The sequence below is a fragment of the Chimaeribacter arupi genome (genome assembly GCF_002858805.1).
GTDB lineage: Bacteria > Pseudomonadota > Gammaproteobacteria > Enterobacterales > Enterobacteriaceae > Chimaeribacter > Chimaeribacter arupi.
Window position 1 is genome coordinate 1 of sequence record NZ_PJZI01000019.1, and the last position, 56,689, is coordinate 56,689.

56 protein-coding genes and 1 pseudogene (1 of these 57 cut by a window edge) are annotated in these 56,689 nt (G+C 57.3%); 21 read left to right on the forward strand and 36 right to left on the reverse strand.

Features of this window, described 5'->3' with window-relative positions; all coding sequences use genetic code 11:
- Window positions 1-377: 377 nt before the first annotated feature.
- Window positions 378-944, reverse strand: coding sequence for a D-glycero-beta-D-manno-heptose 1,7-bisphosphate 7-phosphatase (gene gmhB, locus CYR52_RS12245; protein ID WP_072932392.1), 567 nt, complete (start codon window positions 942-944; stop codon window positions 378-380).
- A gap of 188 nt (window positions 945-1,132) precedes the next feature.
- Here gmhB and metN point away from each other — a divergent pair, with 188 nt between their 5' ends.
- The 6 genes from metN to proS all read left to right on the forward strand — a co-directional run bounded on the left by metN (window position 1,133) and on the right by proS (window position 6,753).
- Complete coding sequence (metN, locus tag CYR52_RS12250; RefSeq protein WP_101828675.1) at window positions 1,133-2,164, forward strand: methionine ABC transporter ATP-binding protein MetN; 1,032 nt, start codon at window positions 1,133-1,135, stop codon at window positions 2,162-2,164.
- The gene (locus tag CYR52_RS12255; RefSeq protein WP_072932396.1) at window positions 2,157-2,810 is read left to right on the forward strand and encodes a methionine ABC transporter permease MetI; all 654 of its coding nucleotides are present in this window, start codon (window positions 2,157-2,159) and stop codon (window positions 2,808-2,810) included. Before metN ends, CYR52_RS12255 begins: the two co-directional genes overlap by 8 nt.
- A 62-nt stretch (window positions 2,811-2,872) precedes the next feature.
- Window positions 2,873-3,688, forward strand: a complete 816-nt coding sequence (locus CYR52_RS12260; protein WP_072932407.1) for a MetQ/NlpA family lipoprotein — start codon at window positions 2,873-2,875, stop codon at window positions 3,686-3,688.
- Window positions 3,689-3,801: 113 nt separating this feature from the next.
- Window positions 3,802-4,209, forward strand: coding sequence for an Rcs stress response system protein RcsF (rcsF, locus tag CYR52_RS12265; protein ID WP_072932409.1), 408 nt, complete (start codon window positions 3,802-3,804; stop codon window positions 4,207-4,209).
- The gene (gene tsaA / locus CYR52_RS12270) at window positions 4,206-4,913 is read left to right on the forward strand and encodes a tRNA (N6-threonylcarbamoyladenosine(37)-N6)-methyltransferase TrmO (protein WP_072932411.1); all 708 of its coding nucleotides are present in this window, start codon (window positions 4,206-4,208) and stop codon (window positions 4,911-4,913) included. Before rcsF ends, tsaA begins: the two co-directional genes overlap by 4 nt.
- Window positions 4,914-5,034: 121 nt before the next feature.
- Window positions 5,035-6,753 carry a proline--tRNA ligase gene (proS, locus tag CYR52_RS12275; protein WP_072932413.1) on the forward strand — a complete coding sequence of 573 codons (1,719 nt, stop codon included), beginning with the start codon at window positions 5,035-5,037 and terminating at the stop codon, window positions 6,751-6,753.
- Between the two features lie 67 nt (window positions 6,754-6,820).
- On the opposite strand, the gene nlpE is transcribed toward proS, so the two are convergent.
- Genes nlpE through CYR52_RS12290 form a run of 3 tightly spaced genes read right to left on the reverse strand, consistent with a single transcriptional unit; the run spans window position 6,821 to window position 8,529 of the window.
- Window positions 6,821-7,513: an envelope stress response activation lipoprotein NlpE gene (gene nlpE, locus CYR52_RS12280; RefSeq protein ID WP_072932415.1), complete on the reverse strand. Its 693-nt coding sequence runs from the start codon at window positions 7,511-7,513 to the stop codon at window positions 6,821-6,823.
- 50 nt (window positions 7,514-7,563) lie between these two features.
- Window positions 7,564-7,983, reverse strand: coding sequence for an alternative ribosome rescue aminoacyl-tRNA hydrolase ArfB (arfB, locus tag CYR52_RS12285; protein WP_072932417.1), 420 nt, complete (start codon window positions 7,981-7,983; stop codon window positions 7,564-7,566).
- Window positions 7,984-8,529, reverse strand: a complete 546-nt coding sequence (locus CYR52_RS12290) for a YaeQ family protein (protein WP_072932419.1) — start codon at window positions 8,527-8,529, stop codon at window positions 7,984-7,986.
- Window positions 8,530-8,754: 225 nt separating this feature from the next.
- On the opposite strand from CYR52_RS12290, the gene CYR52_RS12295 reads away from it, so the two are divergent.
- On the forward strand, window positions 8,755-8,955 hold the full coding sequence (locus CYR52_RS12295; protein ID WP_072932421.1) for a YaeP family protein: 201 nt from the start codon (window positions 8,755-8,757) through the stop codon (window positions 8,953-8,955).
- On the forward strand, window positions 8,942-9,202 hold the full coding sequence (gene rof, locus CYR52_RS12300) for a Rho-binding antiterminator (protein ID WP_072932423.1): 261 nt from the start codon (window positions 8,942-8,944) through the stop codon (window positions 9,200-9,202). Before CYR52_RS12295 ends, rof begins: the two co-directional genes overlap by 14 nt.
- 60 nt (window positions 9,203-9,262) lie before the next feature.
- On the opposite strand, the gene CYR52_RS12305 is transcribed toward rof, so the two are convergent.
- Genes CYR52_RS12305 through CYR52_RS12315 form a run of 3 tightly spaced genes read right to left on the reverse strand, consistent with a single transcriptional unit; the run spans window position 9,263 to window position 11,418 of the window.
- Window positions 9,263-9,574 carry a c-type cytochrome gene (locus tag CYR52_RS12305; RefSeq protein WP_101828676.1) on the reverse strand — a complete coding sequence of 104 codons (312 nt, stop codon included), beginning with the start codon at window positions 9,572-9,574 and terminating at the stop codon, window positions 9,263-9,265.
- Window positions 9,574-10,923, reverse strand: a complete 1,350-nt coding sequence (tilS, locus tag CYR52_RS12310; RefSeq protein WP_101828677.1) for a tRNA lysidine(34) synthetase TilS — start codon at window positions 10,921-10,923, stop codon at window positions 9,574-9,576. Before tilS ends, CYR52_RS12305 begins: the two co-directional genes overlap by 1 nt.
- Window positions 10,924-10,974: 51 nt before the next feature.
- A complete protein-coding gene (locus CYR52_RS12315) occupies window positions 10,975-11,418 on the reverse strand; it encodes a VOC family protein (protein ID WP_072932430.1) in 444 nt (147 codons plus the stop codon).
- A gap of 302 nt (window positions 11,419-11,720) precedes the next feature.
- Here CYR52_RS12315 and CYR52_RS12320 point away from each other — a divergent pair, with 302 nt between their 5' ends.
- The 3 genes and pseudogenes from CYR52_RS12320 (at window position 11,721) to CYR52_RS12330 (ending at window position 14,575) form a co-directional block, all read left to right on the forward strand.
- Window positions 11,721-12,440, forward strand: coding sequence for a (Fe-S)-binding protein (locus tag CYR52_RS12320; protein ID WP_072932610.1), 720 nt, complete (start codon window positions 11,721-11,723; stop codon window positions 12,438-12,440).
- 9 nt (window positions 12,441-12,449) lie between these two features.
- Window positions 12,450-13,875 (forward strand): annotated as a pseudogene (locus CYR52_RS12325) (LutB/LldF family L-lactate oxidation iron-sulfur protein); the annotation flags it as partial.
- Window positions 13,871-14,575, forward strand: a complete 705-nt coding sequence (locus CYR52_RS12330) for a LutC/YkgG family protein (RefSeq protein ID WP_101828678.1) — start codon at window positions 13,871-13,873, stop codon at window positions 14,573-14,575. The pseudogene CYR52_RS12325 and the gene CYR52_RS12330, both read left to right, overlap by 5 nt.
- Window position 14,576: 1 nt before the next feature.
- Here CYR52_RS12330 and CYR52_RS12335 read toward each other — a convergent pair whose 3' ends face one another.
- Together CYR52_RS12335 and CYR52_RS12340 are read right to left on the reverse strand one after the other, a co-directional pair.
- On the reverse strand, window positions 14,577-16,745 hold the full coding sequence (locus CYR52_RS12335) for a lysine decarboxylase LdcC (protein WP_072932437.1): 2,169 nt from the start codon (window positions 16,743-16,745) through the stop codon (window positions 14,577-14,579).
- A 142-nt stretch (window positions 16,746-16,887) separates the two neighbouring features.
- On the reverse strand, window positions 16,888-18,711 hold the full coding sequence (locus CYR52_RS12340) for a chitinase (protein WP_101828698.1): 1,824 nt from the start codon (window positions 18,709-18,711) through the stop codon (window positions 16,888-16,890).
- 120 nt (window positions 18,712-18,831) lie between these two features.
- Between CYR52_RS12340 and CYR52_RS22420 the strand changes: the two genes are divergently transcribed.
- The gene (locus tag CYR52_RS22420; protein WP_146001247.1) at window positions 18,832-19,017 is read left to right on the forward strand and encodes a hypothetical protein; all 186 of its coding nucleotides are present in this window, start codon (window positions 18,832-18,834) and stop codon (window positions 19,015-19,017) included.
- A 4-nt stretch (window positions 19,018-19,021) separates the two neighbouring features.
- Here the strand turns inward: CYR52_RS22420 and accA are convergent, their stop codons facing one another.
- The 17 genes from accA to rpsB form a co-directional block, all read right to left on the reverse strand.
- On the reverse strand, window positions 19,022-19,981 hold the full coding sequence (accA, locus tag CYR52_RS12345; RefSeq protein WP_072932451.1) for an acetyl-CoA carboxylase carboxyl transferase subunit alpha: 960 nt from the start codon (window positions 19,979-19,981) through the stop codon (window positions 19,022-19,024).
- A gap of 12 nt (window positions 19,982-19,993) precedes the next feature.
- On the reverse strand, window positions 19,994-23,476 hold the full coding sequence (dnaE, locus tag CYR52_RS12350; protein WP_101828679.1) for a DNA polymerase III subunit alpha: 3,483 nt from the start codon (window positions 23,474-23,476) through the stop codon (window positions 19,994-19,996).
- Window positions 23,477-23,536: 60 nt separating this feature from the next.
- Window positions 23,537-24,139: a ribonuclease HII gene (gene rnhB, locus CYR52_RS12355; RefSeq protein WP_072932455.1), complete on the reverse strand. Its 603-nt coding sequence runs from the start codon at window positions 24,137-24,139 to the stop codon at window positions 23,537-23,539.
- Entirely contained in the window at window positions 24,136-25,284 is a 1,149-nt protein-coding gene (gene lpxB, locus CYR52_RS12360) for a lipid-A-disaccharide synthase (RefSeq protein WP_072932458.1), read from the reverse strand. The genes rnhB and lpxB overlap by 4 nt, the downstream gene beginning before the upstream one ends.
- 3 nt (window positions 25,285-25,287) lie before the next feature.
- The gene (gene lpxA / locus CYR52_RS12365) at window positions 25,288-26,076 is read right to left on the reverse strand and encodes an acyl-ACP--UDP-N-acetylglucosamine O-acyltransferase (protein WP_101828680.1); all 789 of its coding nucleotides are present in this window, start codon (window positions 26,074-26,076) and stop codon (window positions 25,288-25,290) included.
- A gap of 3 nt (window positions 26,077-26,079) precedes the next feature.
- A complete protein-coding gene (gene fabZ, locus CYR52_RS12370) occupies window positions 26,080-26,535 on the reverse strand; it encodes a 3-hydroxyacyl-ACP dehydratase FabZ (protein ID WP_072932463.1) in 456 nt (151 codons plus the stop codon).
- A gap of 156 nt (window positions 26,536-26,691) precedes the next feature.
- Window positions 26,692-27,714 carry a UDP-3-O-(3-hydroxymyristoyl)glucosamine N-acyltransferase gene (gene lpxD, locus CYR52_RS12375; protein WP_072932465.1) on the reverse strand — a complete coding sequence of 341 codons (1,023 nt, stop codon included), beginning with the start codon at window positions 27,712-27,714 and terminating at the stop codon, window positions 26,692-26,694.
- A 3-nt stretch (window positions 27,715-27,717) separates the two neighbouring features.
- Complete coding sequence (skp, locus tag CYR52_RS12380; protein WP_072932467.1) at window positions 27,718-28,215, reverse strand: molecular chaperone Skp; 498 nt, start codon at window positions 28,213-28,215, stop codon at window positions 27,718-27,720.
- Between the two features lie 156 nt (window positions 28,216-28,371).
- The gene (bamA, locus tag CYR52_RS12385) at window positions 28,372-30,795 is read right to left on the reverse strand and encodes an outer membrane protein assembly factor BamA (RefSeq protein ID WP_101828681.1); all 2,424 of its coding nucleotides are present in this window, start codon (window positions 30,793-30,795) and stop codon (window positions 28,372-28,374) included.
- Between the two features lie 35 nt (window positions 30,796-30,830).
- Entirely contained in the window at window positions 30,831-32,186 is a 1,356-nt protein-coding gene (rseP, locus tag CYR52_RS12390) for a sigma E protease regulator RseP (protein ID WP_072932472.1), read from the reverse strand.
- Window positions 32,187-32,214: 28 nt separating this feature from the next.
- Complete coding sequence (cdsA, locus tag CYR52_RS12395) at window positions 32,215-33,063, reverse strand: phosphatidate cytidylyltransferase (RefSeq protein WP_072932474.1); 849 nt, start codon at window positions 33,061-33,063, stop codon at window positions 32,215-32,217.
- Between the two features lie 9 nt (window positions 33,064-33,072).
- Window positions 33,073-33,831: a (2E,6E)-farnesyl-diphosphate-specific ditrans,polycis-undecaprenyl-diphosphate synthase gene (gene ispU / locus CYR52_RS12400; RefSeq protein ID WP_072932477.1), complete on the reverse strand. Its 759-nt coding sequence runs from the start codon at window positions 33,829-33,831 to the stop codon at window positions 33,073-33,075.
- A 235-nt stretch (window positions 33,832-34,066) separates the two neighbouring features.
- Window positions 34,067-35,263, reverse strand: a complete 1,197-nt coding sequence (gene ispC, locus CYR52_RS12405) for a 1-deoxy-D-xylulose-5-phosphate reductoisomerase (RefSeq protein WP_072932480.1) — start codon at window positions 35,261-35,263, stop codon at window positions 34,067-34,069.
- Window positions 35,264-35,417: 154 nt separating this feature from the next.
- Window positions 35,418-35,975 carry a ribosome recycling factor gene (gene frr / locus CYR52_RS12410; RefSeq protein WP_072932483.1) on the reverse strand — a complete coding sequence of 186 codons (558 nt, stop codon included), beginning with the start codon at window positions 35,973-35,975 and terminating at the stop codon, window positions 35,418-35,420.
- Between the two features lie 158 nt (window positions 35,976-36,133).
- Window positions 36,134-36,859: a UMP kinase gene (gene pyrH / locus CYR52_RS12415; protein WP_072932486.1), complete on the reverse strand. Its 726-nt coding sequence runs from the start codon at window positions 36,857-36,859 to the stop codon at window positions 36,134-36,136.
- Window positions 36,860-37,006: 147 nt separating this feature from the next.
- A complete protein-coding gene (gene tsf / locus CYR52_RS12420; RefSeq protein ID WP_072932488.1) occupies window positions 37,007-37,864 on the reverse strand; it encodes a translation elongation factor Ts in 858 nt (285 codons plus the stop codon).
- Window positions 37,865-38,014: 150 nt separating this feature from the next.
- Entirely contained in the window at window positions 38,015-38,740 is a 726-nt protein-coding gene (rpsB, locus tag CYR52_RS12425; RefSeq protein WP_072932490.1) for a 30S ribosomal protein S2, read from the reverse strand.
- A 344-nt stretch (window positions 38,741-39,084) separates the two neighbouring features.
- Here rpsB and map point away from each other — a divergent pair, with 344 nt between their 5' ends.
- The 4 genes from map to CYR52_RS12445 all read left to right on the forward strand — a co-directional run bounded on the left by map (window position 39,085) and on the right by CYR52_RS12445 (window position 43,990).
- The gene (gene map / locus CYR52_RS12430; protein ID WP_101828682.1) at window positions 39,085-39,879 is read left to right on the forward strand and encodes a type I methionyl aminopeptidase; all 795 of its coding nucleotides are present in this window, start codon (window positions 39,085-39,087) and stop codon (window positions 39,877-39,879) included.
- Window positions 39,880-39,922: 43 nt separating this feature from the next.
- A complete protein-coding gene (gene glnD / locus CYR52_RS12435; protein WP_072932507.1) occupies window positions 39,923-42,601 on the forward strand; it encodes a bifunctional uridylyltransferase/uridylyl-removing protein GlnD in 2,679 nt (892 codons plus the stop codon).
- Window positions 42,602-42,640: 39 nt separating this feature from the next.
- The gene (gene dapD / locus CYR52_RS12440) at window positions 42,641-43,465 is read left to right on the forward strand and encodes a 2,3,4,5-tetrahydropyridine-2,6-dicarboxylate N-succinyltransferase (protein ID WP_101828683.1); all 825 of its coding nucleotides are present in this window, start codon (window positions 42,641-42,643) and stop codon (window positions 43,463-43,465) included.
- A gap of 132 nt (window positions 43,466-43,597) precedes the next feature.
- Window positions 43,598-43,990: a DUF3461 family protein gene (locus CYR52_RS12445; protein ID WP_072932614.1), complete on the forward strand. Its 393-nt coding sequence runs from the start codon at window positions 43,598-43,600 to the stop codon at window positions 43,988-43,990.
- A 58-nt stretch (window positions 43,991-44,048) separates the two neighbouring features.
- Here the strand turns inward: CYR52_RS12445 and CYR52_RS12450 are convergent, their stop codons facing one another.
- The 4 genes from CYR52_RS12450 to syd form a co-directional block, all read right to left on the reverse strand.
- Complete coding sequence (locus CYR52_RS12450) at window positions 44,049-44,498, reverse strand: flavodoxin (protein WP_072932512.1); 450 nt, start codon at window positions 44,496-44,498, stop codon at window positions 44,049-44,051.
- Between the two features lie 27 nt (window positions 44,499-44,525).
- Window positions 44,526-45,299 carry a tRNA pseudouridine(65) synthase TruC gene (gene truC / locus CYR52_RS12455; protein ID WP_072932514.1) on the reverse strand — a complete coding sequence of 258 codons (774 nt, stop codon included), beginning with the start codon at window positions 45,297-45,299 and terminating at the stop codon, window positions 44,526-44,528.
- Between the two features lies 1 nt (window position 45,300).
- Window positions 45,301-45,627 carry a YqcC family protein gene (locus CYR52_RS12460; RefSeq protein WP_072932516.1) on the reverse strand — a complete coding sequence of 109 codons (327 nt, stop codon included), beginning with the start codon at window positions 45,625-45,627 and terminating at the stop codon, window positions 45,301-45,303.
- A gap of 694 nt (window positions 45,628-46,321) precedes the next feature.
- Entirely contained in the window at window positions 46,322-46,867 is a 546-nt protein-coding gene (gene syd, locus CYR52_RS12470) for a SecY-interacting protein (RefSeq protein ID WP_072932531.1), read from the reverse strand.
- A 73-nt stretch (window positions 46,868-46,940) separates the two neighbouring features.
- Between syd and queF the strand changes: the two genes are divergently transcribed.
- From queF to xni, 3 genes are all read left to right on the forward strand, one after another.
- On the forward strand, window positions 46,941-47,786 hold the full coding sequence (gene queF, locus CYR52_RS12475; RefSeq protein WP_072932533.1) for an NADPH-dependent 7-cyano-7-deazaguanine reductase QueF: 846 nt from the start codon (window positions 46,941-46,943) through the stop codon (window positions 47,784-47,786).
- Window positions 47,787-47,902: 116 nt separating this feature from the next.
- A complete protein-coding gene (gene ppnN, locus CYR52_RS12480; protein WP_072932536.1) occupies window positions 47,903-49,267 on the forward strand; it encodes a nucleotide 5'-monophosphate nucleosidase PpnN in 1,365 nt (454 codons plus the stop codon).
- Window positions 49,268-49,353: 86 nt separating this feature from the next.
- Window positions 49,354-50,106 (forward strand): flap endonuclease Xni, encoded by a 753-nt coding sequence (gene xni / locus CYR52_RS12485; RefSeq protein WP_072932539.1) that lies wholly within the window; start codon window positions 49,354-49,356, stop codon window positions 50,104-50,106.
- Window positions 50,107-50,141: 35 nt separating this feature from the next.
- On the opposite strand, the gene rlmM is transcribed toward xni, so the two are convergent.
- From rlmM to CYR52_RS12505, 4 genes are all read right to left on the reverse strand, one after another.
- Window positions 50,142-51,242, reverse strand: coding sequence for a 23S rRNA (cytidine(2498)-2'-O)-methyltransferase RlmM (gene rlmM, locus CYR52_RS12490; protein ID WP_072932540.1), 1,101 nt, complete (start codon window positions 51,240-51,242; stop codon window positions 50,142-50,144).
- Complete coding sequence (locus CYR52_RS12495) at window positions 51,235-51,630, reverse strand: DUF423 domain-containing protein (protein ID WP_101828684.1); 396 nt, start codon at window positions 51,628-51,630, stop codon at window positions 51,235-51,237. Before CYR52_RS12495 ends, rlmM begins: the two co-directional genes overlap by 8 nt.
- Before the next feature lie 75 nt (window positions 51,631-51,705).
- Window positions 51,706-52,626 (reverse strand): transcriptional regulator GcvA, encoded by a 921-nt coding sequence (locus CYR52_RS12500; protein WP_072932544.1) that lies wholly within the window; start codon window positions 52,624-52,626, stop codon window positions 51,706-51,708.
- A gap of 364 nt (window positions 52,627-52,990) precedes the next feature.
- The gene (locus CYR52_RS12505; RefSeq protein WP_072932547.1) at window positions 52,991-53,212 is read right to left on the reverse strand and encodes a YgdI/YgdR family lipoprotein; all 222 of its coding nucleotides are present in this window, start codon (window positions 53,210-53,212) and stop codon (window positions 52,991-52,993) included.
- Between the two features lie 193 nt (window positions 53,213-53,405).
- Between CYR52_RS12505 and csdA the strand changes: the two genes are divergently transcribed.
- Window positions 53,406-54,611 (forward strand): cysteine desulfurase CsdA, encoded by a 1,206-nt coding sequence (csdA, locus tag CYR52_RS12510; protein ID WP_101828685.1) that lies wholly within the window; start codon window positions 53,406-53,408, stop codon window positions 54,609-54,611.
- Between the two features lie 22 nt (window positions 54,612-54,633).
- The gene (csdE, locus tag CYR52_RS12515) at window positions 54,634-55,071 is read left to right on the forward strand and encodes a cysteine desulfurase sulfur acceptor subunit CsdE (protein WP_101828699.1); all 438 of its coding nucleotides are present in this window, start codon (window positions 54,634-54,636) and stop codon (window positions 55,069-55,071) included.
- Between the two features lie 5 nt (window positions 55,072-55,076).
- Here csdE and tcdA read toward each other — a convergent pair whose 3' ends face one another.
- The gene (gene tcdA / locus CYR52_RS12520) at window positions 55,077-55,901 is read right to left on the reverse strand and encodes a tRNA cyclic N6-threonylcarbamoyladenosine(37) synthase TcdA (RefSeq protein WP_072932551.1); all 825 of its coding nucleotides are present in this window, start codon (window positions 55,899-55,901) and stop codon (window positions 55,077-55,079) included.
- Between the two features lie 83 nt (window positions 55,902-55,984).
- On the reverse strand, window positions 55,985-56,689 hold the 3' portion of the coding sequence (gene mltA, locus CYR52_RS12525; RefSeq protein ID WP_072932553.1) for a murein transglycosylase A. The gene runs 468 nt beyond the window's last position; only the last 705 of its 1,173 coding nucleotides appear in the window; its start codon lies off the right edge, out of view; its stop codon occupies window positions 55,985-55,987.

Genomic DNA, 56,689 nt, shown 5'->3' on the forward strand with positions numbered 1-56,689 from the left:
TCATTCGGGAAAGTGCTGGTGGAACAGCCGTTGATGCGGCAGGTACTGGCGCGGCTGGCCTTAAGCCTTAATATTTTGTGCATCCGAAGATGCTTGATATTGTCTTGTGAGTGCCCACACAGATTGTCTGATAAATTGTTAAAGAGCAGTGAGTTACGCGCTTTCGCTTGCTAACTCGAGGTGGCGTATATTACGCTTTCCTCTTTCAGAGTCAACCTCTTTTTCAGAAGTTTTTTCTCTTGTTTCTCTCTTCCCGGCCGCTTGTGAAGTGAATCACTTGCGCCGTGTCGATGGAGGCGCATTATAGGGAGCTGGCTCAGGATGGCAAGCAAATATCTTCACTTTTATTCTACATGCTCTCTTTTCAAGCAACATGTTTAGCTTTTACGCTTTTTAATCGCTTCCGGCAGATCAGCCAGGCTATTTAACACCCAGTCTGCCTGTTTTTCACCCTCAGCCGTCACCGGCTTGCCGCTTCTGACCAGAACTTTGGTCCCTACCCCTGCCGCCAGCCCGGCCAACATATCTTCCGGTTTGTCCCCTACCATATAAGAAGCGGCCATATCGATATTAAGCTCTTGCTGTGCAGATAACAGCATACCTGGCTGTGGCTTACGGCAATCACACGCCTGGCGGTACGCCTCGACACTGCCTTCAGGGTGGTGCGGGCAGAAATAGATGCCGTCCAGATCCACCTCGCGGTCTGCCAGTGACCAATCCATCCATTCGGTCAGCTGCATGAACTGATCTTCTGTGAATATCCCACGGGCAATACCTGACTGGTTGGTCACGACCACCAGTGCAAACCCCATCTTTTTGAGGGCCTGACAGGCTTCAATCACGCCCTCTATAAATTGAAAGTTATCGATCTCGTGAACGTATCCATGATCAACATTTAATGTACCGTCACGGTCGAGGAAAATAGCTGGAACTTGTTGTGCCACGTTTTTGCTCCTGATGGCTGGAAAACCCGGCCAGTATCGCATGTTTTTATCGGGTGAGAGAGTACCGGGACGCTGCAATCTGCGTTGACTTAGACGTCTAGACACCTTAACATCCGCCCACGCTCTGACATCCTATGCCGGAGCCACTTTTATCAAGCCACAGGCAACCGCGATAAAATAAGAAGAACATGATTAAACTTTCCAACATTACTAAAGTGTTTCAGCAGGGGTCGCGTACCATTAATGCGCTCGATGATGTGACACTTCACGTCCCTGCCGGACAGATCTATGGTGTCATCGGTGCCTCAGGTGCCGGTAAAAGCACCCTTATCCGCTGCGTTAACCTGCTGGAGCGCCCAACCCGTGGGCAGGTTCTGGTAGACGGTACGGATCTCACCACGCTTTCCGAAAGTCAGCTGGTGCGCGCCCGCCGCCAGATTGGCATGATCTTCCAGCACTTTAACCTGCTCTCATCCCGCACTGTCGCCGGTAACGTCGCCCTGCCGCTGGAGCTGGACAACCAACCCGCGACGGAAATTAAACGCCGCGTCGCTGAATTGCTGGATCTGGTCGGGCTGGCTGACAAGCATGACGCTTACCCGGCAAACCTTTCCGGCGGCCAGAAACAGCGCGTGGCGATCGCCAGGGCGCTGGCCAGTAACCCTAAAGTCCTGCTGTGTGACGAAGCCACCAGCGCACTGGACCCGGCCACCACCCGCGCCATTCTGGAATTATTGAAAGACATCAACCGCCGTCTCGGCCTGACGATTTTGCTGATTACCCATGAAATGGACGTCGTGAAACGCATCTGTGATCAGGTCGCCGTGATCAGCGGCGGCAAGCTGATTGAGCAGGATAAAGTCAGCGAAATGTTCTCTCATCCAAAAACGCCGCTGGCCCAGGCCTTTATTCAGTCTACCCTGCACCTGGATATCCCGGATGATTATGCCGAGCGCATGATCCCGGAGCCGGCTGCCGGCCGCGTGCCGTTATTGCGGCTGGAGTTCACCGGTCAGTCGGTGGATGCGCCATTGCTGTCGGAAGCGGTACGCCGTTTCAACATCAATAACAATATTATCAGTGCCCAGATGGATTATGCCGGTGGCGTCAAGTTCGGCATTATGCTGACTGAACTGCATGGCGATGAATCTTCCACCCTGGCGGCGATTCAGTTCCTGAAGGAACATCATGTGAAAGTTGAGGTTCTTGGTTATGTCTGAGGCAATGATGTGGTTATTAGGCCGCGGCGTCTGGGAAACCCTGATGATGACCTTCGTCTCCGGTTTCTTTGGTTTTGTGCTGGGTCTGCCGGTGGGCGTGCTGCTCTATATTACCCGCCCCGGCCAAATCAGCGACAACCCGAGCCTTTATCGGGTGCTGTCAGCCCTGGTCAATATTTTCCGATCGATTCCTTTTATCATCCTGCTGGTCTGGATGATTCCCTTCACGCGCATTATTGTCGGCACCTCGATCGGCTTGCAGGCGGCAATTGTGCCGCTGACCGTGGGGGCCGCACCCTTTATTGCACGGATGGTGGAAAACGCCCTGTTGGAAATCCCGACCGGCCTGATTGAAGCGGCACGCGCGATGGGCGCCACCCCAATGCAAATCATCAAGAAGATTTTGTTGCCGGAGGCCCTGCCGGGCCTGGTGAATGCCGCCACCATTACGCTCATCACGCTGGTAGGCTACTCTGCAATGGGCGGCGCAGTCGGTGCCGGGGGCCTGGGGCAGATTGGTTATCAGTATGGTTATATCGGCTATGATGCTACGGTGATGAACACGGTATTAATCTTACTGGTGCTGCTGGTTTACCTGATTCAGCTTTGCGGTGACCGCATTGTTAAAGCCGTCACACATAAATAACGGTCGTCATAATAGCGCCCTGCGGGGCGTATAATTAATATCCGTCTATAGAGGAAAAGGATATGGCTTTTAAATTTAAATCTCTCGCGGTCGTGGGTGCACTTTTAGGGTCGCTGGCGCTGGCTGGGTGTGGTCAGGAAGAGAAAGATCCGAACCATATTAAAGTCGGGGTAATTGTCGGTGCTGAACAGCAGGTGGCAGAAGCGGCACAAAAAGTAGCGAAAGAGAAATATGGCCTGGATGTCGAGCTGGTCACGTTCAATGATTATGTGCTGCCGAACGAAGCCCTGAGCAAAGGCGACATCGATGTGAACGCCTTCCAGCACAAACCGTATCTGGATCAACAAATCAAAGATCGCGGCTACAAACTGGTGCCGGTCGGCAATACCTTTGTGTACCCGATTGCCGGTTACTCCAAAAAAATCAAATCCCTGGCTGAGCTGCAAAACGGCTCCCAGATCGCCCTGCCGAACGACCCGACCAACCTGGGCCGCTCCCTGCTGCTGCTGCAGAAACAGGGTCTGATCAAACTGAAAGAGGGTGTGGGCCTGCTGCCGACCGTACTGGACGTGGTAGAGAACCCGAAACAGCTGAAACTGGTTGAACTGGAAGCCCCGCAGCTGCCGCGTTCCCTGGATGACCAGCAGATTGCGCTGGCGATCATCAATACCACGTACGCCAGCCAGATCGGCCTGACGCCGGCGAAAGACGGTATCTTTGTCGAAGACAAAGACTCGCCTTACGTCAACATGCTCGTTTCCCGCGAAGACAATAAAGACGCAGAAAACGTGAAGAAATTCGTTCAGGCGTACCAGTCGGCTGAAGTCGACGAAGCGGCGAATAAAATCTTCAACGGCGGTGCAGTAAAAGGCTGGTAACTCCCCTGTTGCCGATTTTTACAGGATATCTCTGAGACGGGCTGCGGCCCGTCTTGTTATTTGCGCGATAGATTGTTTCAATAACGCCACTTTTTTATAGCAGAGGAACTCCCATGCGCGCTTTACCTCTCTGTTTGCTGGCGCTGCTGCTTGCAGGATGCACCACTACGCCGACGCCCCCGCCGGCTTCCGCTAACAAACCGATTTTCTCTTCACCTAAACCGGCCCGCCCCAAACCCGCTGTTCCGCATGCTGCACCGGTAAAACTGTATAACAGTGCCGAAGATCTGGTCGCCCAACCGTTCCGCGATCTGGGTGCCGTCTCCGGCGAATCCTGCCAGGCGACGGCGCAATCCGCCCCGCCCAACATCGCCACCGCCCGTAAAAAAATGCAGATCCGCGCCTCTACAATGAAGGCTAACGCGGTGCTGGTGCATAAGTGTGAGATCGTCAGCGGCACCGCAGGCTGTTATCAGCAGGCTGTTTGCCAGGGCACCGCGCTGGACGTCACCTTTAAATGACCCATTTCAGCTTTCAGCAGATCGGGGTGATCCGCTCGCCGTATAAAGAGAAATTTGCCGTTCCCCGTCAGCCGGGGCTGGTTGAGGATGGCGGCGGTGAGTTGCACCTGTTGCCCCCTTATAATCAGCCGGAAGCGGTGCGTGGGCTGGAGGCGTTCAGCCATCTCTGGGTGATGTTTATCTTTCACCAGACAATGGAAGGCGGCTGGCGGCCGACGGTGCGTCCGCCGCGTCTGGGCGGCAATGCCCGTATGGGTGTCTTTGCCACCCGTTCCACCTTCCGCCCCAACCCGCTGGGCATGTCGCTGATTGAGCTGAAAGGCATCCGGCAGCAGGGTAATGCGCTCATCTTGCAACTCGGCAGCCTGGATTTGGTTGACGGCACACCGGTCGTGGACATCAAACCCTATCTGCCGTTCGCTGAAAGCCACCCTGAGGCACGCGCCGGTTTTGCCCAATCCGCACCGGCGGCGGATATGCCGGTGCGCTTCTGTGCTTATGCCGAGCAGCAGTTGCAGGCCGAATACCGCGCGTATCCCCAGTTACGTCGTTTTATTACGCAGGTACTGGCCCAGGACCCACGCCCGGCCTACCGTAAAGGGGATGACGAAGATCGTGATTATGCGGTACACCTGCTGGCGTTTAATGTCCGCTGGCGGGTGCAGCAAAATGAGACGGAAGTCCTCAGCCTCGACAGGGTGTAATTTTCTTACCGCTCTCTTTTGCGCAAGCCCGCGGCACTGGTAAACTAAGTGACTTTTCATATTTTGGCCGCCCTCCCGGCAGCCTGATGCAATTTGCTGTTCTAATTGGAACCACTACATCATGCGTACTAGTCAATACCTGCTCTCCACCCTGAAGGAGACCCCAGCCGACGCAGAGGTCATCAGCCACCAGCTGATGCTGCGCGCCGGGATGATTCGCAAGCTGGCCTCCGGGTTATACACCTGGCTGCCGACGGGCCTGCGCGTTCTGAAAAAAGTCGAAAACATCGTGCGCGAAGAGATGAACAACGCCAACGCAATCGAAGTGTCGATGCCGGTGGTACAGCCTGCGGACTTGTGGCAGGAGAGCGGCCGCTGGGAGCAGTACGGCCCGGAATTGCTGCGCCTGGTTGACCGTGGCGATCGCCCGTTCGTGCTCGGCCCGACGCATGAAGAAGTGATTACCGATCTGATCCGTAACGAAATCAGCTCTTATAAACAACTGCCGCTGAATTTCTTCCAGATCCAGACCAAATTCCGTGATGAAGTCCGCCCGCGTTTTGGCGTGATGCGCTCACGTGAATTCCTGATGAAAGATGCGTACTCCTTCCACACCACGCAGGAATCCTTGCAGGAAACCTACGAGGCGATGTACGCCGCGTACAGCAAAATCTTTACCCGCATGGGCCTCGACTTCCGTGCCGTTCAGGCAGACACCGGCTCCATCGGCGGCAGCGCCTCGCATGAGTTCCAGGTGCTGGCCTCCAGCGGTGAAGACGATATCGTCTTCGCGACCGGCTCCGACTATGCCGCCAACATTGAGCTGGCAGAAGCCGTGGCCCCTAAAGCGGAGCGCGACGCGCCTGCTGAAGAGATGCGTGAAATTGACACGCCGGATGCCAAAACCATCGCGGAACTGGTAGAGCAATTTAACCAGCCGATTGAGAAAACCGTGAAAACCCTGCTGGTGCATGCCCGTGAAGAGAGCGGCCATAAACTGGTGGCATTGCTGGTACGCGGTGACCATGAGCTGAACGAAATTAAAGCAGAGAAAGTGCCGTTAGTGGCCGTTCCGCTGACTTTCGCCACCGAAGCGGAAATCCGCGAGCTGGTGGGCGCAGGCCCAGGTTCACTGGGGCCGGTTAACCTGCCGGTGCCGGTGGTGGCTGACCGCGCCGTCGCCGTGATGAGCGACTTCAGCGCCGGTGCCAACCGTGACGGCAAGCACCTGTTCGGCATTAACTGGGAGCGTGACGTCGCGCTGCCGCAGGTCGCTGACATCCGTAACGTCAAAGAGGGTGATATTAGCCCGGACGGCCAGGGTACGCTGCTGATCAAACGCGGTATCGAAGTGGGTCACATCTTCCAGCTCGGCACCAAGTACTCTGAAGCCATGAACGCCACCGTACAGGGCGAAGATGGCCGTAACCAGACCATGACCATGGGCTGCTACGGTATCGGGGTCACACGCGTGGTGGCAGCTGCCATTGAGCAGAACCATGACGAGCGCGGCATCATCTGGCCGGACGCTATCGCGCCGTTCCAGGTTGCCATCTTGCCGATGAACATGCACAAATCTTTCCGGGTGAAAGAAGTGGCAGAAGCGCTGTATACCACCCTGCGTTCACAGGGCGTGGATGTCATCCTGGACGATCGCAAAGAGCGTCCGGGCGTGATGTTCGCGGATATGGAGCTGATTGGTGTGCCGCATACTATCGTCATCGGCGATCGTAACCTGGATGCCGAAGAGGTGGAGTATAAAAACCGCCGCTCCGGTGAGAAGCAGATGCTCAAAACCGCCGAGATGGCTGATTTCCTGCTGAGCCAGATCCCGCGCTGAGCCAGGCTGATGCCCTGATAAAAAACGCCCTTACCGGGCGTTTTTTTATGCGTTTTTTCAGCGGCTGTCAGTCACAGCGCTTACCGGGGCGGAACTGCGGTGAGCTGTCCGGCACCAGCGCGCGTTGCGGCTCGCCGCCTGATACAGCGGGTTGCAGGACGTAATGCCCCTCCAGCGTCAGGAATACCGGCTCTGCCTCCTGATCGTCGCCGCGTAACTTACGGAATGCACGTTCCAGATCCGTCTGGTGTTCTACCGGATAGCTTTTGTCCGTCGTGCAGTCATGGAATATCGCTTTGCCCGCCTGCTGCCGGAACATACCGCTCATGGTCATCGGCGTGGCAGGCAGCGGTGCCGTGACCGGCTGTAAGGTGTAATTGAACGCTGATGAGATCGGCGTGCCGTTACGGTCGAGCATTTCCAAACTCTTCTCATGCGCGCGGAAATAGCGCTTTTCGCCGTCGCGCGAGGTCAGTACCAGTTTGTCAGCGGTACGCGCCCAGCGGCCATACGCCGCGAAAACCCGTTTCTCTGTGTCACGGCTCTCCTCACCGGTGTAGCGCTCCTGCAACACATAGGTACCGTCTTCCGCCAGAAACAGGGAGGTGTCAATCCCACTGCAATCTGCACACGGCAACAGGCCGCGATAGCTCTGCGCCATCGGCTGCAACGCCTGCTCCTGCGCGTGGAACGCACGGTGGCAGCCAAACAGGGAAAGCGCCCCCAATGAAAACAGCAGCGCCAGGGTTATTTTTTTCACAATGCTCTCCTGCTGTGTGCATCTTCCTGGTTGAGGTTAACGTGCCCGCTTCAGGCCTGGCGGACCTTTCCGCGCAGGGCTTTGGTGGACGCTTTACGGCTTTTGCCTTCCAGCCGCCGCACTTTGGAGGCTTTGGTCGGCCGGGTGGGACGGCGTACCTTTTCGACGACGACTGCCTGCTGGATCAGGGCCGCCAGCCGGCTTAACGCGGCCTCACGGTTCATCTCCTGGCTGCGGTACTCCTGCGCTTTGATAATCACCACCCCTTCCGCCGTAATCAGATGGTGGGTCATCGCCAGCAGCCGTTCCTGGTAAAACGGCGGCAGGCTGGAGGCGCGGATATCAAAACGCAGGTGAATCGCGGTGGAGGTTTTGTTCACATTCTGCCCGCCCGCCCCCTGCGCACGGATCGCCGTCAGTTCTATCTCGTGGTCGGGCAGGGTCACGCTGTTTGAAATGAATAACGCCACTTAGCTCGCCTGTTGCCATTCGGTGAAATGAATCTCCAGGTTGGTCTGCGCATCAGACAACCATAGGGTGCCTTCCTGAAGCGTAGCCTGTAAATCCATGTTCCGGTTAGCTAATCCTGCGAGCCTGGCCATCTGTGCATCATCCAGGAAACGGACGCTAAGATTGCGTAACGCCTGCGCTTTCGGTGCCATTTGGGCCCACCAGACGTTGGCGGCACGTTCGCCATAGGCGTAAAGCACCACGCGTGGGGACTGGTTGCAGGCTTTTTTCAGCCGTTTTTCATCCGGCAGGCCCAGCTCCACCCACAGTTCCAGGCCGTTATGGTCATTGCGTTGCCAGAGTTCCGGCTCCCCTTCTGCACTCAGGCCGCGGGTAAAGTGCAGCCGTTCGTCCGCGTGGCAAATCCAGGCCAGCAGGCGCAGCATCATGCGCTGTTCCGTTTCGGAAGGATGCTGGGCAACGGTCAGGTTGGCGTCATAGAAAAAATTGCGGTCCATGTCGGCAATGTTTATCGCCGCTTTATAAATTGTGGCTTTGAGCGCCATGTTCACCTCTCACGTTAAGGGCCACAGTGTACTTGAAAGCGAGGGGCATCGGCCAGTGATGCCCGGCCGCGCTAAATGCCTGATACCCGATGAAAGCCGGGCCGGAGCGCTGAACTCTCTGCGGTGCCTGTGCTATAGTCGTTAGATAATGAACGTTTATCTTCATAGGACAATCGGCACGCCAGGCGTGTATCCTATCGGGATAAGCGCTCTGGGGAGGATATTGTGCGACAATATTGCGAGTTAGTACGCCGGTTTTATGCTGAGATCGGCAGCGGTGATCTTGGCTATGTGCCCGATGCGCTGGGCTGTGTGTTGCAAACATTGGACGAAGTCGCCGCGAACCCGGCACTTCCGTCCTCCGTTAGGGACCAGGCGGCTTTTGCCGCCGCTAACTTATTGGTGAGCGATTATGTCGATGAATGATGAGTATCAACCCATCAATTGTGATGACTACGATAATCTTGAGCTCGCCTGTCAGAAGCATTATGTATTGACGCTGAAGATGCGAAGCGGAGAGATTGTGGAAGGCAAGGCAAGCGATCTGATTTCACGCAAGCGCGTGGAGTATCTGGTGATCGAAGAGGCCGGCAGCACGCGGGACGTGCGGCTGGATTACATTGCCAGCTTCAGCCACCCGGAACTGGGCACCGTTGAGGTCAGCATCGACTGACAACATCCGGGGTAACAAGGGCAGCCTGTGGCTGCCCTTTTTTATGCCCGCGATCCGGCTTCAGGGTTTTTGCGCTGCATAATAAGCCGCCAGATCGCTGATATCTTGATCTGACAGATCGGCCGCGTAACCGCTCATGATCGCCGCCTGCCCGGCACTGCGATCGCCGCTTTTATAGGCGTGCAACGCGGCTTCAAGATAGTCCTGCTGCTGCCCGGCCAGATTCGGGTAAATCGGCGCGGAGGCCTTGCCGTCCTGCCCGTGGCACGCCATACAGGCCACCGCCTTTTCTTTCCCTGCCGCACTGTTGCCTGCCGCCAGCACCGGCCCGCTCAGCCCGCACGCCAGCATGATTGTCACTGCCCACTTCATCATTGTTCCTTACTCATGCCATTGCCCGGCTTCTGCCAGGTCACACGCCAGCCGGGTTGACCGGCGCCCGCTGCGCCTTCGCGCGTCACAAAGACGCCGGGCGCGGCAATCAGCTGCTCGCCATAGAAGATTAACGGCGTCCGGTTGCGCTCCCAGGGGGGAATGGCCAGCTCCTGCCAGAGTTTTTTAATCTGCCGGGAGTGCGGGCGGCCGACAATATAAAATGCGCCCTCCGCATAAAAGCGTACGGTGACGGTTTCATCCGGCCGCGCCCGGCGGATCCACTGCGCTTTCCCGGCGGTAAACTGCTCTGTGACATGCAGGCTGCCCACGCCATCCGGCAACGTCAGCGCACACGGGGGTTCCCAGGCCAGCACCTCATGGTCGATCTCCTGCATCACCGGCAGCAGGTAGAGCCGCTGACGGAAACGCCGCACCGACCCACCGCCCAGTTGCAGTTGTGGCTCTGCATCGGCACGGCTCTCCGCGACTTCACGCCACAACCGCTGAAGCTGCTCACGGGCCGGCATCGGCATACCGTGGCGCGCCATCCAGCGGCGCAACAGCGCGGCGCGTTTCGCCTCTGACATCGTCCGCAGCGCCTCAATCGCCAGGGATCCCTGTGCGTCAAGCAGCGACGTCAGCGTCTCCTCCAGCAATTCATCCAGCAGGGCTTCCTGCTCGCCGCACAGGGCGGCACTGCGGCTGGTGGCCGCGGCGAAATGCGGCCAGCGCTGGTGCAACACCGGCAGCACCTGCCGCCGCAGGAAATTGCGGTCAAAGCGGTCATCCTGGTTGCTGTCGTCATCAATCCAGCTCAGACCCTGCTCATCGGCATACCCTTCCAGCTCCTGGCGGGACACATCCAGCAGCGGGCGCACCAGCTGGTGGCCGTGGAACGCCGTGGCACTTTTCATGGCAGACAGCCCGGCCGGGCCGCTGCCGCGCTTCAGCGCCAGCAGAAAGGTTTCACATTGGTCATCAAGATGCTGGGCGGTCAGCAGCGTTTCACCCGCCTGCAACGTGGAAGCCAGCGCCTGATAGCGGGCGTCACGCGCCGCGGCTTCCACCCCGCCCTGCCGGGGATCGGGCGTAACACGAAGGAGGGTCAGCGGGATCTGCCATTGTGCGCACAGCGCCTCACAGTGGGCAGCCCAGTCGTCAGCAAAGCGGCTCAGGCCGTGATGGATATGTACCGCCCGCAGTGACAGGTCGCGCCCGCCAAGGCGCAGCGTCACCAGCAGGTGCAGCAGGACGGTGGAGTCCAGCCCGCCGCTGAAGGCGACACAGCAGGCGCGGCTGTCGCCAAGTTGGGTATTCAGGTGGGATAACAGTGTTTCATCATTCATAGCAGTGGGTTTTCCTGCGCCTCACTCGTTCATGAGGCGCACGTTACCCACTCAGGCGCCGGCAGGCAAGCGCTCAATGGTCGCTTCGTCTTCATTGGCGGCCGGGCGCACCTCATACAGTTCCAGCGGCAAGCCGTCCGGGTCACTGAAGAAGGTGAATCGCTGGCCGGTCAGGGGATCGATGCGCACCGGCTCACAGGTCACGCCGGACTGCGCCAGCGAATCCACTGCCTCGGCGATGTTTTCCACACTGAACGCCAGGTGGCGCAAGCCGCATGACTCCGGGCGGCTGGGGCGCGCCGGTGGCTGAGGGAAGGAGAACAGCTCAATGGTATAGACACCGTTCAGCGCCAGATCGCCTTTCCAGGAGTCGCGCTCTTCACGGTAAAACTCCCCCAGCAGGTGGAAACCCAGCACATCACAATAGAACTGTTTACTCACCTGATAATTGCTGCTGATGATGGCGATATGGTGCACCTGGCGTAATTTAAGCATTCCTCACTCCTTATGATTCTCGTTCTATTTCGCATGACCCCGCACGTTAGCGGCCGCGCCGGGGAGCGTCAATGCGGTTACTCTGAGAAAGCCCGAAATTCCCGCCGACGGACAGAAACAGACAATGCAAATGTTAAATATTTGTTTAATTTCACGCTACCCACAGTAAAAAGGTTGAGCGCACCGCCACTTCTGCCTGCCCGGACATAAAGTGTTCACGCCTTGCTGTATATGCCTTTTACTATGGAAACAGGACAAAAGGCGCAGATCTTTTCTGCCTACTGCAATGCGGGAGCATGTCGATGAAAGTTAACTTTTATGTAACCTGTATTGGCGACGCGATCAAAGCCAACATGGCCAAAAAAAGTGTGTTGCTGCTGGAAAAGCTGGGATGCGAGGTGCTTTTCCCGGAACGCCAGGCGTGCTGCGGCCAGCCGGCCATCAACGGCGGCTATGTCAAAGACGCCAAACCGGCGATGAAATCCCTGATTACCGCCTTTGAGGAGAACGACTACCCGATCATCTCCCCGGCCGGTTCCTGTACCTATGCGATCAAAAGTTATGCCGGTTACCTGGCCGATGAGCCGGACTGGGCGCGGCGTGCGCAGGCGGTCGGCGACCGGATGCAGGATCTGACCTCCTTTATTGTGAATACCCTGGGGCTGAGCGATGTCGGTGCGCGGCTGCCCGGCCGGGCGGTTTACCACCCATCGTGCAGCCTGTTCCGCAAACTGGGGGTGAAAGAGGAGCCGCTGACGCTGCTGCGCCACGTCGCGGGGCTGGAACTGCTGCCGATCCGCAACCAGGAAACCTGTTGCGGTTTTGGCGGCACCTTCTCGGTGAAAATGGCGGAAATCTCCGGCGAAATGGTGAAAGAGAAAGTGGTGCATATGATGGACGTCCGGCCCGATTACCTGATTGGCGCGGACGCCAGTTGCCTGATCAACATCGGCGGCCGCCTGCACCGTGAACGGCAGCCGGTGAAAGTGCTGCATATTGCTGAAGTCCTGATGAGCCGCTGAGGAGCCGCTATGTCGATGAAAACCAGTGCGGTGGCCTTTAAACCGCGCATCAAAATTCAGATGCAGGACAGCGTAATGCGCAATGCCGTGGCGATGGCGCAAGAGCGTATCGGCACCAACCGGCAGATCATGGTCGAGGAGCTGGGAAACTGGGAAGCGTGGCGCGACCGCGCAGAACAGATCCGCAACCATGTGCTGGAAAACCTGGATGCCTATCTCTACCAGCTGTCAGAAAAAGTCACGGAAAACGGCGGTCATGTCTATTTTGCCCGCACCAAAGAGGAGGCTACCGCTTATATCAGTGAGGTGGCGGCCCGTAAGCAGGCCAAAAAAGTGGTGAAGTCGAAGTCGATGGTCACGGAAGAGATCGGGATGAATGCCGTGTTGCAGCAACAGGGCATTGAGGTGATTGAAACGGACCTCGGTGAATATATTTTACAGCTTGATGAGGATCCGCCGTCGCACATCGTGGTGCCGGCGATCCACAAAGATCGCTTCCAGATCCGCGATGTGCTCCACAACAAGCTGGGCTATGAAGGCCCGGAAACGCCTGAGGCGATGACGCTGTTTATCCGCGAAAAAATCCGTGAGCATTTCCTGACGGCGGACATCGGCATCACCGGCTGTAACTTTGCGGTGGCGGAAACCGGCTCAATTTGCCTGGTCACCAATGAAGGCAATGCACGCCTCAGCACCACGCTGCCGAAGACGCATATCGCCGTGATGGGCATGGAGCGCATTGCGCCGACCTTTGAAGAGGTCGATGTGCTGATCACCCTGCTCTGCCGCAGCGCCGTGGGGTCACGCCTCACCAGTTACAATACCTGGCTGACCGGCCCGCGCGAAGCGGGGCACCTCGACGGGCCGGAGGAGTTCCATCTGGTGATTGTGGACAACGGCCGCTCGCAGGTGCTGGGCTCCGAGTTCCGCGATATTCTGCGCTGCATCCGTTGCGGTGCCTGTATGAACACCTGCCCGGCTTACCGCCACATCGGCGGCCACAGTTACGGCTCGATCTATCCCGGCCCCATCGGTTCGGTGCTGTCGCCGCTGCTGGGGGGATATGAGGATTTCAAGGATCTGCCCTACGCCTGTTCACTCTGCTCGGCCTGTAATCAGGTCTGCCCGGTAAAAATCCCGCTGGCACAATTGCACCTGAAACACCGGCAGCACATGGCCGAACAGGGCATGACGCCGAAAGCCGAACAGCGTATTACCCGGCTGTTCAACTATGCCAACGCCCGCCCCGGCGTGTGGAAAGTCGGCATGAAGATCGGTGCCAAAGCGGCCGGCTGGCTGATTAAAGACGGCAAAGCCCCATTCAGCCCGGCGGCGATCGGCGAATGGACCCAGGCGCGTGACCTGCCGGATGCCGACGGCGAGAGTTTCCGCAGCTGGTTTAAACGCCATCAGGCCACAGGAGAAGAGTAATGCTGACCCCACAGAACCGTCACGACTTCCTGGAGGAGATCGCCCGCCAGCTCGGGCGCCCGCTGCGCCGCGAGCCGCCTGCCCCGCCGCCGCCGGTCAGCAATTTTGCCGCGTCGCGCCTGACGGAGCTGACGCAAGAAGAGCTGTGCGTCGCGTTTTCCGTTTATGCGCGGGACGTGCTGAAAGTCAATTGTTGCCGCGTCAGCGAGGATCAGCTGATCCCTGCGGTGCTGGCACTGTGTGAGGAGTATGGCCGGTCGCCGGTGATCGTCAGCGGTGACCTTCGTTTACAGGCATTGGGCGTGACGCAGGCGCTGCAACAGCAACTCGGCGCAACCGTCTGGCAACCGGATGCCGGGGCTGAAAATCTGACGCGCGCCGAACAGGCCCAGGTCGGGGTGGTGTATGCCGAAGCGGGGCTGACCGAGTCCGGCAGCGTGGTCTTGTTCTCCGCACCGGATCGCGGCCGCGCCGTGAGTCTGTTGCCCACCGCCTCCATTTTTGTGCTGCGCAAAAGCACCATTCTGCCGCGGGTGGCCCAACTGGCGCAGCAACTGCACCAGCGGGCGCAACGCGGCGAACGGATGCCGAGCTGCATTAACCTGATTGCCGGGCCGAGCTCCACTGCCGATATTGAGCTGATCAAAGTGGTGGGCGTGCACGGGCCGGTGCACGCCGCCTATGTGATCATTGAGGATTGCTGAGTCACGCGGTACGCAGCTTGTTCTCTTCGCTGTCGCCGGTTTTCAGCACGTTGACCAGGTAACGGCCATCCTCGGTAAGTTTCGCACCGTGGATGTCCGTTTCAAAGCCCGGATAGTGCTGCCCGATGGAACAGAGCATCAGCAGGAAATCCAGCACGGCGCGGCTCTCCCCGGTGATCATCTCACCGGGCATGACCACCGGCACGCCCGGCGGGTATGGCAGGATCATGCTGGCTGAGACTTTGCCCACCATCTCGCTCAGTTCGCACACTTCCACATTGCCCTTCACCTGCTGCTGGAACATCTCATACGGCGTCATTTTCATCTCCGGCAGCACATCAAACGCTTTCAGCATCAGCTGTGGCAGATCATGTTTGACGATCAGGTTATGGATGCCTTTGGCCAGATCCTGAATGCGCATGTTGTGGTAGAAATCCGGGTCTTCCGCATAGAGATCCGGCAGCATATTGCGCACCCGCAGGTTAAGGTCAAAGGCGCGCTTGAACTCTGTCAGCCCGCGTAGCAGGCTGAGCGCCTTGGTTTTATCGATGCCGATACTGAACAGGAACAGCAGGTTATAGGGGCCGGTTTTCTCTACCACCACGCCGCGCTCGTCCAGGAACTTGGCCACCAGCGCCGCCGGAATGCCGGAGGCTTCCAGGTTGCCCTGCTCGTCCATGCCCGGCGTCAGGATGGTGACTTTGATCGGGTCAAGGTACATATGCTCCGGGTCGGTGGCCCCGAAACCGTGCCAGTTATCGTCCGGGTTCAGCGGCCAGCATTCAGCCTCGCTGATGTTCTCCGGCTGCCAGACGTCAAAGAACCAGCTGTCGGACTCCTGACGCAACCGCTGGATCTCATGGCGGAAATGGAGTGCGCGCTCAACCGAGCGGTTAATCAGCCGCCGCCCCGGGTTACCGCGCAACATCGCCGCGGCCGTTTCCATCGAGGCCACAATGCTGTAGTTCGGCGACGTGGTGGTGTGCATCATGTAGGCTTCGTTGAACGTCTCCTCCCGGTATTCGCCTTTGATATGAATCATCGACGCCTGCGAAAAGGCGGCCAGCAGCTTATGCGTTGACTGGGTTTCATAGATGACCTTGCCGGGGATGCGCTCGCCGCTCATGCCGCTTTTGCCGGCATAGATCGGGTGGAAATTGGTGTAAGGCACCCAGGCCGAGTCAAAGTGGATCGACGGCACATCCAGCTCCTGCTTGATGTAGTCGGTGTTATAGAGCAGGCCGTCATAGGTTGAGTTGGTGATCACCGCATGTACCGGCCAGCCGGCATTGGGGGTGTTCGCCACTTTCTGCGCAATACTTTCACGGCTGAACTCCCGGCGCGGAATGCCGCCCAGAATGCCATAGGCGTTACGTACCGGGCGCAGGTAAATCGGGATGATGTTGGTCATCATCATCAGGTGCGCCAGCGATTTATGGCAGTTGCGGTCAATCAATACCGTGCTGCCGGCGGGCGCGGCGTACATCCCGACAATCTTATTCGCCGTTGAGGTGCCGTTGGTCACCATATAGCTCTGTTCCGCATTGAACGTGCGGGCAATGTACTCTTCCGCCTCCAGATGCGGCCCGGTATGGTCAAGCAGCGAGCCCAGCTCCGTCACGGAGATGGAGACATCCGCTTTCAGGGTATTGGCCCCAAAAAAGTCGTAGAACAGCGTGCCCACCGGGCTTTTCTGGAACGCGGTGCCGCCCATATGGCCGGGGGTGCAGAAGGTGTATTTCCCCTCTTTGACATAGTTAAACAGCGCCTTCGTCAGCGGCGGCGTGATCGCATCGCGGTATTCGTCGGTATATTGCTGGATGCGCTGGGCGATATCTTCAGCCGCATCCAGGGCATACTCGAAGAAGTAGAGCACCATGCGCATCTCATTGAGGGTGACGTCCAGCGAAGAGTGGGTGTTGATAAAGGCGTAGAGCGGCAGGTATTCGTTGAGCTCGTTGATCTCAGTACACAGCTCCATGCTGTATTGATCCCAATCGAAAATGACGCCGCAGATCCGCGCGTTGTGCTCAATCAGTTTCAGCAGGTCAGCCGCATTCTGCGGGTAAACCAGCTTGAATCCGCGCCGGGTCAGGGCTTCATCCAGCTCACGCATCGGCTCATCTTTATAGTAAGCCGCGGCCGGCGAGAGAATGGCGATGATATTCATGCAATGATCCTTATTGGTTTTCGGCGTGCCCTTTATTGAAACATAGCAAAACAGCTGGCGTTACGCCTGCCGTCCGAAAACCCTTCCCTATAAAAATGGGCGGGTTACCCCGCCCATTGCATCCTGGTGTCAAGCACACCGCTTATTTACAGCTTTTAATCAATTTCCATTGTGACCAATCACCGGTGAAGTCCGGATTCCCTGGTTCATTATTTTGAGTCCAATAGTTGGCGCGGTACTCATTACCTTTCCAGACCACGCTCTCGCCACCGTAATAGACTTTGTCTTGCTCCCAGGAGTTGGTGCAACCGGTGGTGGTGTCAGGAATTGGCGCTTTTTTCGGTGACACTTTCAGCTCATAACGCGCCACGCTGCTGGTTTTGCCGTCTGACACGGTCAGGGTGAACTTATACGTCGAGTCCAGAGTGACCACCGGGGCGACAAAGCTCAGGCTGTTTCTGTCAGTCAGGCTTCTGCCGTTCGGCAGCAACCAGTGATAGCTCAGGGTATCGCCGTCAGCGTCATGGGATTCCCCCGCATTCAGCGTGACATTTGCCTGGCTTTCCACTGTCCCGATGGGGCCGGAGATGACGGCCACCGGGGCACTGTTTTCCGGCACCACCGGTGTCGGCTGCGGAGCAGGCGTCGGCTGTGGCGCAGGTGTTGGCTGTGGAGCCGGTTGCGGAGCGGGTGTCGGCTGTGGCGCGGGTGTCGGTTGCGGCACGGTGCCGCCCTCGCCCGGTGCACCCTCAATTTTCACATTGAAGTTATGTTCGACGCAGCGGACATAGTCCCCCTCTTTGAATGCCGTAAACGGTGTCTGGTATCCCACCAGTTTACAGGCGTAGGTTTTGCCGTCCGGTGTATCGGCGCTCCACCCCCAGTCCTGTTCCCAGTAAATCGGCAAGGCACCTGCGCCGCCTTCATCAAACTGTTTCATGTTGGCGCAGCCCAGCACCTCATCTGCCGGCACCGGCACTTTCAGGTATTCCGCTTCACTTTTGTAGTAAGAGATACGGTTCAGCCCCTGGGCGATATCCTGTGGCCCGCCGCACTCCACCCCGCCGTTGATGATTTGAATGGAAGTCCCAAAGCCGGGGACCAGGCCGTTGGCTTTATCATGATCGTTCGGTACCCAGGTGCCGTCGATCACGTGCAACATGCTCGGTTTCGGCGGTTGCGGGTATACAAAGAAGAACACCGCACTGGCCAGGTTCAGCCAGGTGTCCGCCACCAGGTCCGGGCGGTCAAGCAGGGTGCGGACGGTGCCGTACATCGCATCGGAGAACGGCCCATAGTTATAGTTATAGGAGAGCTGTTTGGCACCGCGGCCAAAGTAACTGAGGAAGTTCCCCTCGGCATCTTTACCGCATGGCCAGGTCTGGCCTTGCCACACATCCGGGTTACATTCGCCGTTATAGCCACCCAGCTGGCCTTCGGCCCAGCCCATTTCACGCAGCCAGACTAACCCCTGCCGCCACTCAGCTTCCGGTCGCCAGCTTTCATGGCCGCCGGTTTCCTGGGCAAAGTGCGCGAACATGGTCGCCAGGACTTTACGGCAAATGGCTTCGGAATCGCGGCCGTCAGTATACGTACCGCATACCGCCGGGAATTTTCCCAGGGCTTTTAAGAAATTGCTGTAGCTATATTCCGGCGCCCGCAATGGGAAAATATATTCCCAATCCTTATTGGTTAATATTTTCTCAACCCGTTTTACGTTTTCTGGATTAGACGGTTTTCCCGGTTCAATGGCTTCAACGACACTATTATCCAGCGTGCGGATCGATTCTTTTACTTTCAGCATCAGTGGATCGGTCGTCATTTCTTTTTCTTTTTTAACTAAGTCACTGTATTGCACTACATAAGGCTCAGAGGACTTGGTTTCTGCCGCCTGTAGCGGCAAGAAAGCACACAGCCCCAGTGAAAGCGCAATAGAATTCAGCGCTATATTTTGTGTGGATGTCATCGTCATAGTTAACCCCTTGAAGGATAAATAGCGGCCACTACGCTAATGTTTACCATCGCATTAACCGCCGTAAATATTCCGCGAACGCGAAACACCTTCAGCATAAATAGGGTTAATCAAGTGACAAACTCAATTCATCTCAATGGTAAACATGATGAATTAAAAAACAGGGAAATAAAGAACAGTGAAAGGGAAAATAATAAAAAGAGAGTAATTGCCGGAATGAGTGATAAAAAATCATGCTCACTTTCTGACGCCGGTAATAAAAAAGCCCGCCCTTTTACAAGGGCGGGCTGTCTGCGTTGACGTATCAGCAGTAACCGTAGGTCATCAGCCGCTGGTAGCGGCGATTGCGCAGTTCTTCTTCATTCAGCACGTCGAGGTCGCTGAGGTCGGCCAGCAGCTGAGCTTTCAGGGAAGCCGCCACCGCCGGGATGTCACGGTGCGCGCCGCCCAGCGGCTCCGGGATCACGGAGTCAATCAGCTTCAGCTCTTTCAGGCGCGGGGCGATGATGCCCATCGCGTCGGCGGCCAGCGGGGCTTTATCGGCGCTTTTCCACAGGATAGAGGCGCAACCTTCCGGCGAGATAACCGAGTAGGTGCTGTACTCCAGCATGTTCACCTTGTCACCTACGCCAATCGCCAGTGCGCCGCCGGAGCCACCTTCGCCGATCACGGTACAGATAACCGGGACGTTCAGGCGCGACATTTCACGCAGGTTGCGGGCAATCGCTTCTGACTGGCCACGCTCTTCTGCCCCCACGCCTGGGTAGGCACCTGGGGTGTCGATGAAGGTAATGATCGGCAGCTTGAAGCGTTCGGCCATTTCCATCAGGCGCAGCGCCTTACGGTAACCTTCCGGGGCCGGCATACCAAAGTTACGGCGGATCTTCTCTTTGGTTTCACGGCCTTTCTGATGACCAATAATCATCACCGGGCGGCCATCCAGGCGGGCAATACCGCCTACAATGGCTTTGTCATCAGCGTAAGCGCGGTCGCCGGCTAACTCGTCAAACTCTGTGAAAATATGTTCGATATAATCCAGCGTGTAGGGACGGCGCGGATGGCGCGCCAGCTGGGCAATCTGCCAGGCCCCCAGATCGGAGAAGATTTTGCGGGTCAATTCCACGCTTTTCTCACGCAGGCGCTGAACCTCTTCGTCCAGATTAATATCTAATTTTTCGTCTTGACGACTGACTGCAGTCAGCGAGTCAATTTTCGCTTCAAGCTCCGCAATCGGCTGTTCAAAATCAAGAAAATTCAGACTCATAGTATTCCTATATTAGTCAAATTCCAGTTCCACCTGCTCATTACCGACCAAGGTACGCAAATCCAGCAGTAAACGATCGGTCGGCGTGACGCGCCAGGTTGCACCAAAGCGCAGCCGTGCGCGTGCATCTTCGCGCTGATAATACAGATGCACTGGAATCGTCCCCGATCGATGGGGTTCCAACGACTGACGGAGACGGTTCAAAAGCTGGTCATCAATTTGCCTGTCAGTCAGCGAGATAGCAAGCCCGCGAGCATATTTTTCCCGGGCTTCACTGATGTCCATGAGTTCACGGGCCGTCATTTTAAGGCCGCCGCTGAAGTCATCAAAGCTGACCTGTCCGGTGGCAATCAGGATACGGTCTTTTTCCAGCAAATGCTGGTATTTTTCCAGCGCATCGGTGAACAACATCACCTCCAGACGCCCTGAGCGGTCATCCAGCGTGCAAACCCCGATGCGGTTACCCCGTTTGGTCACCATAACGCGTGATGCCACCACTAATCCTACCGCAGTGGTCATTTTGCCCCGTTCCGTCGGGTGCATATCTTTCAAACGTTGCCCGCCGGCATAACGTTCGATCTCCTTCAGGTATTGCGTGATGGGGTGGCCGGTGAGGTATAACCCCAGCGTCTCACGCTCCCCATCCAGCACTTTCTGTTCCGGCCACGGCGCTACGCTGGCGTAGGACTGCTCCACCTGCTCCGGGGCCTCCGCCAGCACGCCGAACATGTCGACCTGACCAATCGCCTCTGCTTTGGCATGCTGGTCGGCGGCTTTCAGCGCGTCGCCCAGTGAGTGCATCAGCGCGGCGCGGTGCGGCCCGAGGCGGTCAAACGCCCCTGACATAATCAGCTTCTCCAGAATGCGCCGGTTCAGCTTTTTAATGTCGGAACGCGCGCAGAGGTCAAACAGCTCTTTGAAGTAGCCGTCTTTGTTACGCGCCTCAATGATGGCTTCGATCGGCCCTTCCCCGACGCCTTTGATCGCGCCGATGCCATAAACGATCTCACCTTCATCATTAACGTGGAAATGATAGAGGCCGCTGTTGATGTCCGGCGGCAGGATTTTCAGCCCCATGCGCCAGCATTCGTCCACCAGCCCGACCACTTTCTCGGTGTTGTCCATGTCGGCGGTCATCACCGCCGCCATGAACTCCGCCGGATAGTGCGCCTTCAGCCACAATGTCTGGTAAGAGACCAGCGCATAGGCGGCGGAGTGCGATTTGTTAAAGCCATAACCGGCAAATTTCTCTACCAGGTCGAAGATTTTCACCGACAATTCGCCGTCGATGCCGCGTGATTTCGCGCCGTCTTCAAAACCGCCGCGCTGTTTGGCCATTTCGACCGGGTTCTTTTTCCCCATCGCACGGCGCAGCATGTCCGCGCCGCCCAGCGTATAACCGGCCAGCACCTGGGCTATCTGCATCACCTGTTCCTGATACAGGATGATGCCGTAGGTCGGCTCCAGTACCGGCTTCAGGGACTCATGCTGCCACTGGATGTCCGGGTAAGAGATCGCTTCGCGGCCATGCTTACGGTCGATGAAGTTATCTACCATGCCGGATTGCAGCGGGCCGGGGCGGAACAGCGCCACCAGCGCGATCATGTCTTCGAAGCAGTCAGGCTTCAGGCGCTTGATCAGGTCTTTCATGCCGCGCGATTCAAGCTGGAAGACTGCCGTGGTCTCCGAGCGTTGCAGCATGTCGAAACTTTTCTTGTCATCAAGCGGGATAGAGGCGATGTCGATCGGCTCCAGCCCCTGTTTGGCGCGCCGGGCGTTGATCATCTCCAGCGCCCAGTTAATGATGGTCAGTGTGCGCAGGCCAAGGAAGTCAAACTTCACCAGCCCGGCATATTCCACGTCGTTCTTGTCGAACTGGGTAACCGGCTGGTTGCCTTCCGCGTCACAGTAGAGCGGCGCGAAATCGGTGATTTTGGTCGGCGCAATCACCACGCCCCCGGCGTGTTTACCGGCGTTACGCGTTACCCCTTCCAGCTTGCGCGCCATGTCGATCAGCGCACGCACTTCTTCATCGGCGTCGTAGATCTCCGGCAGTTGCGGCTCCGCCGCAAAGGCTTTCTCCAGCGTCATGCCCGGATCGGGCGGCACCAGCTTGGAAATACGATCCACAAAGCCATACGGATGCCCCAGCACCCGGCCCACGTCACGGATAACCGCTTTGGCCGCCATCGTCCCGAAGGTAATAATCTGGGACACCGCGTCACGGCCATACAGCTCCGCCACGTGCTCAATCACCAGATCGCGTTTCTCCATGCAGAAGTCGACGTCGAAGTCGGGCATTGAGACACGTTCCGGGTTGAGGAAGCGCTCGAACAGCAGGTCAAACTCCAGCGGATCGAGATCGGTGATTTTCAGCGCGTAAGCCACCAGTGAACCGGCACCCGACCCACGGCCCGGCCCTACCGGCACCCCGTTGTCTTTCGACCACTGGATAAACTCCATCACGATCAGGAAGTAGCCGGGGAAGCCCATCTGGTTGATCACGTTGAGTTCAACGTCCAGCCGTTCATCATACTCCGGCCGTTTCTGCGCCCGCACCTCAGGGTCAGGGAACAGGAACTCAAGCCGCTCCTCCAGCCCCTCGCGTGATTTCATGACCAGGAAATCTTCGGTGGTCATCTCCCCGGTCGGGAACTGCGGCAGGAAGTATTCGCCCAGGCGGATCGTGACGTTACAGCGCTTGGCAATCTCAACGCTGTTTTCCAGCGCTTCCGGGATGTCGGCAAACAGCTCGCACATCTCCTCTTCGCTGCGCATATATTGCTGGGCGCTGTAGTTACGCGGCCGCTTGGGATCGTCGAGGGTGAAACCGTCATGAATGGCGACGCGGATTTCGTGGGCGTCAAAATCATCGGCCACCAGGAAGCGCACATCGTTGGTAGCCACCACCGGCACGCCGCGCTCGGTCGCCAGCGCAACGGCGGCGTGGAGATAGGCTTCTTCATCCGCCCGCCCGGTGCGGATCAGCTCCAGGTAATAGCGGTTGGGAAAGTGTTCGGCATAAAACGCCAGCGCCTGATCAACCTGCACCTGATTGCCGCGCAGCAGGAATTTACCGACGTCGCCCAGGCGGCCGCCGGAGAGCAGCAACAGCCCCTCTTTCTGCTCTGCCAGCCACTCACGGTCGATAATCGGGCCGGCCGCGCCGTAGCCGCGCTGATAGGCCCGCGAGATAAGCAGAGTGAGGTTTTGGTAACCCTCATTATTCATCGCCAGCACGGTGAGCTGGGCCAGCTCATCGCCCAGTTCGGGACTCTGCACATGGAAATCGGCCCCGATGATCGGTTTGATCCCGGCACCGTGCGCGCTGCCATAAAACTTCACCAGCCCGCAAAGGTTGGTGAAATCCGTGATTGCCAGGGCCGGCATAGCGAGGGCAGCGGCTCGCTTAACCAACGGGCCCACTTTGGCTAGCCCATCGATCATGGAGTAGTCACTGTGTACGCGCAGGTGAACAAAACGAGGTTCGGCCATATCGAAATACCAGAATAGAGTGAATGGAAACCACGCACCGGAAGGTGCGCGGGTAATCAATTAACGTGGCGGCAGCGCCAGCGCTCGCCTGACCGGGCCAAAACTACGCCGGTGGTGGATTGTCGCCCCGAACTGCGCCAGCCTCTCCAGATGAAAGGCAGTAGGATACCCTTTGTGCTGGGCAAAACCATAGTCCGGGAACTGCTGGTCCAGCGCGGCCATCTCGCGATCGCGGGTCACTTTAGCCAGAATCGACGCGGCGCTGATCTCTGCCACCCGGCTGTCGCCTTTGACCACGGCCTGTGCCGCCATCGGCAGCGCCGGGCAGCGGTTGCCGTCAATCAGCACCATGTCCGGCGTGACGGCCAGCCCGGCGACCGCCCTCTGCATCGCCAGCATTGTGGCATGCAGGATATTCAGCTGATCAATCTCTTCCGGCTCAGCACGCCCCAGGCTCCAGGCCAGCGCCTTTTCGGTGATTTCGTCAAACAGCGCCAGACGGCGTTTTTCGCTGAGTTTTTTGGAGTCGGCAAGCCCGGCAATCGGGCGGGCCGGGTCGAGGATGACGGCGGCGGTGACCACCGCGCCGACTAACGGGCCACGGCCCACTTCATCCACACCGGCAATACAGTGCGCGGCGGGATAGACAAAAATTTCACTCATGGATGAGCCAGTTCCAGTACAGCCTGCGCCGCCTGTTCATCGGCGTTGCAGCGGATATGCTGATGTAGTTCAAGGAAAGTCTGTTTCAGCGCCGCACTCTGCTCCCCGCCCGCCAGCAGCGGTAACAGGGCAGTGGCCAGCTTCTCCGGCACACAGTCATGTTGCAACAGCTCCGTGACGATTTCGCGCCCGGCCAGCAGGTTTGGCAAGGAGACATACGGCGTTTTAATCAGCCGTTCGGCCAGCCAGAACGTAAAGGGTTTCATCCGGTAACCCACCACCATCGGGCACTTCGCCAGCATACACTCCAGCGCGGCCGTGCCGGATGCCAGCAGCGCGGCGTCACTGGCGATCATCGCATCCCGCGACTGGCCGTCCAGCAGGTGCATCGGCAGTGCCGGTGCCACCTCCGCTTTAATACGCTCAAACTGTTCGCGACGCCGGGCATTAACCAGCGGCACCACAATCTCCAGATCGGGATACGTTTCGCGCAGCCGCAGCGCCGTACGCAGGAAGTCTGCACTGAGCATCTCGACTTCCGCATTGCGGCTGCCCGGCAGCAGCGCCAGACAGCGTGCGCCGGCCGCAATACCCAGACGCTGGCGGGCCTGCTGTTTATCAGGCTGCAGCGGCATGGCATCTGCCAGGGTATGGCCGATAAAGCGGCACGGCACATTGAATTTGTCGTAAAACGCTTTTTCGAAAGGCAGGAAAGCCAGCACCAGGTCGGTCGCTTTGCCGATTTTGAAAACGCGCTTTTGCCGCCAGGCCCAGACTGAAGGGCTGACGTAATGAATGGTACGCAGGCCGCGCTGTTTCAGCCGCCCTTCCAGCGTGATATTAAAATCCGGGGCATCAATGCCGACAAACACATCGGGTTGTAATTCGCTGAAGCGGCGCGTCAGGTCACGGCGGATTTTCAACAGGCGCGGCAGACGCTCAACGACTTCCACCACGCCCATCACCGCCAGCTCTTCCATCTCGTACCAGGCTTCACACCCTTCCGCCTGCATCAGCGGCCCGGCGACACCCACAAAGCGGGTGTCCGGGTAATGCGTCTTCAATGCACGAATCAAACCGGCGCCAAGAATGTCGCCGGATGTTTCACCGGCAACCAGGCCGATCGTCAATGGACGTTTTTGCATAGGTCAGCGAATAATGCCGCGCTTGGAACGGGCAAAGAACTCACTGAACGGTTTGACTGCCAGGTGCTGCTCAGCGATAGCGGCAATTTCCGGCAATGCCTCTTCCAGCGTTTTACCGCTGCGGTAGAGCACCTTGTAGGCATTGCGGATCGCATGCAGCGACTCTTTCTCAAAACCGCGGCGTTTCAGCCCTTCGATATTGATGCCGAACGGCGTGGCATGGTTGCCCTGCGCGATGACAAACGGCGGCACATCCTGCGCCACACCGGAACACCCGCCTACCATCACATGCGCACCAATCACACAGAACTGGTGAATCGCCGTCATGCCGCCGATGATAGCGAAATCATCGATATGCACGTGGCCGCCAAGCGTCGCGTTATTGGCCAGAATGCAGCGGTTACCGATCACACAGTCATGCGCCACATGAGCATTGACCATCAGCAGATTGTCATCGCCAATCTTCGTCAGGTTGCCGCCCTGGGTGGTGCCGCGGTGGATGGTGACGCTTTCACGGATGCTGTTACGATCGCCAATCTCAGTACGCGTCGGTTCCCCGGCGTATTTCAGATCCTGGTTAACTTCACCAATGGTGGCGAACTGATAAATCGTGTTGTCACGGCCAATTTTGGTGACGCCGTTGACCACAACATGCGATTTCAGCACCGTCCCTTCACCAATCTCTACCTGCGAGCCGATATAGCAAAAAGGACCAATATGTGCGCCGGCACCGATAACGGCACCCTCTTCAACAATAGCGCTGGGATGGATATAGGCGGTTTTGTCAGTCACGAATTAACTCTCCCGACGACGGGCGCACATCATTGTAGCTTCACAGGCCACTTCACCGTCAACTTTGGCGACACCTTTGAAACGCGCTACGCCACGACGCTCTTTAATGAATTCAACTTCCAGAATCATCTGGTCACCTGGTAATACTGGACGTTTAAAGCGGGCATCGTCAATGGCAGCGAAGTAGTACAGTTCGCCCGGCTCAAGTTTGCCGACGCTTTTAAAGGCCAGAATACCGGTTGCCTGAGCCATAGCCTCAAGGATCAGTACACCTGGGAAAATCGGCTTACCAGGGAAATGGCCCTGGAAAAACGGTTCGTTGACTGAAACGTTTTTCACTGCACGAAGGAATTTACCTTCCTCGAAATCCAGAACGCGATCGACCAGCAAAAAAGGATAGCGGTGCGGAAGCAAATCCATGATCTCTTCAATATGCAGAGTATGAGTGTCAGTAGTCAAAATACTCTTCCTGTCTAAAAAACTGATGGCATTAATAACACGGCCTGCTTAACCCCCAAAAGGAGGGCATAAGGCAGGCCGCAAATAGGGGTATGTATGTGCAACGTGCTGCAGCACGCTGCGGCCTTACCCGCCGTTCGCGGGCAAGGATGGTGATTAGTCTTTTCCGACTTTACGCTCAACAGCTTTTAAGCGCTTGTTTATTTCGTCAATATTCATCACCAGCGCGGCAGTTTTTCGCCACGCTTTATTGGTCTGCAGCGGAATGCCCGAAGAGTATACCCCAGGTTCAGTGATTGGTCGCATAACCATTCCCATTCCGGTAACAACGGCTTGATCGCAGATCTCCATGTGACCGTTGATCACACTGGCTCCGCCAATCTGGCAATAACGGCCGATTTTAAGGCTGCCGGCCATAATGACGCCGCCCGCAACCGCCGTATTGTCGCCAATCACGACGTTATGCGCAATCTGACATTGGTTATCAATGATGACACCGTTGCCGATAATGGTGTTGTCCAGCGCACCGCGGTCGATGGTGGTACAGGCGCCAATCTCTACCCGGTCACCAATTTGTACGGTACCGAGCTGAGGAATTTTGATCCAGTTACCACGATCGTTGGCATAACCGAAACCGTCTGCGCCGATGACCGTGCCGGATTGTATCAGGCATTGCTGGCCGATTTCGATATTGTGGTAAACCGTAACGTTGGCCCACAGGCGGGTGCCTGCGCCAATCCGGGTATTTTTACCGATGAAACATCCCGCACCGACCACCACGTTGTCGCCCAGTACAACGCCGGATTCAATCACCGCGTTGGCACCAATCGCCACATTGGCCCCCAGGCTTGCCTGCGGGGACACCACGGCACTCGGCGCAATCTCTTCAGCCGGTGACGGGGTCGTATCTAACAGCTGCGCCATGCGCGCATAGGTCAGATAAGGGTTTTTCACTACCAGCGCGGCACCCTGCCAGAACGGCAGGTCAGCTTCCGTTAAGACCACTGCGCCCGCCTGGCAGGCAGCGAGTTGTTCACGGTAGCGGCTGTTGGAGAGGAAAGTGATGTGCTCAGAACCTGCGGAATGCATAGAAGCAATGCCGGTGATGGCAATATTGCCATCACCGTGCACGTGTGCATCCAACTGCTGTGCAAGATCAGCCAGTCGAATTGAAGACATGGATTATTTAACCTGTTTCAGCACATCAGCAGTAATGTCTTTGTCAGCATTGGCATAAGCCACGGCGTTAGCGTCGATAACCACGTCATAGCCTTCTTTGCTGGCAACGGATTTCACTGCATCCTGAATACGGCTCAGGATTTTGTTACGCTCTTCCATCTGACGGCGACGGTTGTCCTGCTCGAAAGCCTGCGCTTTGCTGGAGAAGGTTTCACGCTGTGCCATCACGCTTTTTTCCAGTTTGCTGCGCTCGCTGGCTTTCATGGTAGAGCCGTCACGCTGCAACTTTTGCATCTGGGTTTGCAGATCGCGTTCCATACCCTGCAACTCAGTCGCCCGGCTTTTGAATTCGCTCTCCAGTTGCTTGGCAACTGCATCACGCGCAGGAAGCTGCTGGAAAATGCTGGAAACGTTAACCACTGCAATTTTGTCAGCAGCCTGAACGCCTGCAGAAGCAGCCATTGCTAAACCGAGGCCTGCGGCACACAACCACTTTTTCACTATAAACTCCTTAACATCACCCGTTTGTGTCATAGACACTTGAATTACACAACCCACCAAGCATAACACACTGCCTTTTCCCAGGACTCGCCTGGGAAAGAGAGCGGCCGCGTGATGTCGCCGTGATTTTGCCGGACAGACACCCCAGGGGGTGTCTTACCATGTTTTGCCGATATTAAACTGGAACTGCTCTGCCTTGTCGCCATCATATTTTTTGATTGGCTGCGCATAGGAGAAGACCAGCGGCCCCAGTGGCGACATCCACTGCAGCGCGATACCGGAAGACACGCGGAAGTTATCCGGTGAACTGTAATCCGGGACGCCTGCCGCGTCAGTCGCGGAGGTGTTTTCCCAGTTGGTATCCCACACTGTACCACCGTCCACAAACAGCGAGGTACGTACGGAGTTAGCATATTTTTCGCTGATAAACGGCGTCGGAACAATCAGCTCAGCACTCAGTACCGCCATCGCGTTACCGCCGACGGCATCATCTGAGTTCTCTACCGGGCAGCCGGCATAGCTGGTGTTACCGCTGTTACAACGGTAATAAGCGGCTTTCGGGCCAATGGTATTGGACTGGAAGCCACGCACCGTGCTTGAACCACCGGCATAGAAGTTGTCGTAGAACGGCACTTCTTTGCCGCCCAGGCCATCAGCATAACCGGCACGGGCACGGCCCATCAGCACCCATTCGCGGTTTTCGCTCAGCGGCAGATAGGACGTCGAGTCAAAGGTGACTTTGTAGTATTCGTTATCCGAACCCGGTACCGTCACCTTGCCGTTCAGGCTGGCGCGCGTCCCGGACGTCGGGAAGTAACCGCGGTCAAGGTTGTTGTACGTCCAGCCGAGGTTCAGCATGAAGTCATTGGCGCTGTAGTCGGTGGTGTTGGTATCTTCACCCACGGTCACAGCCGGGTTAACGCCCACGGAATTCAGGTAACGCCACATGTTGACCTGAGGCTCCATATCGGACAGGTCGTTATGGACGTAGTCCAGCCCCAGACGCAGCGAGTTATTCTCGTTGATCGGGAAGCCAAGCGTCGTGCCGAGGCCGTAGCTGCGGTTGGTATAGTCAGACAGGTCAGCGTCGTCCGCTTTGAAGTCGTTATAGAACAGACGGCCGCCCAGGCTTACCCCGTCCACCGTAAAGTACGGGTCGGTCAGGGAGATTTCCGCATAGGTCTGGTAATCGTTCTTGGTACCGTTAATGCCCACGGTGTTCCCGGTGCCCAGCCAGTTATCCTGCTGTACGCCGACCTGGAAACTCACGCCGCTTTCTGTACCGTAACCAATACCGAAGTTGAAGGTACCGGTATTACGCTCTTTAACTTTATAGGTGACATCCACCTGGTCAGTCGTGCCCGGCACGCGCTGGGTATCGACGTCCACCGTTTCAAAGTAGCCCAGGCGGTTCAGGCGCTCTTTGCCCTGGTCAACCTGGTCATTGCCCAGCCAGGCCCCTTCCATCTGGCGCATTTCGCGGCGCAGTACGGAGTCCTTACTGGTGTCATTGCCTTCAAAACGGATATGGCGCACATAGAAGCGGTTCCCGGCATCAACCGCAATATGCAGTTTGACCGTCTTGTCCGCATCATTGATTTCAGGCTGGGTAATCACGCGCGGGTAGGCGTAACCATAACGGCCCAACATCTGTTTGATGTCGTTTTCCATTTTGGTCACTTTGGTGCCGTTATACAGCTCGCCCGGCTCGATTTTCGTCAGGCTGGTGACTTCCGCAGAGTGCCCGGCCATATTGCCGTTAATCTCAACACCGGACAGCTTATACTGCTCGCCTTCGGTGATATTCAGGGTGATATAAATCCCCTTCTTATCCGGCGTCAGGCTGACCTGGGTGGAGTCGATGTTGAAACGGGCGTAGCCGCGATCGAGATAGAAACTGCGTAAGGTTTCCAGATCCCCCGCCAGCTTCTGCTTCTGATATTTCCGGTCGCCGACCAGGTTCCACCACGGCACTTCATCACGCAGCTGGAAGCGCGAGATAAGTTCATCCGTCGGGAACGCGTGGTTACCCACGATGTTGATCTGCTGGATTTTGGCTGACACACCTTCCGTAAAGACCAGTTTCAGGTCAACACGGTTACGCGGCAACGGCGTCACCACCGCTTTCACGGAGGCGCTGTATTTACCGACGCTGTAGTAGAAATCCTCCAGGCCTTTCTCAATGCTGGAGAGAGTCGTGCGATCGAGCGCTTCACCAACGCGGACGCCAGAGGCTTCCAGGTTCTGTTTGAGCATGTCATCTTTCACCGACTTATTACCGGAGAAAGTGATGCTGGCGATTGTCGGGCGCTCTTTCACTTGTACGATTAAGGTATCACCATCACGCAGGACGCGGACATCCTCGAAGTTCCCTGTTGCAAACAGGGCGCGGATGGTGCTGCTGATATCTTCATCATTCACCGTATCGCCTACGCGAACCGGCATATTGAGTAACGCCGCACCGACGGCAACTCGTTGCAGGCCTTCGAAATGAATGTCCTTCACTACGAACCCGTCTGCACCGTATACGGTGGCGCTGCCAAACAGCAGCGACGCTATGAGCAACTTTTTCATCGCCATCGTTGTTATGCGTTCTTCCTAACCTATCCCCCGCCTCAGAGACGGGAGAAATCATTGAAAAGTGCAAGCCCCATTAACAGCACCAGCAATACCGAGCCGATGCGATAGCTGAAGTCTTGTACTCGCTCAGAAACCGGCCCACCCTTCAGCTTTTCAATCGCCAGGAAGAGCAGGTGTCCACCATCCAATACCGGCAGTGGGAACAGGTTGATAATCCCGAGGTTCACGCTGATAAGCGCCAGGAACATCAGGTAGTAAACCAACCCGTACTCTGCTGACATCCCTGCGCCCTGCGCAATGGAAATAGGGCCACTCAGGTTGTTCAGCTTCACATCACCGGTAATCAACTTGCCCAACATACTGACCGTCAGCTTCATCAGCTGCCAGGTTTTGTCCCCGGCTTCATAGAAGGCTGTAAACGGCCCATACTGGCGGATCGTCTTATACTCATCAGGCAGCGGGATAATCTTCGGGACCACGCCGGCAAACCCTTCCACCTCACCTTTTCCTGCCGGCTTTGTATCCGGAATCAGGGTCAAAGACAAGGGGGAACCTGCCCGCGCAATCTCTACAACCAGTGGTTTGGCCGGGTTATCACGCACCAGCGTGACAAAACGCTGCCACTGCCCTAAAAGCTGACCATTGACTTTAACGATCCTGTCACCGGGTTGCAAACCCGCTTTTGCCGCAGCTGAACCCGCCTGCACTTCTGCCAGTACCGGTTCAATCTGCGGACCACGCGGCATAATGCCCAATGCCACGACGGGATCCTGCTTGTCCGGCTCAAACTGCCACTGACGTAAATCCAGTGTCTTCTCAACAACCTGTGAGGAGCCAAACGGCGCCACACCGACCGTGGTTTGCGCATCGCCAATTTTGCCGATAAGCTCCAGACGCACTGAATCCCAATCAGGCGTTTCGATACCGCCAAGTGACTTAAGTTCCATACCCGGCGAAATTTCCGCGTGTGCGGCGACCGAGTCAGGGGCTATCTCCCCCACCACCGGGCGCAGGCTGGGAACCCCGATGATGAACACCAGCCAATAGGCAAAAACAGCGAAAATAAAGTTGGCAACAGGCCCGGCGCTGATGATCGCTGCGCGCTGCCAGACCGTTTTGTTGTTGAAGGATTGGTGACGTAATTCAGGTGGGACGGCCTCAACCCGCTCGTCGAGCATTTTGACATAGCCGCCGAGCGGGATCAGGGCGATAACATATTCGGTGCCCTGGCGGTCAGTCCGCCGCCAGAGCGCGCGGCCAAATCCGATAGAGAAACGTTCAACACGGACACCACAGCGACGGGCGACCCAGAAATGGCCGAACTCATGCACGGTGATCAACACCCCCAGCGCAACGATAAACGCCGCCAGGCTCCAGAGTATGTTCATCATATTCCCTAAACTCCCCGTCTCAGACGGCTTAGAACACCAACAGCATCAGGCAGGCAAAAACCGGTACCGCGGCCGTCAGGCTGTCAATCCGGTCGAGTACCCCACCGTGACCGGGGATAAGGCTGCCGCTGTCTTTAATACCGGCTTCACGTTTGAACATGCTTTCCGTCAGGTCGCCCAGTACCGAGGCCAGGGCCGCGACAATAGAGCATACCAACAGCATCATAGGCTGAATGCTCAGCGGCGCATAACGGCCGAAAGCCCAGGCGATAACCGCAGACGTCACCAGCCCGCCAATCAGCCCCTGCCAGGTTTTCCCCGGTGAGACTCTGGGTGCGAGCTTATGTTTTCCGAACAGTTTGCCGAAGATATACGCCCCTGAATCTGCGCCCCAGACCAGCAGCATCACATACAGCAGCCACCAGGCACCGGCTGTGGGATTCTCTTCATAACCATATTGCCGCAGCGACACCATGCCCCAGAAAAACGGCACGATGGTCAGCAGGCCAAACAGCAGCCTCAGGGGTTTTGAATGGCGCCATATGCCGGCTGAGCGGGGATAGAACAGCACCAGCAGCAGGGCTGCCGCCCACCACAGCAACGAGGCCCACAGTGACAGGCTTACCTGCAACACAGGCAGCGACTGAGGATAGGCCGGCACGGTCAGCATCATTAGCGCCAGCAGGAACCCGCACAGGATAGCCAGCCAGACGCGCTGGTTGCGTGAGGTGAAGCCGGCCAGCTGGCCCCACTCCCAGGCAGCCAGCATACAGACGATCAGGGTAACGACAGCAAACCCCACCGGCGGAAGCAGAAACAGCGCGGCGATGACGATCGGGATTAAAATAAACGCAGTGATGAGGCGATACTTCAGCAAAAGTTCTCCCTAGGACGCATCAGCGCCGATAGGTGTTGTTCCCCCGAAGCGGCGCTCGCGATGTGCAAATGCATTCAGCGCACCTTCAAAGACATGTTCATCAAAATCAGGCCAAAGGACATCTGTAAAGTAAAGCTCAGCATAGGCAATCTGCCACAGCAAAAAATTACTGATACGGTGCTCTCCACCCGTCCGGATCACCAGATCCACCGGGGCCTGCTCGTGCAGGCAAACCAGCTCGCTTAAGCCTTCCTCAGTAATCTGGTCTGGCTGAAGCTCGCCCGCCTGAACCTGCTGCGCCAGCGTTCTCATTCCCTGAATGATATCCCAGCGGCCGCCATAATTCGCCGCGATGTTAAGCGTCAGGCCATCATTACCGGCGGTTAACGCTTCAGACCGGCGGATTCGCTCCTGCAGACGGGCACTGAAACGGCTGGTATCCCCAATCACCCGTAAGCGGACGTTATGTTTATGCAGGCTTTTGACTTCGCTGTCCAGCGCTCTGACGAACAGCTCCATCAATGCGGTTACTTCCTGTGCGGGACGATTCCAGTTTTCACTGCTGAAGGCATAAAGCGTGAGTGCATCAAGATGATGGTTGGCAGCGAAACTCACTGCGCGACGCACCGATTTCACCCCTGCTTTATGACCAAAGATCCGTAACTTTCCCTGACGTTTAGCCCAACGGCCGTTGCCGTCCATGATAATGGCGACGTGGCGTGGTCCCGGGATGGGCAGGTCAGCCCCTTGTTGATTTGCGGACGACATAACGCGTACTTATTTCCTCAATCAGAAATACAACAGTGCTACCGGAACATAAGGCCCTGTGTGCGCAAAAAAGCCGTGAACAGGCACGGCTTACCCTAAAAAAAGCCCCCGCACTGCCGGCGACAGCGCGCCGCTGAAAATCCTTTTTACTGACATTCATGACAGGTGCCGGGAGGCGCTGACTATACCATTTTCACCTAACGCCGACAAATTGCCGTAAATGCAAGCAGATAGGTCAGCGACGGGCCGCGTTCACGCGGTGAGATGCCGCATCACGTGCCCGGCGGTCGATCTCCAGCACATCCTCGACACTGTGTGGCTCTGTCAGGGCCAGTGTATCAAGCACGGCGCGGTTTACGGCAGCAATGTCAGTGAAGCGGATCGCATTATCCAAAAATGCCGCGACGGCAATTTCGTTAGCGGCGTTCAAGGCCGTGGTGGCAGCCTGCCCGGTATGGCAGGCATCAATCGCCAGCTTCAGACAGGGATAGCGCTGATAATCAGGCTCCATGAAGGTCAGCGCCCCAATGCGGCAGAAATCCAGGGGAGCGACACCGGCCCCGACCCGTTGCGGGTAGGCCATCGCATGGGCGATCGGGGTACGCATATCAGGGGAGCCGAGCTGCGCCAGCACGCTGCCGTCACGGTAACGCACCATAGAGTGAATCACGGATTGCGGATGGAGAATCACTTCCATCTGTTCAGCAGAGGCGTTGAACAGCCAGCGGGCCTCAATATATTCCAGTCCTTTATTCATCATGGTGGCGGAATCGACGGAAATTTTACGGCCCATCGACCAGTTGGGATGCGCACAGGCCTGCGCCGGGGTCACACCGGCGAAATCCGCCAGCGGTGTGTCACGGAACGGGCCACCGGAGCCGGTTAAAATAATCCGCGCGACACCATGATCTTCAAGGGAAGCATACCCTAAGCAGCGTTGAATGCTCTCCGGTAAACTCTGAAAAATCGCGTTATGTTCGCTGTCGATAGGCAGGAGTTGGGCGCCGCTCTGTGCCACAGCGTCCATAAAGATGCGCCCGCAGGTCACCAGGGACTCTTTATTGGCCAGCAGCACCTGTTTGCCGGCCCGGATGGCGGCAAGCGTGGGCAGCAGGCCGGCAGCGCCGACAATGGCCGCCATCACCTGGTCAACCTCAGGCAGGGCCGCTAACGTGCAGGCCGCGTCCTGGCCGGCCATCACTTCAACCCGGAGGCCCAGCTCAGCCAAACGCAGACGTAACTGCTGTGCCGCCTGTTCATCCGCCATCGCGGCGTACTCAGGCCTGAATTCGGCACACTGTTGTGCCATGACGTCGACATTATGCCCGGCAACCAGGGCTTTAACCGTAAATTGCTGAGGGTTGGCACGAATAACAGCCAGGGTGCTGATGCCAATAGACCCGGTGGAACCCAGAATGGTCAGTTGCTTCATGAGGATGCTCTGAATAACTGTTTATTATGATTGGAAGGCGTCCAGTCTGAAACCTGCAACCTCTGTTGTCTATGGGATTTCAGCGACAAACAGAAATATCACCTTATAAAATAATAAAGCGCCGCCGGGGCGACGCTTTATTTCACAGCGGGAATTAAAACTCCATCAATTCCGCTTCTTTCTCTGTCAGCGTGACATCGATTTTCTTAATGAAAACATCGGTCATTTTCTGGATATCATCCTGAGAACGACGCTCTTCGTCTTCACTGATTTCTTTGTCTTTCAGCAGAGCTTTCACTTTTTCATTAGCATCACGGCGCACGTTACGTACGGAAACGCGACCCTGCTCTGCTTCGTTGCGCACGACTTTGATCAGATCTTTACGACGCTCTTCTGTCAATGCCGGCAGCGGTACACGAATCACTGCACCCGCAGAGGACGGGTTCAGGCCGAGGTCAGAGGACATAATGGCTTTTTCAACGGCCGGGCCGAGGGTGCGGTCGAAGACGGTAATAGCCAGGGTGCGGGAATCTTCAGCTACGACGTTAGCCAGCTGACGCAGCGGCGTCGCGGAGCCGTAATATTCCACCTGAATCCCATCCAGGATGCTTGGAGAAGCACGGCCGGTACGGATTTTACTGATGTGGGTTTTGAAAACTTCCACGCATTTTTCCATACGCGTTTCAGCATCTTTTCTGATTTCGTTAATCACGTTGCGAACCCTTGAAAACTGGTTACTTGGCAGACTCTACACTAAGTATAGTCGGAAAATATTCACACCAGCAGCGAGACTGGCTAAAGATAACAGGGGAGCACCGGCGGTATACCGCTCCCGCGTGCGCCCATGATATCAAAATTAATGGTACGCCGTTATTTACAGATCAGCGTGCCTTCTTTTTCACCCATCACGACGCGGCGCAGGGCGCCCGGTTTGTTCATGTTGAATACGCGGATCGGCAGGTTATGGTCACGCGCCAGGGTAAAGGCCGCGAGATCCATCACTTTCAGTTCGCGCTCCAGCACATCAGCATAAGAGAGCTGTTCGTACAGCGTTGCATCCGGGGTTTTTACCGGGTCAGCGGAGTAAACGCCATCCACTTTCGTCGCTTTCAATACCACGTCAGCTTCGATTTCGATACCGCGCAGACAGGCCGCAGAGTCAGTGGTAAAGAACGGGTTACCGGTACCGGCAGAGAAGATAACCACGCGGTTATTACGCAGCAGGCTGATCGCTTCAGCCCAGCTGTAGTTATCACACACGCCGTTCAACGGAATCGCGGACATCAGGCGGGCATTCACATAGGCACGGTGCAGCGCATCACGCATCGCCAGGCCGTTCATCACGGTGGCCAGCATTCCCATGTGATCGCCCACTACGCGGTTCATGCCGGCCTGAGCCAGGCCCGCCCCGCGGAACAAGTTACCCCCGCCAATGACCACACCGACCTGGATGCCCAGCTCGACCAATTCCTTTACTTCCTGTGCCATACGATCCAAAACGCTAGCGTCGATACCAAAACCTTCTGCGCCTTGCAGGGCTTCGCCACTCAGCTTAAGCAGGATACGCTGATATACGGGTTTTGCATTGGTTGCCATGGTGTTCTGTCCTAAGAAGCAGTGAGAGTAGTGGGGTTTTTTGTGTATCACATCACAACTTTGTTGCAAGCGCTACAAGGCAGGATGTCATTGGGATTAATCTGGCTGGATAAAACGGAACCGCCTGATGGCGGCTCCGTAAAGTCATTAAGACTGCTTGCTCATGGCTGCAACTTCAGCAGCGAAGTCAGTTTCGACTTTCTCAATGCCTTCGCCCACTTCAAAGCGGATGAAGTTGATCACGTCAGCGTTGTGCTCTTTCAGCAGCTGGCCAACGGTTTTGTTCGGGTCCATAACGAAGTTCTGGCCGGTCAGAGAGATCTCACCGGTGAATTTACGCATACGGCCTTCAACCATTTTCTCAGCGATTTCGCGCGGTTTACCAGACTGCATCGCGATGTCCAGCTGGATCTGGTGCTCACGGGCAACCACGTCAGCCGGGACGTCGTCAGGTTTCACGTATTCCGGCTTGCTTGCAGCAATGTGCATTGCTACGTGCTTCACCAGCTCTTCGTCAGCGCCGGTTGCAGCAACCATGACGCCGATACGTGCACCGTGCAGGTAGGTACCCAGCACGTCGCCTTCCAGGACAGCCAGGCGGCGGATATTGATGTTTTCACCAATTTTTGCCACCAGCGCAGTACGCTGCTCTTCGAACTTCGCTTTCAGCACTTCAACGTCGTTGATTTTTTCGTCCATCGCTGCTGCGATAACGTCATCACCGAAGGCTTTGAAGCCTGCGTCTTTAGCCACGAAGTCAGTTTCGCAGTTCAGTTCAACGATTACGCCGTATTTACCGTCTGCAGACACTTTGGTCAGAATCACGCCTTCAGCAGCCACACGGCCTGCTTTCTTAGCAGCTTTCGCCTGACCGGATTTACGCATGTTGTCGATAGCCAGCTCGATGTCGCCGTTAGCTTCAACCAGTGCTTTCTTACATTCCATCATGCCTGCGCCGGTACGTTCACGCAGTTCTTTTACCAGGGAAGCGGTAATATCAGCCATTCTATTTTCCTCGGTTATCTCGTGGGGGAGCGAGAGGCTCTCACAGAGACGGTTCTCGCATTTAAGATAAGCAAAGGGGGCCTATAAAAGGCCCCCTAACCAACCATATTCAATACCTGGTTAATAAGGGCTCAGTGTGAGCTTGCCTTATTATTCAGCTTCTACGAAGCTGTCTTCTGCCTGAACAGCCAGATCTTGCGAACGGCCTTCACGAACAGCGGCAGCAACAGCGCTCAGGTACAGGTTTACTGCACGGATTGCGTCGTCGTTACCTGGGATGATGAAGTCAACGCCATCCGGATCGGAGTTGGTATCAACGATGGAGAATACCGGGATACCCAGGTTGTTCGCTTCTTTGATCGCGATGTGTTCGTGGTCAGCATCGATAACAAACAGTGCGTCCGGCAGGCCGCCCATGTCTTTGATACCGCCCAGGCTGTTTTCCAGCTTGTCCAGCTCACGGGTACGCATCAGCGCTTCTTTCTTGGTCAGCTTGTCGAAAGTACCGTCTTGAGACTGGATTTCCAGATCTTTCAGGCGCTTGATGGACTGACGAACCGTTTTCCAGTTGGTCAGCATGCCGCCCAACCAGCGATGGTTCACGAAGAACTGGTCGCAGCTGTTTGCTGCTTCTTTTACCGCTTCGCTTGCAGCGCGCTTGGTACCAACGAACAGGATCTTACCTTTACGGGAAGAGATCTTGGTCAACTCAGCCAGGGCTTCGTTGAACATCGGTACAGTCTGCTCCAGGTTGATGATGTGAACTTTGTTACGTGCGCCGAAGATGAATGGCTTCATTTTCGGGTTCCAGTAACGGGTCTGGTGACCGAAGTGTACACCGGCCTTGAGCATGTCGCGCATGGAAACAGTTGCCATGATAAAACCTCTATAGTAGATGTTGGGGTTATGCCTCCACGTATCCCATAACGCCGACCAATCAGAGCAAGCTCCTCAGGGCACCCCGGCGTATGTGCCGATACGTGTGTGTTATACACATATGAGTTTAGTTGGCCGATACCGTCTGGTCATTATTCACGACGCAGATGCGGTTCGCCGGCGCGCTTTATACCATAAACCCGCCCCTGACTCCACTACTTGTTACATCCCATGCTGCCGGGAAATCAGCGTTTGGCAGCGAATTGCCGGGCTGATACCATATTGTGATGCACTCTTTTTTGCTGGCCGGCTGGCCGGCCCACTGAACATCTGCGGAACATTTCATGGCAATTTCGATTAAAACTCCTGAAGACATTGAAAAAATGCGCGTCGCCGGCCGCCTGGCGGCGGAAGTGCTGGAAATCATTGAGCCTTACGTCAAACCCGGCGTGACCACCGGCGAACTTGACCGCATCTGCCACGACCACATCACGAATAAACAACATGCCATTTCCGCCTGCCTGAACTACCACGGCTTCCCGAAATCGGTGTGTATTTCAATCAATGAAGTGGTGTGCCACGGTATCCCAAGCGATGACAAAGTCCTGAAAGACGGCGACATCGTTAACATTGACGTCACGGTGATTAAAGACGGCTTCCACGGCGACACCTCAAAAATGTTTATCGCCGGCAAACCCACCATTCTGGGCGAGCGCCTGTGCCGCGTCACCCAGGAGAGCCTCTACCTGGCGATTAATATGGTGCGCCCCGGCATCCGCCTGCGCAGCCTCGGCAAAGCGATCCAGGCCTTTGTGGAAGCGGAAAAATTCTCAGTGGTGCGTGAGTATTGCGGCCACGGCATCGGCGAAGGGTTCCACGAAGAGCCGCAAGTGCTGCATTATGATGCGGATGACGGCGGCGTTGTGCTGCAGCCGGGCATGGCCTTTACCATTGAGCCGATGGTCAACGCCGGTGATTTCCGCATCCGCACCATGAAAGATGGCTGGACGGTAAAAACCAAAGATCGCAGCTTGTCCGCGCAGTATGAGCATACTATTGTGGTGACAGAGAACGGCTGCGAAATAATGACCCTGCGCAAGGATGACACCCTGCCGGCGGTGATTACGCACGAACAGTAAAAGAACAAGCCGGCGGTTGCCGGCTTTTTAATGGGCTGCGCTTATGTCTGAGAATTTTCCCGATCACGAAATCCCTGTTATCCCGCCGCGCTCCGTGCCAGAGCAGCCCCCCTCCCCTACCCACCTGACTGATGCACAGATCACCTGCCCGTCGCTGAAGCAGCACCTTGAAACTTTCCAGCTCTGGCTGGCAGCGGCCTTCAATGCCGGTGAAAGTGCAGAAACATTAGTGGAGGCCCGCAGCCTCTATATTGATCGGCTGTTACGCCGGCTCTGGACTTACTACGGCTTTGACGACGTCCCGGAGACGGCGCTGGTGGCGGTAGGCGGCTATGGCCGTGGCGAGCTGCACCCGCTTTCTGATATCGATGTGCTGGTGCTGAGCCAAAAGCGCCTCAGTGATGAACAGGCCCAGCGCGGCGGGGAGCTTATCACCCTGTTGTGGGACCTGAAGCTCGAGGTCGGGCACAGTATGCGCACCCTGGAAGAGTGCCTGCTGGAAGGGCTGGCGGATCTTACCGTGGCGACCAACCTGATTGAGTCCCGGATGATTTGCGGGGACGTCGCACTGTTCCTGTCGATGCAAAAGCATATTTTCAGCGAGGGCTTCTGGCCGTCGCCGGACTTTTTCCGCGCCAAAATCGAGGAGCAGCACGAACGCCACCTGCGCTATCACGGCACCAGCTACAATCTGGAGCCGGACATCAAAAGCAGCCCCGGCGGCCTGCGTGACATCCATACCCTGTTATGGGTGGCCCGCCGCCATTTCGGTGCCACATCCCTTGATGAGATGGTCGGCTTCGGCTTTCTCACCGACGCAGAGCGCACGGAGCTGAATGCCTGCCAGAGCTTCTTATGGCGCATCCGCTTTGCGCTGCATCTGGTGCTGACCCGCTATGACAACCGCCTGCTGTTTGACCGCCAGCTGAGCGTGGCCCAGCTGTTGCAGTACCAGGGCGAAGGCAATGAGCCGGTTGAGCGCATGATGAAAGATTTCTACCGCGCAACCCGCCGCGTGGGTGAACTGAACCATATGCTGCTGCAACTGTTTGACGAGGCGATCCTGGCGCTGGATGCCACAGAGAAACCGCGGCCGCTGGATGATGAATTCCAGTTGCGCGGCAACCTGATCGACCTGCGTGACGAAACCCTGTTTGCGCGCAAGCCTGAAGCGATCATGCGCATGTTCTACCTGATGGTGAAAACGCGCGATATCGTCGGCATCTATTCCACCACGTTGCGCCAGTTGCGCCATGTCCTGCGGGATTTGCACACCCCGTTGTGTGAAATCCCGGAGGCGCGTGAGCTGTTTATGGCGATTCTGCGCCACCCCGGCGCGGTGTCGCGGGCGCTGGTGCCGATGCACCGCCACAGCGTGCTGCTGGCCTATATGCCGCAGTGGAGCAACATCGTCGGGCAGATGCAGTTTGACCTGTTCCACGCCTACACGGTGGATGAGCACACCATCCGGGTGCTGCAAAAGCTGGAGAGCTTTGCTGACGAAGCCACCCGCCCGCGCCATCCGCTCTGTGTAGAAATTTACCCGCGCCTGCCCCACCCGGAACTGCTGCTGGTTGCCGCGCTGTTCCACGACATCGCCAAAGGGCGCGGCGGCGACCACTCGATCCTCGGCGCGCAGGACGTCATGGCGTTTGCGGAGCTGCACGGGCTGAACTCCCGCGAAAGCCAGCTGGTGGCCTGGCTGGTGCGCTGCCACCTGCTGATGTCCGTGACCGCCCAGCGGCGTGACATCCAGGACCCGACGGTTATCCAGCAATTTACGGCGGAAGTGCAGAGCGAAACCCGGCTGCGTTATCTGGTGAGCCTGACCGTGGCGGATATCTGTGCCACGAACGAAACCCTGTGGAACAGCTGGAAACAGAGCCTGTTGCGTGAGCTCTATTTCGCCACCGAAAAGCAGTTGCGCCGTGGGATGCAGAACAGCCCCGATTTGCGCGAACGGGTCCGCCACCACCGGTTGCAGGCGCTGGCGCTGCTGCGGATGGACAACATCGACGAGGAGTCGCTGCACCGCATCTGGAGCCGCTGCCGCGCCGACTATTTCCTGCGCCACTCGCCGAACCAGTTGGCATGGCACGCCCGCCACCTGCTGGAGCATGACTCCACCCTGCCGCTGGTGCTGGTCAGCCGGCAGGCCACGCGCGGCGGCACGGAGATCTTTATCTGGGCGCCCGACCGCCCCTATCTGTTTGCCGCCGTGGCCGGTGAACTGGACCGCCGCAACCTGAGCATCCACGATGCCCAGATCTTCACCAACCGTGACGGTATGGCAATGGACACCTTTATCGTCCTGGAACCGGACGGCAGCCCGCTGGCCGCCGACCGCCACGACGCGATCCGCCAGGCGCTGGTACAGGCGATGACCCAGGAGTATCAGCCGCCGCGTGCGCGCCGCCCGTCACCGAAGCTGCGCCACTTCAGTGTGCCGACCAACGTCAATTTCCTGCCGACCCACACTGACCGGCGCAGCTATCTGGAGCTGGTGGCACTTGACCAGCCCGGCCTGCTGGCCCGGGTGGGTGAAGTCTTCTCCGATCTCGGGCTGTCACTGCATGGCGCGCGGATCACCACCATCGGCGAACGGGTTGAGGATCTGTTTATTCTGGCCGACAGCGATCGCCGCTCCCTGAACCGGGAAACGCGGCGAAAACTGGAACAACGGTTGACAGAAGCCCTCAACCCAAACGATAAAGTGTCATAGATATTTTTCCCTAAACGACAAATCAGGACAGATAACAGGATGCAGCAACTACAAACCGTTATTGAAAACGCCTTCGAGCGCCGCGCAGAGATCACCCCGGCGAACGTGGACACCGTAACGCGCGAAGCGATTAACCAGGTCATCGGTCTGCTGGACAGCGGCGCCCTGCGCGTTGCCGAAAAGATCGACGGGCAGTGGGTAACGCATCAATGGCTGAAAAAGGCCGTGCTGCTTTCCTTCCGCATCAATGACAACCAGGTGATTGACGGCGCGGAAACCCGTTATTACGACAAAGTACCGATGAAATTTGCCGGTTATGACGAAGCCCGTTTCCAGAAAGAAGGGTTCCGCGTGGTGCCGCCGGCGTCCGTGCGCCAGGGTGCCTACATCGCCCGCAATACCGTGCTGATGCCGTCGTACGTCAACATCGGTGCCTACGTGGATGAAGGCTCAATGGTGGACACCTGGGCCACTGTCGGCTCCTGTGCGCAGATTGGTAAAAACGTGCACCTCTCCGGCGGCGTCGGCATCGGCGGCGTGCTGGAGCCGCTGCAGGCCAGCCCAACTATCATTGAAGACAACTGCTTCATCGGTGCCCGTTCCGAAGTGGTTGAAGGGGTGATTGTTGAGGAAGGCTCCGTGATCTCCATGGGCGTCTACCTGGGCCAGAGCACCAAGATTTATGACCGCGAAACCGGCGAAGTACATTACGGCCGCGTGCCGGCCGGTTCGGTGGTGGTGTCCGGCAACCTGCCGTCCAAAGACGGCAGCTACAGCCTCTACTGCGCCGTGATCGTGAAGAAAGTGGATGCGAAAACCCGCGGAAAAGTGGGCATCAACGAACTGTTGCGCACCATCGACTAAGCCAGAACGGATAGCGGGTCATTGACCCGCTATTTTTTTGCCCGCCAGACGGCACGCATTGCCCGCAATCACATCTTATGCTGCCGGTTTACGCCATACTTCCCACTGGATAATAACCAGAAAGGTGCTGCTATGTATGAAAACCTGAAAAGTTTAGGGATCCCTAATCCGGATGATATTGACCGTTACAGCCTCCGTCAGGAAGCCAATAACGATATCCTCAAAATTTATTTCAGAAAGGATAAGGGTGAATTTTTCGCGAAAAGCGTGAAGTTTAAATACCCGCGCCAGCGCAAAACCGTGGTCGCGGACAATGCCGGCCAGGGGTTCAAAGAGATCCATGAGATCAACCCGAACCTGCGGTATGTGATCGACGAGCTGGACCAGATTTGCCAGCGCGATCAGGTTGAAGTGGATCTGAAACGTAAGATCCTGGATGACCTGCGCCATCTGGAGTCGGTGGTGGCCAACAAAATCGCCGAGATCGAATCCGATCTGGAAAAGCTGACCCGCAACGGCCGTTAGGCCCTGCCCCGGCGAAAAAAAAGCACAGCCTGCGCTGTGCTTTTTTATGCCCGGACGGTCAGCCCAGCAAGGTGCTCCACTGCTGCACCCAGGGGCCGCTGACCACTTCCGGCTCCGGCTGTTCGATAGCATCGATCTCCAGCCGCTCGCCAATCCGGGTCGCCCCCTGCTCCTGCAACAACGCATCAAACGCGCGCCCGCCGCCACAAAAATGGTCATAGCTGCTGTCACCGAGTGCGATCACGCCATAACGCAATTCCGGCTGATAACCCACATGCTCACGGATCGCCTCAAACAGCGGCACAATCGAATCCGGCAGGTTGCCTTGCCCGGTGGTAGAGGTGATCACCAGCGCATAATGCGACCGGTAATATTGCCATGCCTCCAGCGTGCCCTCTTCAAACAGCTTAACCTGATGTCCCTGTTTGGTGAGAATAGCTTCCGCCTCTTCTGCAACCATCAGCGCATTGCCATACACGGTGCCGACAAAAATGCCTACCTGAGCCATGCCGCTCCTCCCTTTTGGGTGATTGAATCAGCCGTTATCCTGACCCGGCTGCGCCGGAAACTCAACCCTTTCCAGCGCCGGGACGCAGCCCTGCCAGCCAAACGCGGTAGTGAGCCGTTGCCAGCGGTTGTCCCAACGGGCGGTCAGTGCCAGCGGTTCGCCGGTCACCGGGTGCGCCAGCGTCATATGGCTGGCATGGAGCATCAGGCCGGGGCAGTCAAAGTGGCCCGCGATACCGCGGTTCTGACGCAGGTCACCATGCGTGGTATCGCCGATAATCGGGTGGCGCAAATGCGCCATATGGCGGCGCAGCTGATGTTTGCGGCCGGTTTCCGGCGTCAGCTCGACCAGACTGAAACGGGACGTCGGGTAGCGCCCGATGGCCAGCGGCACTTCTGCCTGCGCCAGCGCACGATAGTGGCTGATGGCCGGCTGCGGGGCTTTGTCCGGGTTACTGAATTTGTCGGCGATCTTATCCAACTCTTCCGTCAGCGCGTAATCCACCGTGCCATCCTCCAGCACATAGCCGCGCACCACCGCATGGTAGGTTTTCTGCACGTCACGCTGTTCAAACTGCTGGGAGAGCAGGCGCGCCACCTCACTGGAGAGCGCCATCAACAGAATGCCGGACGTCGGGCGATCGAGGCGGTGGACGGTAAACACATGCTGGCCAATCTGATCGCGCAGGGTCTGCATAACAAATACCGTTTCGTGGCGATCAAGCCAGCTGCGGTGCACCAGCCAGCCGGCCGGTTTGTTCACGGCAACCAGATGCGCATCCTGATACAGAATTTCCAGCATCTCAGGCTTCTTGGTTCAGCAGGTCATCGAGACGTTGTAACGCCGCCAGCAACCCGTGCGGCACGCTCTCCTGGCCGGTAAAGGCCATCTCGAAATAGGGGGTCAGGGCAAAGCGGGTCGGCAGCGCGGCCTGTTGCGCCAGCAGGGCCTGCATCCGCGGCAGGAACACCCATTGCAGCCACTGTTCGGCGCGCATGGTGTCCACGCTGAACGGCTCGGTGCTGTTAAACGCAGCCGCGTCAGGCGGTGCGGCCTGCCACAATCCGGCGGCTTTCATCGTCTGCTCAATCTCCAGCAGACGCTGTTGAACCTGGTTTTCTGTACTCATGGTTTCTCTCAGCTTTTACGTATTCAGCTTGCACAATCATCATCCGGTCGCCGGGTATCCGGCCGGGCCGGGAGAGCATACCATCAATTATCCGCCCCTCAAGGGCACAAAAAAATGGGGGTACTGTAAAAACAGTACCCCCGGTTCGTTTTGCAGCGCTCCCGCTACCTGTGTGCTCCCTGCTCAATCCTTGAAAACTTTTCCAACGGTTATCCTAACCTGCTGTCCTTGTCTGACGTCCCTCTTTCATCCTGACGTGTCATCCTGCACCCTGCCGGTGCGCACTCCTTTAGTCTTCCTGACCCACCTGTCTGCTCCGTGGACAAGCTCTCATTCTCCATCCTGGAGGTGTCCCTTACTTCTTCCTGAAGCCTCCTGAGCATCTTCCTGATACTCTCCTGCATTCGTCCTGAATGCTCTCCTGCTGAAGCGGGTATCATCCTGATTATCCTGCTTCACCGCGTTCCCTCGTGGTGGTAATACAATCGCTTATTTGCCTTAGTGCCGCAAGGCACTGTAAGTAAAACCCGTAACATGAACCTGCAACGCTTACCCTGACTTACCCAACAATTATTTGAATTATAATGATTTTTATTTAAGCGACAGATAATAACACATGAAATTAAAAGCGATGTCTTACAGCCCGTGTGAGAGATCTCTTACACGGGCATTGGGCAGAAGCGTAAGGCTCTTCTTACGCGGCCACCGGCTGAAGCTGGTTCAGGAAGGCCGGCAGGCTGGGCGCCAGCACCGTACGGCGTGCCGTCCCGAAGGATTCCAGCACCACATTCCCGGTCAGGTTACAGAGTGACACCATCAGCATCTCGGAATCCGTGGTGCCGATAAACAGCGTGGGTGACAGCTTCAGCCGTTTTTGCGTCACCAGATGGCCGATCAGGTTCTCCTGTAACCGGGTGAAATCCTCCTCACTCCAGACCTGCAACAGCGTCAGCGCCTGGCCGTCAAAGGTGGCGGTCATGTCCCCGGCATATTGGCTGGTGTAGAAAGCGTGGATCTCGTCGCGTAACTGAATGTCCAGCGCCCGCTCAACATTCGCCAGCGTGGCCGGCGGGCTGAAAGGCTGCGCCTGCCAGTACACCGCCTCATCGCTGCTGCGTAATACGCAGGGGGAAGGCACGCCCAGCAATGCCTCACTGGCGGGTGCAAAACCGGTCTGTGCCTGCCAGTGTGCTTCGTAACGCTGGGTGAAGGCCGACAGCGCCTCAACGGTATCTTTCATATTTTCTCTCATCTCTTGGGCAGGGTACGGTAAACTGGGCACTATTGTACCTATCCCGACGTAAGGTGACAGCATGTCCTCCTATCAGGAGCATCAGGCTCTGCAAAAACTGACCCTGGGGAAACCCACCGCTTATCAGGATCACTACGACGCCACACTGCTGCAGGCGGTGCCGCGCAGCATGAACCGTGAACCCCTGGGGCTCTACCCGGATAACCTGCCGTTCCACGGCGCGGATATCTGGACGCTGTATGAACTCTCCTGGCTGAATGCCAAAGGCCTGCCGCAGGTGGCCGTGGGTGATGTCCGGCTCAATGCCGCCAGCCTCAACCTGGTGGAGTCAAAAAGCTTCAAGCTTTACCTTAACAGCTTCAACCAGACTCGCTTTGCGAGCTGGGACGAGGTGCAGGCGACGCTGCAACGTGACCTCACTGCCTGTGCCCAGGGCGACGTGCAGGTGACGCTGTTCCGCCTGGATGAGGTGGAAGGCCAGCCGATCAGCCGCTTTGAAGGCGAATGCATCGACGATCAAGAGATTGAGATCGACAACTACCAGTTCAGCACCGACGTGCTGGCGCAGGCAACATGCGGCGAACCGGTGGAAGAGACCCTGGTCAGCCACCTGTTGAAATCCAACTGCCTGATCACCCACCAGCCGGACTGGGGCTCAGTGCAGATCCACTATCGCGGCAACCGCATCGATCGCGAGGCACTGCTGCGGTATCTGGTCTCTTTCCGCCATCACAATGAGTTCCACGAACAGTGTGTTGAGCGTATTTTCAACGATCTGATGCACTTTTTCCGCCCGGAAAAACTGGCAGTTTATGCCCGATATACCCGTCGTGGTGGTTTAGACATCAATCCTTGGCGGGCGAATTTCAATTTTGACCCGGCTGCCGGGCGTCTGGTGCGGCAATAATTGCGAGACGCCGCTCAACAAACAACCGAACACTAATCAGGCATTGGTAAAAAGCCAGGGGCATCGTTAAGGTTAAAGAAATAACAACGGCATCACACAGGATGTAAGGAGCAATTTTGATTACTCATATCAGCCCGCTTGGCTCTATGGATCTGTTGTCACAACTGGAAGTCGATATGCTGAAACGGACGGCCAGCAGCGACTTATACCGTCTTTTCCGTAACTGTTCCCTGGCTGTGCTGAACAGCGGCAGCCAGACCGATAACAGCAAGCAATTGCTGGATCGTTTTCAAGACTTTGATATCAACGTGCTGCGCCGTGAGCGCGGGGTAAAACTCGAGCTGGTTAACCCGCCGGAAGAGGCCTTTGTCGACGGGAAGATTATCCGTTCGCTGCAAGCCAACCTGTTTGCCGTGCTGCGCGATATTCTGTTTGTGAATGCGCAAATGACCAGCGCCGGGCGTCTCCAGCATCTTGACCTGGAAAACCCGGCGCACCTCACCAACCTGGTGTTCTCTATCCTGCGCAATGCGCGCACGCTCCATCTGGATGAAGACCCAAACCTGGTGGTGTGCTGGGGCGGCCACTCGATTAACGAAACCGAATACCTCTATGCCCGCCGCGTCGGCAGTGAGCTGGGCCTGCGTGAGCTGAATATCTGCACCGGCTGCGGGCCGGGGGCCATGGAAGCGCCGATGAAAGGCGCGGCCGTGGGCCATGCACAACAGCGCTACAAAGGCGGGCGTTTCATCGGCATGACGGAGCCGTCAATCATTGCCGCCGAACCGCCTAACCCGCTGGTGAACGAGCTTATCATCATGCCGGACATCGAAAAGCGCCTGGAAGCGTTTGTGCGTATCGCCCACGGCATCGTCATCTTCCCCGGCGGCGTCGGCACCGCCGAGGAGCTGCTCTACCTGCTGGGGATCCTGATGAACCCGGAGAACCAGGATCAGGTCTTGCCGCTGATCCTCACCGGGCCGAAAGAGAGTGCCGACTACTTCCGCGTGCTGGATGAATTCATCTTTAACACGCTGGGCGAAGAGGCGCGCCGCCACTACACCATCATCATTGATGATCCGGCTGAAGTAGCACGCCAGATGAAAAAAGCGATGCCGCTGGTGAAAGAGAACCGCCGCGCCACCGGTGATGCCTACAGCTTTAACTGGTCAATCCGTATTGAGCCGGATCTGCAACTGCCGTTCCTGCCGACCCATGAAAACATGGCCGGCCTGAACCTCTACCCTGACCAACCGGCCCAGGAGCTGGCGGCCTCACTGCGCCGGGCGTTCTCCGGCATCGTGACCGGTAACGTCAAAGAGTTCGGAATCCAGGCGATTGAGACCTTCGGCCCTTATAAACTGCATGGCGATCCGCAACTGATGAAGCAGATGGACAGCCTGTTGCAAGGGTTTGTGGCCCAGCACCGCATGAAACTGCCCGGCACGGCTTACATTCCCTGCTATGAGATCTGTGCCTGATCCCCTCCCCCGGCGCGGCTTCCGCGGCGTCGTTTTTTCTTTTCCGCCGGGCTGCCCGGCGGAGTTTTACACCAGGTCTGCCCGCCATGATCCATCTTTTAATTATTGATGCCCTTAACCTTATCCGGCGCATCCATGCGGTACAGGGCTCACCCTGTCAGGATGCCTGCCGCCACGCCCTCAGCCAGATCTGCCAACATGCGCAGCCCACCCATGCGGTGGCCGTGTTCGACGAGGATGACCGCGCAGACAGCTGGCGTCACCGCTGCCTGCCGGAGTACAAAGCCGGGCGCAACCCGATGCCGGAAAACCTGCAACAGGAGTTGCCTCTGCTGCGTGCAGCCTTTGAGGCTGCGGGCATCGCCTGCTGGCAATCGCCCGGCCATGAGGCGGATGACATCGCCGCTACCCTGGCGGTAAAAGTGGCCGGTGCCGGGCATCAGGTGACGATTGTGTCCACCGACAAAGGCTATTGCCAGCTGCTGGCCCCCCAGGTGCAGATCCGCGACTACTTCCAGAAACGCTGGCTGGATCTGCCGTTTGTGATGCAGGAATTTGGCGTCACCCCGTCCCAGCTGCCTGACTTCTGGGGCCTGGCCGGCATCAGCAGCAGCAAAATCCCCGGCGTCAGTGGTGTTGGGCCGAAAACGGCTGTCACCCTGCTGCAACAGGCGGGGTCGCTGGAGGCGCTTTACGATAATCTGGAGGCAGTGCCGGAGAAGTGGCGGGCAAAACTGGTACAGCACCGGGACGCGGCGTTTGCCAGCAAACAGGTAGCGACCCTCTGCACCGATGTGCCGCTGCATGGCAATCTGCAACAGCTCAGGTTACCGGCGTAAAAAAGAGAACGGCACGCTGTGCGTGCCGTTCTGGATTAACGCTCGTCGCGACGGCCGGGGACGGCCGACCACATCCGGCGCACATGCACCGTCACTTCTTCACGGTCGTGATAGAGCTGTTTGGCGTGAATCTCGGAGTTGATACCGTTCTCATCAAGCTGCTCCTTGATCGCCTGGAGATTCTGGCTCACCTCTTCGTAGCGCTTTTTCATCGGCAGCTTCAGGTTGAAGATCGCCTCGCGGCACCAGCCTTTGACCAGCCAGTCCGTCATCAGCTGCGCCACTTTCGCCGGTTTTTCTACCATGTCGCACACCAGCCAGTAGATGTTGTTGCGCGGCGGCTCAAAGCGGAAACCGTCCGCTTTATAGTGCGTAACCTGCCCGGTTTCCATCAGGCTTGGCGCCATCGGGCCGTTATCCACGGCGTGTACCATCATGCTGCGCTGCACCAGTTGGTAAGTCCAGCCACCGGGGCAGGCCCCGAGATCCACCGCATGCATCCCGCTCGCCAGGCGCTCGTCCCATTCGTCTGCCGGAATAAAGACGTGGAACGCCTCTTCCAGTTTCAGGGTGGAGCGGCTCGGCGCATCTGACGGGAATTTCAGGCGCGGGATGCCCATATAGAACGGGGAGTTGTTATTGCTGTAGGAGTAACCGACATAACAGCACCCAGGGGCGATAAAGAAGACGTGCACCACCGGGCGGTGCGGGTTTTCACGCTGCGCCATCACATTTTGCTCACGCATCCCGGCGCGCAACGGTACCGTGAGTTTGCGGCAGAATTTGGTCAGCTCTTTGGCGTCGTTAGTGTCCGGCACTTCCACGCGCAGCTCGCCGGCGCCCTGCACCACGCCGACCAGCATCCCGACAATCGGCGATACGCGGTCATCCACCGGCAGATCCTTCAGCAGCTCCCCGACCACCAGCATCTGGCGGGCGAAAATCAGCTCGCGGAACGGCAGCTCGCGCGCCAGTTTATCGGCCTCTTCCGGCTGGTAGCACTCAAACAGCACATAACCGCTGTTCTCTTTGACCCTGGCAAAACCGAACACCTCGCGGGCGGCCGCTTTCTCCGTAATTTCTGCCGCGCACTCTTTCTCAAAACCGGGGCGACAATACAACGCTAACTTATTCATGGCGATCTGCCTTTCTCTTAAGACGCAACGCGCCAATCAACATCAAAACCCAGCCCGCCAGGAAGCAGAAGCCCCCAACCGGCGTAACGAATACCCACATACGCAGCTGTGACAGCGCCAGGCAGTAAAGGCTACCGCTGAACAGCACCGTCCCCAGCGCCAGCAACGCCCCGCTCCAGTAAAACCACAGGCTGGCACGGCGCTGCATCGCCAGGGAGAGGCCCATAATGGCAAGGGTATGGAAACCCTGATAATTCAGGCCGGTCTGGATCCAGCCCATCTCTTTTGTGCCCAGTGAGGCGCTCAGCACATGGGCGCCGAATGCGCCCAGCGCCACAAAAACAAAGCCGCTGATGGCGGCAAAAATCAGCATGAAACGGCTGCTCATGGTATGACCCATCTTTCTTTAAAAACGGCGTATGAAAGTAAAACCCAAAAAGCCTGTGTCAGGAACGACGCGCACTTAATGTTCGTATCGGAAACGGAATTTTTCCTGTTCGCTGGCCGCGCGGGCCAGGATCCATTGCCGGAAGGCGGCTATTTTACCGAGTTCTGCCTGACTGTCATGACATACCAGATAAAAAGCGTTTTTACTTACCAGCACGTCATTAAACGGGCAGACCAGGCGACCGGCCTCAATCTCCATCTGCGTCATGACATTATTGACCAGCGCGACCCCCTGGCCATGCACGGCCGCCTGCACCACCATCGCGCTGTGGCTGAAAATCGGCCCTTGCTGCACATTAATGTGCGACAACCCCAATTGACGGGTATAGGCCAGCCAGTCACGGCGTGAGGAGTCATGCAGCAGGGTATGGTAAGCCAGATCGGCCGGGGTTTTCAGCGGGTGGTCGCCGGTGGTCAGCAACAGCGGTGAACAGGCCGGCAGCAGGTATTCGGCGTAGAGCCGCTCTGCGCGCAGCCCCGGCCAGTTGCCGCGGCCATAAAAAATCGCCACATCCACGTCATCCGCCAGCTTGTCCTCTTCGCGGTCAACCGCCTGGATACGCACATCAATGCCGGGATAGGCCGAGTTGAAGCCGGAAAGGCGCGGCACCAGCCATTGGATGGCAAAGCTCGGCGGCAGGCTGACGGTGAGTGCGCCTTTGGCGCTGCGGGCCTGCAATTTGCGGGTGGCGTCATTTAATGCCGTAAATATCTCTTTAATGTCAAGGTAATAACTCTGGCCCTCTTCCGTCAGCAGCAGGGACCGGTTGCGGCGGCGGAACAATTTAAGGCCGAGAAAATCTTCCAATGATTTGATTTGGTGACTGACGGCTGCCTGGGTAACGAACAGTTCCTCAGCCGCTTTGGTAAAGCTCAGATGGCGGGCAGCCGCATCAAATACCCGCAGGGCATTGAGCGGGGGGAGTCGTTTTGACATGGTAAACAGCTTATGAGTTGACGTGTGATTACAACAAATAATTTTTAGTTACTTATTAGATTTTTTTATCCGAGCCATTATAAATTGTCCGTTGAGGATGCGCCAGCAAATACCTATAGTGGCGGCACTTCCCGGGCCGGAACGAAAAGTTGATGGGTATGAGGATACCGAGAGGCTTTTGGCTTGTGGTTGTGATGTTGTGTTTGCAAGTTGTCTGGCACTCCAGACGCAGTAGCAGAAGCTACTCTTTTTCACTTCCTGTACATTTACCCTGTCTGTCCATAGTGATTTATGCAGCACCGCACTTTGCGGTGCTTTTTTTTTGCGTGTGGCGGAGCTGTGCGCCCCGCCGGCAAAGGGCCTGTTACTCCCCTTTCACCATCTCTTTCACGTCTGCACGGTTGATCTGCTGTTCATTGCCATAGGCGTCTTTGTAGCTGATCATCCCGGTATCATCATCAACCTGAGGTTTCCCTTCAGACACGATGGTACGGCCATCATTGGTGTGCATCACATAGTTGCTGGAACAGGCAGCCAACGTACAGGTCAACATTACGGCAGAAACCACTGCTGCTAACTTTTTCATCATGAACTCCTTGTAGAGAGATGTTTTCTCGAATTGTTGCTGTTATCAGGCGAAAAATTTTTTAGCCCGTTATAAATCAGCATAACAAAGTTCCGAGAGTTTGCCAGAAAAGTGCCCCCCGCCCCCACCCGGCCTTGTGCCGCCGCGTTAAATCGGCGAGGATCGGTGCCAGTAATCAGGAGAGCGCAATTCCATGACCCCGTTTGATGCGGCCGGCTTCCGCCGCCACTTCCCCGCGCTGGCCCACGCCGGCGTCTATCTCGACAGTGCTGCCACGGCGCTGAAGCCGCAGGCGATGATTGACGCCACCACGGCGTTTTATCAGCAGAGCGGCGTCACGGTGCACCGCAGCCAGCACGCGCAGGCACAGGCCCTGACCCGGCACTATGAGTCAGCGCGTGAACAGGTCGCCGCCCTGATTAATGCCGCGCACCCGCAGGAAATTGTCTGGACGCGCGGTGCCACGGAAGCGCTGAACCTGGTGGCGCAGGGCTATTTCCGCCCGCGGCTCCAGCCCGGTGATGAGTTGCTGGTGAGCCAGGCGGAGCATCACGCCAACCTGCTGCCTTGGCTGATGCTGGCCGAGCAGACCGGCGCGGTGGTGGTGCCGCTGCCGCTCGATCAGCACCAGATCCCGGACATCGACGCATTAGCTGAGCTATTGCGTCCGCGCACACGGTTGCTTGCCCTGGGGCAGATGTCCAACGTCACCGGCGGTTGCCCGGATCTGGCGCGCGCCATCGCCCTGGCCCATGCCAATAACACCCTGGTAGTGGTGGACGGCGCACAGGGCGCAGTGCATAACCCGCCGGACGTCCAGGCACTGGGCATTGATTTTTACGCCTTTTCTGCCCATAAGCTCTATGGCCCGACCGGCATCGGCATGTTGTACGGCAACCTGGCGCACCTTAACGAGATGGCGGCCTGGCAAGGCGGCGGCAAGATGATTAGCCAGGTCTCTTTCTCCGGTTACACCCCGCAGCCGGTGCCGCACCGTTTTGAAGCCGGCACGCCTAACATTGCCGGGGTGATCGGTTTATCCGCCACGCTGGACTGGCTGGCCGGGCAGGATCTGGCGGCGGCAGAAGCGTACAGCCGCGGGCTGGCGCGTGATGCAGAACAGCAACTGGCCGCGATCCCCGGCTTCCGCAGTTTCCGCCGCTCTGACGCCAGTTTGCTGGCGTTCGATTTTACCGACGTGCATCACAGCGATATGATCACCCTGCTGGCCGAACAGGGCATCGCCCTGCGCGCGGGCCAGCACTGCGCGCAGCCGCTGATGGCGCAACTGGGCGTTTCAGGCACCCTGCGCGCCTCTTTTGCCCCCTATAACACCCCGCAGGATGTCGGTGCGCTGGTCGCCGCCGTGCATCAGGCACGCGCCATGCTGCTGGATTAAGTTGACCGGAGTTAACCTTATGATGCTTGCCCCCCACCCGTTCGGCCACGCGCTCACCCTGGAGGCCCTGACCGCAACCTTTACCGGTTTCAGCCAGTGGGAAGATCGTTACCGCCAGCTGATCCAGCTCGCACGGCAATTGCCGCCGCTGGATGAGGCGCTGAAGACGCCGGAACGTGAACTGAGCGGGTGTGAAAACCGCGTCTGGCTCGGTTACCAGCGCAATGAAGACGGCACGCTGCACTTTTATGGCGACAGCGAAGGCCGGATTGTGAAAGGCTTGCTGGCGGTTATCCTTACCGTCATTGAAGGGAAAACGCCGGCAGCGTTACAGCAGCTGGATCTGCTGGCGCTGTTTGATACCCTGGGCCTGCGCCAGCAGCTCAGCGCCACCCGTGCCGGCGGGTTGCAGGCACTGGCAGACGCCGTGGCCCGCATCGCCGCCGCTGAGGGCGGCTGACGCCGTTATGCCTGTGCCGCCTGGCGTTCTGCTTTGGCGACCATTTTCTTCAACGCATGGGACACCGCCACAAAACCAAAGGTGGCGGTGACCATCGTGGCCGCGCCAAACCCGGCGGCGCAATCCATCCGCTTCGGCCCTTCGGCGGTGCTGCGGGACGCGCAGACTGAGCCGTCCGGCTGCGGGTAGACCAGCGGTTCGCTGGAGAAGACGCAGTCAATCCCTAGTTTCCCTTTGCTGTTTTTCACCACGTTAAAATCACTCTTCAGCCGTTCACGCAGTTTGGCCGCCAGCGGGTCCTGGATGGTTTTCGCCAGATCGGTAACCTCAATCCGCGTCGGGTCAATCTGCCCGCCCGCCCCGCCGGTGGTCACCACCGGGATTTTGAAACGGCGGCAGTAAGCCAGCAGCGCCGCTTTCGGCCGCACGCTGTCGATGGCGTCAATCACATAGCTGAAGTTGTTATCCAGCAGCGCCGCCACATTCTCCGGCGTGATGAAATCATCGATGCAGGTGACGCGGCACTCCGGGTTAATCGCCAGAATGCGCTGGGCCATCACCTCGGTTTTCGCCTGGCCGACACTCTGTTTCAGCGCGTGGATCTGGCGGTTGGTATTGGTGACACAGACATCGTCCATGTCGATAAGCGTAATCGCGCCGATGCCGGTACGCGCCAGTGCCTCGGCCGCCCAGGAGCCGACGCCGCCGATGCCAATCACGCAGACGTGCGCCGCCGCGAACACCGACAGCGCCGACTGGCCATACAGCCGGGCCGTGCCGCCGAAACGTTGCAGATAAGCGTCAGAATAGGCTGCTGTTGTCACGTTCATTACCTCAACACTGTAACCGGGATGCCCGGCGAAAAATAAAAAAGCAGCCCGCAGGCCGCTTCTGTTGCTGCCCGGTGGCGGAATTACTGCGGGTTGTTCACCAGCAGGGTGCCGCCTTGTGAACCGCTGTTCAGCACCGGTTTGGCCTGGCTCTGGTAGGCCGTGAACAGCGGGCCGCCGCTCTGTTTGGATTTCAGCACCCAGACCCGGCCATAGTGGTTGTAATAACCGGCCGCGTGGCCCGCTTCCGGGCCGATGCCCTGATAGATGTCGAAATGCTGGCCTTTAATCGCCCCGCCGACATCCAATGCCACCATTAGCCGCATATGGTACTTGCCGGTAAATTTGCCGTTATTGTCCAGCTCCGGCACTTCTGCCAGCAGCGTGGTGCCGGCCGGGATCAGCGAACGATCCGAGGCCACCGAGGCTTTGGCAATCAGCGGTACGGCGCTTGCCCCTTTCACCGGCGCAAACATCTCCGGCTTAAAGAACACAAAGGAAGGGTTCTGTTCCAGCAGCTCACGCACTTCTGCCGGGGAGTGGCTGTCCGCCCACTGGCGGATCGCCTGCATCGACATATCTTCGCGCGCCACTTCACCGCGATCAATCAGCACTTTACCAATGCTGCGATAGGCGTGGCCGTTCTTGCCGCCGTAGCCAAAGAACATCAGCGGGCGACCGTCGCCGAAATCCACATACCCGCTGCCCTGCACTTCCATCATGAAGTTATCCATCAGGGAGTTGGTGTAAGCCACTGCGTAACGCTCATCCAGCGCCCCGCTGTAAAT

What these genes read in the sequence shown, in the direction of transcription:
- metN (WP_101828675.1), top strand. Translation starts at nt 1,133, where the DNA reads ATGATTAAACTTTCCAACATTACTAAAGTGTTTCAGCAGGGGTCGCGT.
- CYR52_RS12255 (WP_072932396.1), top strand. Translation starts at nt 2,157, where the DNA reads ATGTCTGAGGCAATGATGTGGTTATTAGGCCGCGGCGTCTGGGAAACC.
- CYR52_RS12260 (WP_072932407.1), top strand. Translation starts at nt 2,873, where the DNA reads ATGGCTTTTAAATTTAAATCTCTCGCGGTCGTGGGTGCACTTTTAGGG.
- rcsF (WP_072932409.1), top strand. Translation starts at nt 3,802, where the DNA reads ATGCGCGCTTTACCTCTCTGTTTGCTGGCGCTGCTGCTTGCAGGATGC.
- tsaA (WP_072932411.1), top strand. Translation starts at nt 4,206, where the DNA reads ATGACCCATTTCAGCTTTCAGCAGATCGGGGTGATCCGCTCGCCGTAT.
- proS (WP_072932413.1), top strand. Translation starts at nt 5,035, where the DNA reads ATGCGTACTAGTCAATACCTGCTCTCCACCCTGAAGGAGACCCCAGCC.
- CYR52_RS12290 (WP_072932419.1), bottom strand. Translation starts at nt 8,529, where the DNA reads ATGGCGCTCAAAGCCACAATTTATAAAGCGGCGATAAACATTGCCGAC.
- rof (WP_072932423.1), top strand. Translation starts at nt 8,942, where the DNA reads ATGTCGATGAATGATGAGTATCAACCCATCAATTGTGATGACTACGAT.
- CYR52_RS12305 (WP_101828676.1), bottom strand. Translation starts at nt 9,574, where the DNA reads ATGAAGTGGGCAGTGACAATCATGCTGGCGTGCGGGCTGAGCGGGCCG.
- tilS (WP_101828677.1), bottom strand. Translation starts at nt 10,923, where the DNA reads ATGAATGATGAAACACTGTTATCCCACCTGAATACCCAACTTGGCGAC.
- CYR52_RS12315 (WP_072932430.1), bottom strand. Translation starts at nt 11,418, where the DNA reads ATGCTTAAATTACGCCAGGTGCACCATATCGCCATCATCAGCAGCAAT.
- CYR52_RS12320 (WP_072932610.1), top strand. Translation starts at nt 11,721, where the DNA reads ATGAAAGTTAACTTTTATGTAACCTGTATTGGCGACGCGATCAAAGCC.
- CYR52_RS12330 (WP_101828678.1), top strand. Translation starts at nt 13,871, where the DNA reads ATGCTGACCCCACAGAACCGTCACGACTTCCTGGAGGAGATCGCCCGC.
- CYR52_RS12335 (WP_072932437.1), bottom strand. Translation starts at nt 16,745, where the DNA reads ATGAATATCATCGCCATTCTCTCGCCGGCCGCGGCTTACTATAAAGAT.
- CYR52_RS12340 (WP_101828698.1), bottom strand. Translation starts at nt 18,711, where the DNA reads ATGACATCCACACAAAATATAGCGCTGAATTCTATTGCGCTTTCACTG.
- accA (WP_072932451.1), bottom strand. Translation starts at nt 19,981, where the DNA reads ATGAGTCTGAATTTTCTTGATTTTGAACAGCCGATTGCGGAGCTTGAA.
- dnaE (WP_101828679.1), bottom strand. Translation starts at nt 23,476, where the DNA reads ATGGCCGAACCTCGTTTTGTTCACCTGCGCGTACACAGTGACTACTCC.
- rnhB (WP_072932455.1), bottom strand. Translation starts at nt 24,139, where the DNA reads ATGAGTGAAATTTTTGTCTATCCCGCCGCGCACTGTATTGCCGGTGTG.
- lpxB (WP_072932458.1), bottom strand. Translation starts at nt 25,284, where the DNA reads ATGCAAAAACGTCCATTGACGATCGGCCTGGTTGCCGGTGAAACATCC.
- lpxD (WP_072932465.1), bottom strand. Translation starts at nt 27,714, where the DNA reads ATGTCTTCAATTCGACTGGCTGATCTTGCACAGCAGTTGGATGCACAC.
- bamA (WP_101828681.1), bottom strand. Translation starts at nt 30,795, where the DNA reads ATGGCGATGAAAAAGTTGCTCATAGCGTCGCTGCTGTTTGGCAGCGCC.
- rseP (WP_072932472.1), bottom strand. Translation starts at nt 32,186, where the DNA reads ATGATGAACATACTCTGGAGCCTGGCGGCGTTTATCGTTGCGCTGGGG.
- ispU (WP_072932477.1), bottom strand. Translation starts at nt 33,831, where the DNA reads ATGTCGTCCGCAAATCAACAAGGGGCTGACCTGCCCATCCCGGGACCA.
- ispC (WP_072932480.1), bottom strand. Translation starts at nt 35,263, where the DNA reads ATGAAGCAACTGACCATTCTGGGTTCCACCGGGTCTATTGGCATCAGC.
- pyrH (WP_072932486.1), bottom strand. Translation starts at nt 36,859, where the DNA reads ATGGCAACCAATGCAAAACCCGTATATCAGCGTATCCTGCTTAAGCTG.
- tsf (WP_072932488.1), bottom strand. Translation starts at nt 37,864, where the DNA reads ATGGCTGATATTACCGCTTCCCTGGTAAAAGAACTGCGTGAACGTACC.
- rpsB (WP_072932490.1), bottom strand. Translation starts at nt 38,740, where the DNA reads ATGGCAACTGTTTCCATGCGCGACATGCTCAAGGCCGGTGTACACTTC.
- map (WP_101828682.1), top strand. Translation starts at nt 39,085, where the DNA reads ATGGCAATTTCGATTAAAACTCCTGAAGACATTGAAAAAATGCGCGTC.
- glnD (WP_072932507.1), top strand. Translation starts at nt 39,923, where the DNA reads ATGTCTGAGAATTTTCCCGATCACGAAATCCCTGTTATCCCGCCGCGC.
- dapD (WP_101828683.1), top strand. Translation starts at nt 42,641, where the DNA reads ATGCAGCAACTACAAACCGTTATTGAAAACGCCTTCGAGCGCCGCGCA.
- CYR52_RS12445 (WP_072932614.1), top strand. Translation starts at nt 43,598, where the DNA reads ATGTATGAAAACCTGAAAAGTTTAGGGATCCCTAATCCGGATGATATT.
- CYR52_RS12450 (WP_072932512.1), bottom strand. Translation starts at nt 44,498, where the DNA reads ATGGCTCAGGTAGGCATTTTTGTCGGCACCGTGTATGGCAATGCGCTG.
- truC (WP_072932514.1), bottom strand. Translation starts at nt 45,299, where the DNA reads ATGCTGGAAATTCTGTATCAGGATGCGCATCTGGTTGCCGTGAACAAA.
- CYR52_RS12460 (WP_072932516.1), bottom strand. Translation starts at nt 45,627, where the DNA reads ATGAGTACAGAAAACCAGGTTCAACAGCGTCTGCTGGAGATTGAGCAG.
- syd (WP_072932531.1), bottom strand. Translation starts at nt 46,867, where the DNA reads ATGAAAGATACCGTTGAGGCGCTGTCGGCCTTCACCCAGCGTTACGAA.
- queF (WP_072932533.1), top strand. Translation starts at nt 46,941, where the DNA reads ATGTCCTCCTATCAGGAGCATCAGGCTCTGCAAAAACTGACCCTGGGG.
- xni (WP_072932539.1), top strand. Translation starts at nt 49,354, where the DNA reads ATGATCCATCTTTTAATTATTGATGCCCTTAACCTTATCCGGCGCATC.
- rlmM (WP_072932540.1), bottom strand. Translation starts at nt 51,242, where the DNA reads ATGAATAAGTTAGCGTTGTATTGTCGCCCCGGTTTTGAGAAAGAGTGC.
- CYR52_RS12495 (WP_101828684.1), bottom strand. Translation starts at nt 51,630, where the DNA reads ATGAGCAGCCGTTTCATGCTGATTTTTGCCGCCATCAGCGGCTTTGTT.
- CYR52_RS12500 (WP_072932544.1), bottom strand. Translation starts at nt 52,626, where the DNA reads ATGTCAAAACGACTCCCCCCGCTCAATGCCCTGCGGGTATTTGATGCG.
- CYR52_RS12505 (WP_072932547.1), bottom strand. Translation starts at nt 53,212, where the DNA reads ATGAAAAAGTTAGCAGCAGTGGTTTCTGCCGTAATGTTGACCTGTACG.
- csdA (WP_101828685.1), top strand. Translation starts at nt 53,406, where the DNA reads ATGACCCCGTTTGATGCGGCCGGCTTCCGCCGCCACTTCCCCGCGCTG.
- csdE (WP_101828699.1), top strand. Translation starts at nt 54,634, where the DNA reads ATGCTTGCCCCCCACCCGTTCGGCCACGCGCTCACCCTGGAGGCCCTG.
- tcdA (WP_072932551.1), bottom strand. Translation starts at nt 55,901, where the DNA reads ATGAACGTGACAACAGCAGCCTATTCTGACGCTTATCTGCAACGTTTC.